This is a genomic window from Bacillus sp. HSf4, from assembly GCF_029537375.1.
Lineage (GTDB): Bacteria > Bacillota > Bacilli > Bacillales > Bacillaceae > Bacillus > Bacillus sonorensis_A.
This window is the reverse complement of record NZ_CP120679.1, coordinates 3,780,718-3,838,388: the sequence shown is the minus strand read 5'-3', so window position 1 is coordinate 3,838,388 and position 57,671 is coordinate 3,780,718. Positions and strand designations below refer to the sequence as shown.

53 protein-coding genes and 1 pseudogene (2 of these 54 only partly in view) are annotated in these 57,671 nt (G+C 43.7%); 43 read left to right on the top strand and 11 right to left on the bottom strand.

The window, feature by feature from the left end:
* The 3 genes from P3X63_RS19890 to tagH all read left to right on the top strand — a co-directional run.
* On the top strand, positions 1 to 1,226 hold the end of the coding sequence (locus P3X63_RS19890) for a glycosyltransferase (RefSeq protein WP_277691742.1). It extends 1,387 nt beyond the left edge of the window; only the last 1,226 of its 2,613 coding nucleotides appear in the window; the start codon falls outside the window, past its left edge; its stop codon occupies positions 1,224 to 1,226.
* Between the two features lie 248 nt (positions 1,227 to 1,474).
* Positions 1,475 to 2,302: a teichoic acids export ABC transporter permease subunit TagG gene (gene tagG, locus P3X63_RS19885; protein WP_059232034.1), complete on the top strand. Its 828-nt coding sequence runs from the start codon at positions 1,475 to 1,477 to the stop codon at positions 2,300 to 2,302.
* Positions 2,303 to 2,321: 19 nt separating this feature from the next.
* On the top strand, positions 2,322 to 3,914 hold the full coding sequence (gene tagH / locus P3X63_RS19880; RefSeq protein WP_277691741.1) for a teichoic acids export ABC transporter ATP-binding subunit TagH: 1,593 nt from the start codon (positions 2,322 to 2,324) through the stop codon (positions 3,912 to 3,914).
* Positions 3,915 to 4,160: 246 nt separating this feature from the next.
* On the opposite strand, the gene P3X63_RS19875 is transcribed toward tagH, so the two are convergent.
* The 3 genes from P3X63_RS19875 to tagD form a co-directional block, all read right to left on the bottom strand.
* Entirely contained in the window at positions 4,161 to 6,266 is a 2,106-nt protein-coding gene (locus P3X63_RS19875) for a CDP-glycerol glycerophosphotransferase family protein (protein WP_277691740.1), read from the bottom strand.
* 76 nt (positions 6,267 to 6,342) lie between these two features.
* A complete protein-coding gene (locus P3X63_RS19870; RefSeq protein ID WP_277691739.1) occupies positions 6,343 to 8,352 on the bottom strand; it encodes an alpha-glucosyltransferase N-terminal domain-containing protein in 2,010 nt (669 codons plus the stop codon).
* Positions 8,353 to 8,497: 145 nt separating this feature from the next.
* Complete coding sequence (gene tagD / locus P3X63_RS19865) at positions 8,498 to 8,887, bottom strand: glycerol-3-phosphate cytidylyltransferase (protein WP_277691738.1); 390 nt, start codon at positions 8,885 to 8,887, stop codon at positions 8,498 to 8,500.
* Positions 8,888 to 9,278: 391 nt separating this feature from the next.
* Between tagD and P3X63_RS19860 the strand changes: the two genes are divergently transcribed.
* From P3X63_RS19860 to P3X63_RS19835, 6 genes are all read left to right on the top strand, one after another.
* Positions 9,279 to 10,058 (top strand): WecB/TagA/CpsF family glycosyltransferase, encoded by a 780-nt coding sequence (locus P3X63_RS19860; protein ID WP_277692950.1) that lies wholly within the window; start codon positions 9,279 to 9,281, stop codon positions 10,056 to 10,058.
* A gap of 20 nt (positions 10,059 to 10,078) precedes the next feature.
* Complete coding sequence (locus tag P3X63_RS19855; protein ID WP_277691737.1) at positions 10,079 to 11,263, top strand: CDP-glycerol glycerophosphotransferase family protein; 1,185 nt, start codon at positions 10,079 to 10,081, stop codon at positions 11,261 to 11,263.
* Between the two features lie 219 nt (positions 11,264 to 11,482).
* Complete coding sequence (locus tag P3X63_RS19850; RefSeq protein WP_277691736.1) at positions 11,483 to 12,196, top strand: IspD/TarI family cytidylyltransferase; 714 nt, start codon at positions 11,483 to 11,485, stop codon at positions 12,194 to 12,196.
* Entirely contained in the window at positions 12,193 to 13,218 is a 1,026-nt protein-coding gene (locus P3X63_RS19845; protein ID WP_277691735.1) for a ribitol-5-phosphate dehydrogenase, read from the top strand. Before P3X63_RS19850 ends, P3X63_RS19845 begins: the two co-directional genes overlap by 4 nt.
* 3 nt (positions 13,219 to 13,221) lie before the next feature.
* On the top strand, positions 13,222 to 14,388 hold the full coding sequence (locus tag P3X63_RS19840; protein ID WP_277691734.1) for a CDP-glycerol glycerophosphotransferase family protein: 1,167 nt from the start codon (positions 13,222 to 13,224) through the stop codon (positions 14,386 to 14,388).
* 20 nt (positions 14,389 to 14,408) lie between these two features.
* The gene (locus tag P3X63_RS19835; protein WP_277691733.1) at positions 14,409 to 16,277 is read left to right on the top strand and encodes a CDP-glycerol glycerophosphotransferase family protein; all 1,869 of its coding nucleotides are present in this window, start codon (positions 14,409 to 14,411) and stop codon (positions 16,275 to 16,277) included.
* Positions 16,278 to 16,400: 123 nt separating this feature from the next.
* On the opposite strand, the gene galU is transcribed toward P3X63_RS19835, so the two are convergent.
* The gene (gene galU, locus P3X63_RS19830) at positions 16,401 to 17,279 is read right to left on the bottom strand and encodes a UTP--glucose-1-phosphate uridylyltransferase GalU (protein WP_059232038.1); all 879 of its coding nucleotides are present in this window, start codon (positions 17,277 to 17,279) and stop codon (positions 16,401 to 16,403) included.
* A 314-nt stretch (positions 17,280 to 17,593) separates the two neighbouring features.
* Between galU and P3X63_RS19825 the strand changes: the two genes are divergently transcribed.
* The 4 genes from P3X63_RS19825 (at position 17,594) to wecB (ending at position 24,428) form a co-directional block, all read left to right on the top strand.
* Complete coding sequence (locus P3X63_RS19825; protein WP_277691732.1) at positions 17,594 to 19,606, top strand: glycosyltransferase; 2,013 nt, start codon at positions 17,594 to 17,596, stop codon at positions 19,604 to 19,606.
* 131 nt (positions 19,607 to 19,737) lie between these two features.
* On the top strand, positions 19,738 to 21,267 hold the full coding sequence (locus P3X63_RS19820; protein ID WP_277691731.1) for a glycosyltransferase: 1,530 nt from the start codon (positions 19,738 to 19,740) through the stop codon (positions 21,265 to 21,267).
* A gap of 84 nt (positions 21,268 to 21,351) precedes the next feature.
* Complete coding sequence (locus P3X63_RS19815; protein WP_277691730.1) at positions 21,352 to 23,262, top strand: glycosyltransferase; 1,911 nt, start codon at positions 21,352 to 21,354, stop codon at positions 23,260 to 23,262.
* 23 nt (positions 23,263 to 23,285) lie between these two features.
* A complete protein-coding gene (gene wecB / locus P3X63_RS19810) occupies positions 23,286 to 24,428 on the top strand; it encodes a non-hydrolyzing UDP-N-acetylglucosamine 2-epimerase (protein WP_277691729.1) in 1,143 nt (380 codons plus the stop codon).
* 38 nt (positions 24,429 to 24,466) lie between these two features.
* Here wecB and tagU read toward each other — a convergent pair whose 3' ends face one another.
* On the bottom strand, positions 24,467 to 25,393 hold the full coding sequence (gene tagU / locus P3X63_RS19805; protein ID WP_277691728.1) for a polyisoprenyl-teichoic acid--peptidoglycan teichoic acid transferase TagU: 927 nt from the start codon (positions 25,391 to 25,393) through the stop codon (positions 24,467 to 24,469).
* Between the two features lie 200 nt (positions 25,394 to 25,593).
* On the opposite strand from tagU, the gene P3X63_RS19800 reads away from it, so the two are divergent.
* The 13 genes from P3X63_RS19800 (at position 25,594) to P3X63_RS19740 (ending at position 41,139) form a co-directional block, all read left to right on the top strand.
* Complete coding sequence (locus P3X63_RS19800) at positions 25,594 to 25,917, top strand: hypothetical protein (RefSeq protein ID WP_277691727.1); 324 nt, start codon at positions 25,594 to 25,596, stop codon at positions 25,915 to 25,917.
* 31 nt (positions 25,918 to 25,948) lie between these two features.
* Positions 25,949 to 28,093 (top strand): SpoIID/LytB domain-containing protein, encoded by a 2,145-nt coding sequence (locus tag P3X63_RS19795; RefSeq protein WP_277691726.1) that lies wholly within the window; start codon positions 25,949 to 25,951, stop codon positions 28,091 to 28,093.
* Between the two features lie 87 nt (positions 28,094 to 28,180).
* Entirely contained in the window at positions 28,181 to 29,668 is a 1,488-nt protein-coding gene (locus P3X63_RS19790; protein ID WP_277691725.1) for an N-acetylmuramoyl-L-alanine amidase, read from the top strand.
* Between the two features lie 92 nt (positions 29,669 to 29,760).
* Positions 29,761 to 30,594 carry a sugar transferase gene (locus P3X63_RS19785; RefSeq protein WP_347176598.1) on the top strand — a complete coding sequence of 278 codons (834 nt, stop codon included), beginning with the start codon at positions 29,761 to 29,763 and terminating at the stop codon, positions 30,592 to 30,594.
* A gap of 23 nt (positions 30,595 to 30,617) precedes the next feature.
* Positions 30,618 to 32,069 (top strand): teichuronic acid biosynthesis protein TuaB, encoded by a 1,452-nt coding sequence (tuaB, locus tag P3X63_RS19780; protein ID WP_026588960.1) that lies wholly within the window; start codon positions 30,618 to 30,620, stop codon positions 32,067 to 32,069.
* A 2-nt stretch (positions 32,070 to 32,071) separates the two neighbouring features.
* Complete coding sequence (tuaC, locus tag P3X63_RS19775) at positions 32,072 to 33,280, top strand: teichuronic acid biosynthesis protein TuaC (protein ID WP_077736153.1); 1,209 nt, start codon at positions 32,072 to 32,074, stop codon at positions 33,278 to 33,280.
* Between the two features lie 145 nt (positions 33,281 to 33,425).
* Positions 33,426 to 34,757 (top strand): UDP-glucose 6-dehydrogenase TuaD, encoded by a 1,332-nt coding sequence (tuaD, locus tag P3X63_RS19770; RefSeq protein WP_142246088.1) that lies wholly within the window; start codon positions 33,426 to 33,428, stop codon positions 34,755 to 34,757.
* Positions 34,758 to 34,775: 18 nt separating this feature from the next.
* Positions 34,776 to 35,705 (top strand): NAD-dependent epimerase/dehydratase family protein, encoded by a 930-nt coding sequence (locus P3X63_RS19765; RefSeq protein ID WP_026588957.1) that lies wholly within the window; start codon positions 34,776 to 34,778, stop codon positions 35,703 to 35,705.
* A gap of 67 nt (positions 35,706 to 35,772) precedes the next feature.
* Positions 35,773 to 37,230, top strand: a complete 1,458-nt coding sequence (tuaE, locus tag P3X63_RS19760; protein ID WP_026588956.1) for a teichuronic acid biosynthesis protein TuaE — start codon at positions 35,773 to 35,775, stop codon at positions 37,228 to 37,230.
* 37 nt (positions 37,231 to 37,267) lie between these two features.
* Positions 37,268 to 37,945, top strand: coding sequence for a teichuronic acid biosynthesis protein TuaF (gene tuaF / locus P3X63_RS19755; protein ID WP_026588955.1), 678 nt, complete (start codon positions 37,268 to 37,270; stop codon positions 37,943 to 37,945).
* 29 nt (positions 37,946 to 37,974) lie between these two features.
* The gene (tuaG, locus tag P3X63_RS19750) at positions 37,975 to 38,733 is read left to right on the top strand and encodes a teichuronic acid biosynthesis protein TuaG (RefSeq protein ID WP_026588954.1); all 759 of its coding nucleotides are present in this window, start codon (positions 37,975 to 37,977) and stop codon (positions 38,731 to 38,733) included.
* Positions 38,734 to 38,761: 28 nt separating this feature from the next.
* The gene (gene tuaH / locus P3X63_RS19745; protein WP_277691724.1) at positions 38,762 to 39,943 is read left to right on the top strand and encodes a teichuronic acid biosynthesis protein TuaH; all 1,182 of its coding nucleotides are present in this window, start codon (positions 38,762 to 38,764) and stop codon (positions 39,941 to 39,943) included.
* 131 nt (positions 39,944 to 40,074) lie between these two features.
* Positions 40,075 to 41,139: a glycosyltransferase family 4 protein gene (locus P3X63_RS19740; RefSeq protein WP_026588952.1), complete on the top strand. Its 1,065-nt coding sequence runs from the start codon at positions 40,075 to 40,077 to the stop codon at positions 41,137 to 41,139.
* A gap of 45 nt (positions 41,140 to 41,184) precedes the next feature.
* On the opposite strand, the gene P3X63_RS19735 is transcribed toward P3X63_RS19740, so the two are convergent.
* The 6 genes and pseudogenes from P3X63_RS19735 to P3X63_RS19710 all read right to left on the bottom strand — a co-directional run bounded on the left by P3X63_RS19735 (position 41,185) and on the right by P3X63_RS19710 (position 44,380).
* On the bottom strand, positions 41,185 to 41,619 hold the full coding sequence (locus P3X63_RS19735; RefSeq protein ID WP_277692949.1) for a Kelch repeat-containing protein: 435 nt from the start codon (positions 41,617 to 41,619) through the stop codon (positions 41,185 to 41,187).
* Positions 41,620 to 41,634: 15 nt separating this feature from the next.
* Positions 41,635 to 41,748: pseudogene (locus tag P3X63_RS19730) on the bottom strand (hypothetical protein); the annotation flags it as partial.
* Positions 41,736 to 42,281, bottom strand: a complete 546-nt coding sequence (locus P3X63_RS19725; RefSeq protein WP_277692948.1) for a Kelch repeat-containing protein — start codon at positions 42,279 to 42,281, stop codon at positions 41,736 to 41,738. The pseudogene P3X63_RS19730 and the gene P3X63_RS19725, both read right to left, overlap by 13 nt.
* On the bottom strand, positions 42,272 to 42,496 hold the full coding sequence (locus P3X63_RS19720) for a hypothetical protein (protein ID WP_277691723.1): 225 nt from the start codon (positions 42,494 to 42,496) through the stop codon (positions 42,272 to 42,274). Before P3X63_RS19720 ends, P3X63_RS19725 begins: the two co-directional genes overlap by 10 nt.
* Positions 42,497 to 42,651: 155 nt before the next feature.
* Entirely contained in the window at positions 42,652 to 43,728 is a 1,077-nt protein-coding gene (locus P3X63_RS19715; RefSeq protein WP_026588950.1) for an LCP family protein, read from the bottom strand.
* A 13-nt stretch (positions 43,729 to 43,741) separates the two neighbouring features.
* The gene (locus tag P3X63_RS19710; protein ID WP_026588949.1) at positions 43,742 to 44,380 is read right to left on the bottom strand and encodes a YigZ family protein; all 639 of its coding nucleotides are present in this window, start codon (positions 44,378 to 44,380) and stop codon (positions 43,742 to 43,744) included.
* A gap of 221 nt (positions 44,381 to 44,601) precedes the next feature.
* Between P3X63_RS19710 and degS the strand changes: the two genes are divergently transcribed.
* From degS to flaG, 17 genes are all read left to right on the top strand, one after another.
* Complete coding sequence (degS, locus tag P3X63_RS19705) at positions 44,602 to 45,759, top strand: two-component sensor histidine kinase DegS (RefSeq protein ID WP_026588948.1); 1,158 nt, start codon at positions 44,602 to 44,604, stop codon at positions 45,757 to 45,759.
* A gap of 81 nt (positions 45,760 to 45,840) precedes the next feature.
* The gene (gene degU / locus P3X63_RS19700; protein ID WP_026588947.1) at positions 45,841 to 46,530 is read left to right on the top strand and encodes a two-component system response regulator DegU; all 690 of its coding nucleotides are present in this window, start codon (positions 45,841 to 45,843) and stop codon (positions 46,528 to 46,530) included.
* Between the two features lie 119 nt (positions 46,531 to 46,649).
* Positions 46,650 to 47,492: a DegV family protein gene (locus P3X63_RS19695; RefSeq protein WP_277691722.1), complete on the top strand. Its 843-nt coding sequence runs from the start codon at positions 46,650 to 46,652 to the stop codon at positions 47,490 to 47,492.
* A gap of 133 nt (positions 47,493 to 47,625) precedes the next feature.
* Positions 47,626 to 49,014: an ATP-dependent helicase ComFA gene (locus P3X63_RS19690; protein ID WP_277692947.1), complete on the top strand. Its 1,389-nt coding sequence runs from the start codon at positions 47,626 to 47,628 to the stop codon at positions 49,012 to 49,014.
* Between the two features lie 56 nt (positions 49,015 to 49,070).
* Positions 49,071 to 49,355 carry a late competence protein ComFB gene (gene comFB / locus P3X63_RS19685; RefSeq protein ID WP_026588943.1) on the top strand — a complete coding sequence of 95 codons (285 nt, stop codon included), beginning with the start codon at positions 49,071 to 49,073 and terminating at the stop codon, positions 49,353 to 49,355.
* Positions 49,312 to 50,046, top strand: a complete 735-nt coding sequence (locus tag P3X63_RS19680; RefSeq protein WP_277691721.1) for a ComFC family protein — start codon at positions 49,312 to 49,314, stop codon at positions 50,044 to 50,046. Before comFB ends, P3X63_RS19680 begins: the two co-directional genes overlap by 44 nt.
* Before the next feature lie 58 nt (positions 50,047 to 50,104).
* Entirely contained in the window at positions 50,105 to 50,524 is a 420-nt protein-coding gene (locus tag P3X63_RS19675) for a TIGR03826 family flagellar region protein (protein WP_277691720.1), read from the top strand.
* Positions 50,525 to 50,604: 80 nt separating this feature from the next.
* Complete coding sequence (gene flgM / locus P3X63_RS19670; RefSeq protein ID WP_026588940.1) at positions 50,605 to 50,871, top strand: flagellar biosynthesis anti-sigma factor FlgM; 267 nt, start codon at positions 50,605 to 50,607, stop codon at positions 50,869 to 50,871.
* A gap of 19 nt (positions 50,872 to 50,890) precedes the next feature.
* The gene (locus tag P3X63_RS19665; RefSeq protein ID WP_026588939.1) at positions 50,891 to 51,370 is read left to right on the top strand and encodes a flagellar protein FlgN; all 480 of its coding nucleotides are present in this window, start codon (positions 50,891 to 50,893) and stop codon (positions 51,368 to 51,370) included.
* A 15-nt stretch (positions 51,371 to 51,385) separates the two neighbouring features.
* Positions 51,386 to 52,909 carry a flagellar hook-associated protein FlgK gene (flgK, locus tag P3X63_RS19660; RefSeq protein WP_026588938.1) on the top strand — a complete coding sequence of 508 codons (1,524 nt, stop codon included), beginning with the start codon at positions 51,386 to 51,388 and terminating at the stop codon, positions 52,907 to 52,909.
* A gap of 10 nt (positions 52,910 to 52,919) precedes the next feature.
* Positions 52,920 to 53,831 carry a flagellar hook-associated protein FlgL gene (gene flgL, locus P3X63_RS19655; RefSeq protein ID WP_026588937.1) on the top strand — a complete coding sequence of 304 codons (912 nt, stop codon included), beginning with the start codon at positions 52,920 to 52,922 and terminating at the stop codon, positions 53,829 to 53,831.
* Between the two features lie 49 nt (positions 53,832 to 53,880).
* Positions 53,881 to 54,447, top strand: a complete 567-nt coding sequence (locus P3X63_RS19650) for a DUF6470 family protein (RefSeq protein WP_277691719.1) — start codon at positions 53,881 to 53,883, stop codon at positions 54,445 to 54,447.
* A gap of 20 nt (positions 54,448 to 54,467) precedes the next feature.
* Positions 54,468 to 54,899: a flagellar assembly protein FliW gene (gene fliW / locus P3X63_RS19645; protein ID WP_277691718.1), complete on the top strand. Its 432-nt coding sequence runs from the start codon at positions 54,468 to 54,470 to the stop codon at positions 54,897 to 54,899.
* Entirely contained in the window at positions 54,893 to 55,117 is a 225-nt protein-coding gene (gene csrA, locus P3X63_RS19640; protein WP_026588934.1) for a carbon storage regulator CsrA, read from the top strand. The genes fliW and csrA overlap by 7 nt, the downstream gene beginning before the upstream one ends.
* A gap of 145 nt (positions 55,118 to 55,262) precedes the next feature.
* The gene (locus tag P3X63_RS19635; RefSeq protein ID WP_077736085.1) at positions 55,263 to 56,432 is read left to right on the top strand and encodes a flagellin N-terminal helical domain-containing protein; all 1,170 of its coding nucleotides are present in this window, start codon (positions 55,263 to 55,265) and stop codon (positions 56,430 to 56,432) included.
* A gap of 187 nt (positions 56,433 to 56,619) precedes the next feature.
* Positions 56,620 to 57,102, top strand: a complete 483-nt coding sequence (locus P3X63_RS19630) for a hypothetical protein (protein WP_026588932.1) — start codon at positions 56,620 to 56,622, stop codon at positions 57,100 to 57,102.
* Between the two features lie 250 nt (positions 57,103 to 57,352).
* Positions 57,353 to 57,671, top strand: partial view of a flagellar protein FlaG gene (gene flaG / locus P3X63_RS19625; protein WP_026588931.1) — the 5' portion only. 20 nt of this gene lie beyond the right edge of the window; 319 of the gene's 339 nt are visible here — the first part of the coding sequence; it begins with the start codon at positions 57,353 to 57,355; the stop codon falls past the right edge of the window.

The following is a 57,671-nucleotide window of genomic DNA, read 5'->3' as shown; positions in this document are numbered from 1 at the left end:
AAATCCCTCAAAAAGCACAGTTCATCTTGAAAAAAATATCCGGTTTGGAAAAAAGAGGATTTTTGAAGAATTATAATAAAGTTGTTTTTAAGAAGGATAAAAAAATCTTTTTGGCTAGACATTTGATCAAAAAAAATAAGACTCCTTTATGGCTTTACAATGACCGGGCCAATATTATTGATAATGGGTATTACCAGTTTAAACATGATTTTGGAAAAGATGATTCTGTCAAAAGATATTATATTTACGATGGAGACGTTCTCAATCTTGACTCATTATTCACTCCGGAAGAAAAAAAGTATGTCGTTAAATTTGGTTCAAGAATGCACAAATACTTATTTTTGAATTCAACTAAAATTTTAACTTCTTTTAGAGCAATTAACGAATATAGTCCCTTTGCTGAAAAACGGTTGGAATACTTTAAAGATTTATTATCTTATGAGTTAGTGTATCTTCAGCACGGCATTCTTCATGCGCATACTCCGTGGATATATTCTAAGGAAAAAAACCGAATAGATAAATTTGTAGTATCAAGCGAGTTTGAACGGAAAAACTTAATCAATAATTACAACTATGAACCGGAGAATATCATAGAAACAGGAATGCCGAGATTTGATACGATAAGCAAAAAAGAGCCTTCAGATAATCGTGTTATCTTTGCTCCTTCATGGCGTATAACTCTTGTCGAAGAAAAGAAAAATAGTTGGGTGATTAATAAAAATTTGTTCATTAAATCAGATTATTATAGAAAGATAAATGAATTATTAACCTCTGAAAAGTTTTTGGATATGCTGGAACAAAAAGATATTATTTTCGAATTAAAAATGCACCCAATATTTAAAGATGTTGTGAACCTTTTTGATGTAAAAAGTGAGCGAATTATTATTAAAGAGGACAATGTTCAACTCGAAGATTATAAATTGTTTATTACTGATTTTTCATCTTATGTATTTGATTTTGTGTACTTAAACCGTCCTGTTGTTTTCTTTGTTCCTGATTATGATGAGTTTCGAAGCGGAAATCATATTTATAACAAATTAGATTTAGACATTGAAGATAGCTTTGGAAGATTGGTTTACGAAATTGATGACTTTATAAGCGAAGTTAAGAGTATAGCTGAAAGAAATTATGAGCCAGCTGATCATTACAAGCTAAAGATGGATGAATTTTTCAGTGGTAAAGGTGAACACCGTGAAAAATTATATAATGCCTTAATGAGCATATAGAACTTTTAAGTCCTTTTTGTAAAAAGTATTTGCTGCTTGCCTACAGAGTTTTTTTGACTCGTTTTCGTAGGCAAGCTTTTTTGGTAGGCTCCTTATGTGGTTCTATTTGAAAAAACCTGATACATGGGGGGTAACCCGGTGTTTCTGCGGATTAGTGAAAAAATATTTAACATCTGTTACAATAAAGAGCGGTGCTTTTAAATTTCAGTTCTTTAAGGCCCAAAACTTTAACCCTAAGGAAGATTAGAATGAATGCATTAGTGAGAATAGTAAAAGAGCAAGTAACATCGTTTCCTTTAATATTACGTTTGGCTGCTTATGAAACGAAGTCTAAATACCAGATGAATTATCTAGGCGTTTTGTGGCAGTTTCTGAATCCGCTCATTCAAATGCTGGCTTACTGGTTTGTGTTTGGGATGGGAATTAGAAAAAGCGGGGACGTTGCCACGGGTGTTGGTGAAGTTCCTTTCATCATCTGGATGCTGGCTGGTTTGATTCCGTGGTTTTTTATCAGTCCGACCATTCTTGACGGTTCGAATAGTGTATTTAAGCGAATCAATATGGTTGCCAAAATGAATTTTCCGATCAGCGCCCTTCCTTCGGTTGCGATTGCGGCCAACATGTTCAGCTATTTTGTCATGATGGCAATCTATGTCCTGGCGTTATTGGCTTTTGGGATTTATCCATCCGTTCATTGGATAGAATATATATACTATTTATTTTGTATGATTGTATTTATGTTTTCGTTTAGCTTGTTTAATTCGACAATCAGCGTTCTGGTCAGAGACTATCAGTTTCTGCTTCAATCTGTGACGAGGTTGCTGTTTTTCCTGCTCCCTATTTTTTGGGATATCAGCCATCAGCTTGGACAGGATCATCCCCGTCTGCTCGCACTCATAAAACTGAACCCGCTTTTTTATATTATCGATGGGTTTAGAAACAGTTTTCTTAGCGGATCCTGGTTTTTCCAAGACATGAAATACACCTTGTATTTCTGGCTGTTCACATTGCTGCTGTTGACGGTAGGCTCGCTGTTGCATATGAAATTTAGAGACAAGTTTGTTGACTTTCTTTAATACGTAAGGAGATTGAACGATGAAACTAAAGGTTTCGTTTCGAAATGTTTCAAAACAGTATCATTTGTATGAAAAGCAATCTGATAAAATTAAAGGATTGTTTTTCCCGAATAAGGATAAAGGTTTTTTTGCTGTGCGGAATGTCTCCTTTGACGTGTATGAAGGAGAGACGATCGGCTTTGTGGGGATCAATGGTTCAGGAAAGTCGACTATGTCAAACTTGCTGGCAAAAATTATTCCGCCGACCGCCGGTGAAATTGAAATGAATGGACAGCCTTCGCTTATTGCGATCGCTGCCGGTTTAAATAATGCGCTCACAGGCAGAGATAATATACGGCTCAAGTGTTTGATGATGGGGCTGACGAATAAAGAAATCGACGAGATGTATGACAGCATCGTTGAATTTGCTGAGATCGGTGATTTTATCAACCAGCCTGTCAAGAACTATTCAAGCGGTATGAAATCGCGGCTCGGCTTTGCGATATCCGTTCATATCGACCCTGATATTTTAATCATTGATGAGGCGTTGTCGGTGGGGGATCAGACCTTCTATCAAAAATGCGTCGACCGGATCACCGAGTTTAAAAAGCAGGGAAAAACGATTTTCTTTGTCAGCCATTCGATCGGCCAGATTGAAAAAATGTGTGACCGTGTTGCATGGATGCATTATGGCGAACTGCGCATGTTTGATGAGACAAAAAAAGTAGTAAAAGAATACAAAGCGTTTATTGATTGGTTTAATAAACTTTCGAAAAAAGAAAAAGAAGAATATAAAAAAGAACAAGTGGCGATAAGAAAGAAATCATTTCCTGAAGATGAGGTGTTTGCCCGTTTCCGGAAAGAGAAAAAAAAGCCGAAATCCCTGGCGAACATTATTCAAATTTCGATTTTATCGGTTCTGCTTGTATTGACGGCTGCGTCGATGTTTGTCAAAACACCGCTTAGAACGCTTGCCTCGTTTGGAGCCATTTCCTCTACTGACACCAAACAGGAGCAGGGAAAGAATAACCACGATGCCAAGGCGCAGTCATTTCAAAGGATTGACAAACCCGGATTTATTACGAAAGACCAAACTGTTTTATACAGTGATCAAAACATGAAAGATAAAAAATCAGCCGCGCTTCCTTTCGGTACAAAGGTTACAGTTGATTCAAAAAGCGATACCGCTGCTAAAATAGAGCTTGATGGACGTTCTTATTTTATCGATCAGCGCTCTGTTTCGACAAAATTGAAAACGAGGGATGTAAAGACCGCTGCGTTCATGCCGTTTGTTTATGAAAAATCGGCTGCTTCGTATGAATATCTTCTCTCATTTCTCGGCGATGATGGCGATCAACTGAAGCTGAAGATGAACGGTGTTCAAAAAGAGACAACGGCAGACGGAAGAGAGAGATTGGATTTAAGCTATGAACACGTCAGCTATGTCATTGAAAACGGCAAAGCATCGCAAATAATCTTTCATGACGTATCTGCCATTACGCCTTCTTCGATTTCTTTAACTAATGAAGAAGTGCAGAGGGATGGCAGCAGCCGTTTTATTGTGCAAACAAATGAAAGAACGTTTGTTGTCGATAATGAAAAGCAGACGCTGAGCATTATGTTGCAGAACTAAAAAATAGTCAGAAGAAAGGCTGCCGGGTAAATCGGCAGCTTTTTTCCTGGGAAGAGGGATCTTGTATACGGGTATTAAGTGAGTGCGATAGTTAAGAAATGATTAAAAAGCTCAGCCGTTGACGGCGCACTTGTCGTCAACGGCTGAGCTTTAATATACTAAAGGATATTACAACTTCTAAGGATGTTCTGAGTAATTCACCAGCCTTTAAATCAATACAGACCGTTCCTTTCCCTGTTTTTCATATCATCTGAAAACAGATTCCACAACTTTTTCAGACGATTTTCCCGTCTCCAGATAGCAGAACTTCTCATAGAAAGGATCGAAAATATCCGGCAGCCTGTAATCCGGCGCTTCTGTTTCCCTGATTTTCTCGATCACTTCATCGGTCGTTTTCACCAAAGGACCGGGCGCTTCCTTTTCAAAATCAAAGTAGAAGCCGCGCAGCTTGTCGCGGTATGTTTCAATATCGGGAACGAAGAAAATCATCGGCCGCTTCAGATTTGCGAAATCAAAGAAAACGGAAGAATAGTCTGTAATGAGTAAATCGGACACCATATAGAGCTCGCGGATGTCTTCATATGACGAAAAATCGTACGCAAACCCTTTGTAAGGCTCAAGGTCAAAGTTTTCCGCCACCAAATAGTGCATTCTTAAGACGATCACATAGTCGTCGCCGATTTCCTCTCTCAGCCTGTCAAGATCCAGGTCAAGGTCAAACTTGTATTTCCCTTTTTTATAAAACTGATCATCCCGCCATGTCGGTGCATAAATGATCACCTTTTTATCGGACGGCAGCTGCATTTTCTCTTTTAATGCCCTGACCGTTTCCGGATTGTTGTCCGTATGGAGAAAGTCGTTTCTCGGATATCCGGATTCGATCATCGTTTTGTTAAATTGGAATGCACGGGCAAAGATCTCGGTTGAATATGCGTTCGGCGAAATCAGGTAATCCCATTTTGATGCTTCCGCCGTAAAATTCTTTTTGTATTTTTCCGTGTTTGTGCCCGGCATATGCACCTCTTCCATGTCGACGGCAAGCCGCTTCAAAGGCGTACCGTGCCATGTTTGAAGATATGTCGTGTGCCCGGGCTTTGGAATCCATAAAGGCAGGCGGCTGTTGACGACCCAGTACTCGGCTCTGGCCATGGCAAAGAGCCATTTGAAAGTAAACCTTTTAATATAAGGGATGCCTTTTTCTTCAAAGATATCCGTATAATCCGGGTTTACGCTCCAATACAATTTATATTCTGGATTGTTTTTCTTCATATATTCATATATTGCCCGCGGATTACAGCTGTACTGCTTTCCGGCGAAGCTTTCAAAGATGACGGTCTTCTTTTTGACAGGCAGTTTTCCCGCCAATCCAAAAGCGAGATAATAGAGTCTTTTCAATTGGCCTGAGACCTTTTTCTTCACTTTATTTTTTCCCTTGCGAAGGGACGAAGACAATCGTTTTCTTTTGCCCGCAATAAAATAAACGACCCTTGTTTTTAATGTGTAATCATTCATGCGCAGGCGCATGTTTCTCTTTTTCTTTTGCGGGTAAATATGAAAACGGGCCGGTCCTTTTGCTGTGTTTAGAATGGAGAACTGGTTTGTTTTCTTTTTCAGCTTGATCGGTTTGCTTCGCGTGATTACATTCTCGCCTGTTTCGGAATCTTCACCGGTAAATTCGATATAAAACTGGAATAATGCAGGCATGGCGTTTTCTTCATAAAATTTCTTAAGGTCGATTTTGGCCAAAAAGCCGACATTTTCATCATCTGTTCCTTCACATTGAATATTTTGCAAAGGATATTTGAAGATTCTTTCCTCAGCTTCTTTTCCTTCTTTCAAGACAAGCTGTCTATCATGAACAGAAGTGGCTTCTTCCCAGTTAAGTAAAAACGCGTATCCTTTCAGGAGCAATTCTCCATCTCCATTTAGTTGGATATCATTCACTTCAGCTACAGCTTTTTGGTGCAGAACTTTTAAAGAGAAGTTCCCTTTTTTTGTTGTATAGGGCAGGAAGAATACACGTTTTTGATCATCCCTTTTCCAAGAAAGCTCAATCGGCTGATGTTCAGTCTTTATTCGTTTCTTGAAAAGATCGCCTTCTGGATTTTGGCATGCCGCATAGAAATCAACAGATCCTTCATCCCATACATGTTTTGAGAGGTCATCCAAATGGATTGCAGCTTGATATAGTGATTGATCAGTTCTTTCGCATGGTACAGACAGCTCTTTTTTTGTTTTACGGTTAACTGCAAAAAGATTGATCTCCTGCTCCGGAAAATGTTCAAAGCGGAAACCGAGGCGAAGCTGCCAATCCTCAATTTTCAAATTCATTAAAAGACATGTTGGAACCATAAGTCTACTCCTCTTATTTATCTTCTAATTATGATGACAAGTTCAAGATCACTTTACAATGAAAAAGAAATGTCGATCATGTATTTAACGTCCATGAATAGTTCCCTTTTACAGTTGTGTAAGGAACAATGTCATACTCTTCTGCTGAAAAAGGAGATGCCATTTCAGCCTGATCAACGGCGAGCCGTTTTCGTATTTTAATCCGGTCTGCGCTGGAGATTTCCAAATAAAAATCCAGCGTTTTCGTTTGATTTGCTCTTATTTTTTCTAGGTTGATGCTTTTATAATCAATGACAAACCGTTTTATATTTGGCGCTGATGCTGTTTTTTCCGGCGTTTCACAAATGATTTGCGCTTTATATTTTCTGTCCAGCCCTACTAGGTTCAATTTCAAATGTTCCTCGAACGGCATTGGCGCGTGGATTTCCAACACCAGCTCTTCGCAGTCTTTTTGAAGTTCTCTTAACGTAAATGGGAGCTTGCTGTTGAATACCTTCGACAGCTTCTGTCTTTCATCTCTGATGTGAAGCATTTGTTGAAGGGCGAGAGACCAGTTCATAATGTAATTTTGTACTGAGTACTTCTCTGCGGTGTCAAATGCCCGTATGGCGAATTGTTCGCGGAGTTTATCATTTTTCATCAGTAAAACTATTTTTTCGGCAAGTTTTTTGATATCGTTCCGCTCGACTACAAAGCCATTTTCATGATCTTTGACAAGGCTTTCAACGCCGTAGTCATAGTCATAGGTCACAACGGGACAGCCGTTGCTGAGAGCCTCCAAGTTTGAAAGACCGAAACCTTCAAAAGAAGAAGTTGAGATCGTCAGCCATGCTTTTTGAAATTCATCAGACGGATTGTGAGTATAGCCTTTCAGGGCCACATGATTTTGCAAATTACACTTTTCGATTTCAGCTTTGATGTTCTTTTCATCTTTGCCTGATCCGTAAATCTCCAATTTCGCTTCAGGAATTTGCTCGACAACCAGTTGAAAGGTTCTGACTGCATCCTTCAAATTTTTCATCGCTGACAGCCTAGAAATAATCACCGCTTTATATTTCTGACTCGGTATGTTTAAAACATCCCGATTAAGCGGTTTGTCCAAAGTATGCGGAGTATAAAAGAAAGTTTCTTGCTCTCCGGCTATCAGGCTGACATCCTCCATCTGTTTTTCTGTGATAAAAAAAAGCGCATCTACATTGGGCAATTCACTGAACAATTCCTTGTAACGAGCCTTGATTTGATATTTATTGTCTCCGTAATGTTTGCTATGAATGATTGCCGCGTAGTAAGAAGTTGGCGCTTTTTTCACTTTGAAAACATGTTTGTCCTGTGGTCGGCTGTCAACAAGGAACAGTTTCGGCTGATCTGATCCAAATTGAAGAACTTCAATCCAATGGCGCCTTAAATCGGATTCATTGGAAAATTGCAATGTTTTTTCTTCTGAATACCAGTTGATTTGAGCAAGCTCAACAGTATCATTTTCTGAATTCATTTTATAGTGTTTCTCAAGGTAAACCCTATTTTCCTCATTAATAAATTCTTCACGGTCCTTTTGATTTGTCTGCACATCAAAATAGGTAACAAGCATTAATGTTCCGCATGTCGTATATTCTTCTCTTTTATAGCGTTTTCTTTCATGGTTGAAGTAATCTGCGAAACGGATCGAATACCCGTCATCATAGAAGGTGATATCAAGGTCGATTTTGGGGCCGAAGAATTCACCGAATTTCTTAACTAATTGGCTTCTGCCGGCTTTCTTCTTCATTTTGGCTAAGCTCATGCGTTCAGCATATAAACGTCCTGATGTTTTCTTACCCAGAAAATCCTCATACATGTTCAAAATGCGCGTGAGTGCTGGATCAACCTTCTGTTGATCGTAAAGCTTTTTCTTTTTGACTCTAAACGCTATGTCGAAGCGAAATGTCAAAAAAGCCGTAGGGATACCACATTCTCCAAATAGCTTAGAACGCAGCAATAATGACTTGGTCAGCCCTCCGTAGTCATCCGGAATGCTACCTGAAATAAAATAATATGTTAAATCGGGAAAATCTAACTCTTCATTTTGATTAGCTGGATAATCGGACAATTTATTTCTCCCTTTCGCGGTCAGGGCGGGTTCGCCCCTGATATCACAAACTTTAACAAAAATTGAAATTATGCATCAAAAAATACTTCTTATCAGATGTAAGAAGCATTTTTGAAAATGAGTATAGCCTGTAGAATATCAGCAATCACAGTCCGGCTATTTCCTCTTTGATCTTCGTTGTTGAAATGCCTTCAGTTCTCGGAAGGTAAACAACCTCGCAATGTTCTTTCAAGAAGTCGAATTTCCCTTCCCAATCGTCTCCCATGACAAATACATCAATATCATGGTCGATCACATCTTGTACTTTTTGATCCCAGCTTTTTTCCGGAATGACTTCATCCACATATCGGATCGTTTCAAGAATGAGCTTGCGGTGTTCATAACTATGGTAAGCTTTTTTTTGTTTTTGCAGGTTGAATTCGTCCGTAGAAATCGCCACTACAAGATAATTGCCCAGCTGCTTTGCGCGTTCGAGCAATTTGATATGTCCCCAATGCAATAAATCAAACGTTCCATATGTGATGACCTTTTTCATTGTGGATATAACTCCTTTCTAACCGAGCTGTTAGTCTCTATCATAACGAACAAAAATCGCACCTAGTTTACAAAAATTCAACATTGTCTTTACATTTCACTACTGATCATAGATTATAACACATTCCCCTTCCATACGTTAAGTTATATAACAGTAAAGTCTTTTCCAAATTTTATATGATGATAGAGATATTTGTGTTTTTTATAATGAAGAGCTGGGACTAAAGTAAATTTCCTTAATCCGTTGTAAAGATATTGTTAAGCTTTTATGAATAATCTATGCTAAAATATACGTTAGACCTCCCGATTTTTTGGGTTGGGCTCTTAAATTTGAACATTAAAACATTCGCATATACTTAAACTTTTTTAATCGGAAGGAGGAACATGCGATGCTGCAAACAGAAAGAGTTCACAATCTTGCTTATGTCAACGGCGATTTGTCCGGTTTTCTGAACCACCTTGAAGAATCCTTTGTCAACCGCAATGAGGGGGCGTTTATCGCAACGGTAAATCCTGAGATCGGCTATGCGGCTGCCAAGGATGAAGAGTATTTTAAAACCGTTTCTTCAGCAGACTTTATTCTTCCGGACGGCATCGGCATCGTCCTGACATCCAAGCTGATCAACAGCCGATTAAAATCGCGGATCGCTGGGTACGATGTATTTGTAAATCTTCTTGGCATGGCTGATCGCAAAAAGAAAAGGATCTTTTTATATGGCGCTAAGCCTGAAGTGATCGAAGCGGTCGTTGAGCGTATTTCAAATGAATACCCCGGGATTGAGCTTGCCGGATATTCAGACGGCTACGTGAAAGACAGGAAGGCGGTTGCCAAGCAGATCGCTGACGCTCAGCCTGATATGGTGTTTGTCGCGTTAGGATACCCGCATCAGGAGAATTTTATTTTTGAGCATAAACATCTATTTCCGCAGGCCATTGCGATCGGAATCGGCGGGAGCTTTGACGTATTCAGCGGAAATGTGAAAAGAGCTCCGGAAATGTTTATCAAGCTGAATCTTGAGTGGATGTACCGTCTGCTGACAAACCCGTCCAGATGGCGACGGATGCTGAACATTCCAAAGTATGTGTTTTCTGTCTTAAAAGAGGAGAAACTTCAAAAACAGCAGCACTACTATCCGGAGCAGATGAAAGAACAGTCAAAAATTGATGTGTAGAAAAGAGATTGAATAACGGTATGAATATACGTTCGTTACTGATCATGTTTTATTCGGCCTGGCTTTTTATAATCGGCTTTATTTTCAGTCGGGTCAAACCGCAAAACAGAGCCGTTCTTCTCGTTTCCTTTCCAGACAATGCGAGAGCGATTCTGAATGAATACAAAAGCGGACGCCATCCGTATGAAATGGAAGTGCTTTTTACGCGGCATACGGTGCCCCTTGCGGCAGAGTTTTCATCGATCCAGTCAACAGTGGTTGATGAAAAGAACCCATTTCATTTGATAAAGGCTGTTTACAGCATGTTCAGAAGCAAAGTTGTCATTACTGACAATTATTTTTTACTGACGAGCGTGCTGAACAGGCGGCCGCAGACGAAGTGCATCCAGATTTGGCATGCGAACGGCGCTCTGAAAAAATTCGGGCTTGAGGACATCGGAAACCAACACAGAACCGTCCGCGATATCAAACGGTTTAAACAAGTTTACGCTTCATTTGATTATATTGCTGTCGGCTCAGAGAAGATGGCTGATATTTTCAAACGGTCATTCGGGGCAAAAGACGATCAGTTTTTGCGGACAGGCGTTCCATTGACTGATCAGTATTTTGAAACCGTCGGTAACCATGCGCGTTCTTCAAGCCAAAAGGTTATTCTTTATGTCCCCACTTACAGAGACTATGACATGGCCAATATCCGTCTCCCTTTTTCAAAAGAACAGCTTTCCGAAGACTTAAAGGGAGAATATTTGCTGTTGGTCAAATTGCATCCTGCAGTGCGTGGCAATATCAGGCTTGACGATCATGAAGGCCTGATAAAAGACGTTTCAGAGCTTCCCTTAAAAGACCTGTTATATGAAAGCGACATATTGATTTCAGATTATTCCTCGGTTCCTTTCGAATACGCCCTGCTTCATAAACCGATGCTGTTTTATACGTATGACATGGCGGAATATGATCAAAAGCGGGGGCTGATCGATGACTTTGAGGCCACCATTCCAGGGAAGGTCTGTGTTAACCGGGACATGCTGCTGGAAGAGCTGAAAAACATTCATCAAAACGGCGAAAAGATTGAACGTTTTTCACAGGAATGGAATCGATATTCACAAGGAGATGCGAGCCGGAGGCTGCTGGAATTTGTCGGTTCTCGAATGAATACTGATAGCCCGAATGACTTCAAAAAATATATTAATGCTGATACAGTGTAACACCCGCCTTCAGTGGACAAATATCGCAATGATCCGAACACTGATCTGACAGGTTCGGATCATTGACGTGTTCTGGCCTTTAGCTATATACGGATTTTGTCCGAAACCAAATAAAAAAGACGGCGTCTTATATATTGTAGGTAATTTAGTCGATTTTTATATATAATAATGGTTGGATTTTACCGAAATGAGAACATGGAAACCAGGAAGGAGTTCATTATGATCTATGCAGAAATTTTAGCGGGCGGCAAAGGCTCCCGCATGGGAAATGTGAACATGCCGAAACAGTTCCTTTCCTTAAACAAAAGACCGATTATCATCCATACTGTTGAAAAATTTCTATTAAACGACCGTTTTGATAAAATATTGATTGTGTCACCGAAAGAATGGATTAACCATACAAAAGATATTTTGAAGAAATTTATCGGTAAAGACAGTCGCCTGGTTGTTGTCGAAGGTGGAAGCGACCGCAACGAATCCATCATGAACGGAATTCGTTACATTGAGAAAGAATTCGGTATTCAGGATGACGATATTATCGTCACCCATGATTCAGTGCGGCCTTTTTTAACCCACCGGATTATCGAAGAAAACATTGATGCAGCTCTTAAGTATGATGCGGTTGACACAGTCATTTCGGCAATCGACACGATCATTGCTTCCGAGGATAAAGAATTCATCTCCGACATCCCTGTCAGGAATACGATGTATCAAGGTCAGACTCCTCAAAGTTTCCGCATCAAAAAGCTGGTGGATCTGTATGAACAGCTGTCAGATGAACAAAAAGCAGTCTTGACAGACGCCTGCAAAATTTGTTCACTCGCTGGAGAAAAAGTAAAGCTGGTGCGCGGGGAAGTTTTTAATATTAAAGTCACAACACCTTATGATTTAAAAGTTGCGAATGCTATCTTACAGGAGAGAATTTCCCAATGATTAACCAAACATATCGGCTAGTTTCACCCCGTCAGTTTGAAGTTACCTATAAAGATAAAGTCATCAATTCTGATAAAGTTGTCATCCGCCCGACACATTTGTCGATCTGTGCAGCTGACCAGCGCTATTATACGGGTTCCCGAGGAAAAGAAGTCATGGACAAAAAGCTGCCCATGGCATTGATTCATGAAGGTATCGGAAAGGTTATGCATGACCCGACCGGTACATTCAAAGTCGGCACCCGTGTCGTCATGGTTCCGAATGCTCCAACTGAACAGCATGAAATCATTGCTGAAAATTACTTGCGTACAAGCCGTTTTCGTTCAAGCGGCTATGACGGTTTCATGCAGGATTATATGTTTATGGATCCGGATCGGCTTGTAGAGCTGCCTGATAATTTAAATCCACGGGTAGCGGCTTTTACTGAACTTATTACAATCACGATGCATGCGCTCAGTCGTTTTGAACGAATCGCTCATCATAAACGTGATATTTTTGGCGTTTGGGGAGACGGTAATTTAGGATTTATCACATCGCTCATCCTGAAAAAGCGTTATCCAAACAGCAAAGTTTATATTTTTGGAAAGACGCCATATAAGCTTGACCACTTTTCTTTTGTCGATGCGGTATATCAAATTAACGACATACCGGATGATGTCAAATTGGACCACGCGTTTGAATGTGTCGGGGGCCGCGGCAGCGAAAGTGCGATTCAGCAAATGATCGACCATGTGGAGCCTGAAGCATCCCTTGCTCTTCTCGGTGTATCCGAATATCCGGTAGAGATTGAAACAAGAATGGTTCTGGAAAAAGGCATTACATTGATCGGAAGCAGCCGGAGCGGACGGGAAGATTTCGTCCGGACGGTTGACTTTTTAGCAGAATACCCTGAAGTCGCAGAATATTTGGAGACGCTTATCGGAGGATGCCACCCTGTTCGCAGCATCGAAGATATCACCAATGTGTTTGAAGCGGATTTAACATCCTCTTGGGGTAAAACTGTGATTGAATGGGAAATTTAAAAAGTGAAAAGAAGTTTAACATACGCAGTAAAAACTTTGTTTCAGTGGACCTACAGCATTTTGGTCGTGCTTTTTCCAGTAAATAAGCAAAAGATTGTGATTGCTTCCTACCGGGAAGATAAAATGAGCGATAATTTTAAGTGGGTCTATGACCAGCTAAGACAAGATCCTTCTTTGCAGTTTAAGCTGCTGTTCAAAAAGATGGATAACGGTTTGCCGGGCAAATTAAAGTACTTTTGTCATTTGTTAAAAGCACTATACCATATCGCAACCTGCCGCGTGTTGCTGCTTGACGACTATTACTTTCCGTTATACGTCATTAAAAAAAGAAAAGAAACGGTCGCCATTCAGCTTTGGCATGCCTGCGGGGCGTTTAAAAAATTCGGGTACAGTCTGAAGGATAAGCCTTCAGGACCTTCTTCCGAATACTTAAAAATCGTTCCGGTTCATTCCAACTATGATTATGCGATTGTCAGTTCGCCGGCTGCCGTTTCTCATTTTGCTGAGGCTTTTCAAATGTCTGAGGACAAGGTCTTGGCGCTGGGAGTCCCAAGGACCGACTACTTTTACAACAATGCCCGCCTTCATCAGCTGAAAGCGGAATTTGAAAAAGCCTATCCTTCTCTTAAAGGGAAGAAAAAGCTGTTGTATGCGCCGACATTTCGCGGAAGCGGCCATCACCAGGAAAACAAATCGCTTACTTTAGATTTGTCCGCGTTTAAACATGCTTTAAACGAAAAAGATTTTGTGGTGATGGTTCATCTTCATCCATATATGCGCCAACATGTGCAAATTGAAAATGACGATTTCGTCATCGATTTTGAGGATCAATACTCGCTTTACGATCTTATGGCTCTATCTGACGCATTAATTACGGATTATTCATCGGTTATTTTTGAATATAGTATTCTCCAGCGGCCGATTTATTTTTATTGTCCTGATTTAGAGGAATATTTAAAGGAGCGGGACTTTTATTATCCTTTTGAATCATTCGTTCCAGGGCCTATTTCAAAGAATGTGACATCGTTGGCTGAAGATATCATCCGCTTTGAACATCCTGACACAACAGAAATTAAAGATTTTTCAAAGACATTCATCGTTCACCAGGATGGCCAATCTTCAAGACGTGTGGCTGAATTTGTTCGAACCTTTATAGCCAAGGCCGAATGAGGAGAAAGAGAGGAACAAACGTGAAAAAGTTAGCAAGGAAAATAAAAAACAGAGTTTTTCGAAAGAGGCAACAACGACAACATGATGATTACGATTATGATCCTAAAGATTACAAGGTCTATTCCTTGTTTGATCGAACAAAAGTTGTTAAAGAAAACGAACAAGTGCCGGTTCGGAAAATTTCTAATTTTTCCTGGAATGGATCAATATTAAACCTTTCCGGATATATGTATATAAAGGGACTTTCTTTATTAAAGGAGGATCAGGTTCGCAAAAGACTTCTGTTGGTCAATAACGGTTACCTCTTTAAAGCGGTGTCGTTGCGAGACTGTCCCGTTAACAAAACAGCAGCCGCTGGTGATTTAAACAGTACCGCGCTGAATCAGTACAAGTGGGCCGGTTTTGAACAACAGATCAATTTTTCAAAGCTGGTCAAGGATAAGCCTTTGCCGGCAGGTGAATATAAGCTGTTTTTGGAAATCGAAGTTGTCGATGATCAAAACGTCAAGCATCAGGAAGTGCATACGGTCGGAAACGTCAGCAATTTTTTGAAAAATGATGTGTACTCTGCCAAAATGGAGTTTCATTCAGCGAAAAAACAAATGAAATTTAATTTGATTGTCACCTATGATGAGACTGAGAAGACGATCAACTTGTCGAGCAATAAACTTCAAGAAATTGATCCTGCCCTGCTCGAAATGGACACCGGCAAAGAGGCGAGCCGTCTAAAACGTAAGCTCAACACCAGCTTGTTTAAAGCTGCTTATGTATTTTGTAATATTTTTCCGATTAAATCTAATAAAATTGTTTTTGCCTCAGACAGCCGCGTCGACATGTCTGGAAACTTTGAATTTGTTTATGAAGAGCTGTTAAAACGGGAAGATGACTTTGATTTTAAATTTTTCTTAAAGGGCAGTATCCGTGATCGCAAGACCTTATCGGAACTGCTGTCGATGGCTTATCACTTTGCGACAAGCAAAATCATTTTTATTGATGATTTTTATCCTTTGATTTATCCGCTGAAAATCCGCAAAAATGCAGAGCTTGTTCAGCTTTGGCATGCTGTGGGAGCGTTTAAAACATTCGGATACAGCCGGATCGGCCTCCCTGGCGGACCGTCTCCGCATTCCAAGAACCATAAAAACTATACGAAAGTCATCGTAAGCTCTGAAAGCATCCGGAAGCATTACGCAGAAGGCTTCGGCGTCAGCATTGACAATGTCATCGCGACCGGGATACCAAGGACAGATTTCTTTTTTGACGAAACAAAAAAAGCGCTCGTTAAAGAGCGGCTCTACACGGAATTTCCTTTTTTGAAGGACAAAAAGGTGATCTTGTTTGCCCCTACTTTCCGCGGAAATGGCCAGCAATCTGCCCATTATCCGTTTGAAGTACTGAATTTTGAGCGTTTGTACCATGAATTAAAAGATGAATATATCTTTTTATTTAAGATTCATCCGTTTGTCAAAAATGATATCAACATTCCTTACCAGTATAGCGACTTTTTCTACGATTTCTCCTCATTTAGGGAGATCAATGAATTGCTTTTGGTGACGGATATACTTGTAACCGATTATTCATCCGTCTGCTTTGAATATGCTCTTTTGAATAAACCGATGATTTTCTTCAGCTATGATGTTGATGATTATATTCGCAAACGCGACTTTTACTATGACTATTTTTCATTTATTCCAGGGCCGCTCGCGAAAACGTCTGAGCAAATGATTTCAATCATTAAAAATGAGGACTACAACTTTGAAAAGATCGATTCTTTTGTCCGCTATTTCTTTGATGACTTGGACGGAAAAGCGAGCGAACGTGTTGTGGATCAAATCGTTTATTTGCCGGAAGAAGATCAGGAGGACAATTCCTCTATGATGAAGAGTTGAAAACTTAGGATTGACTCTCAGTAGTTATAATTAACAATAAAAGCCAGTGGGGTTTCTCTGAACCACTGGCTTTATTGATGTGCTATATATTAAAAGTCTGCATTGAACCTTAAAGTTTTTTTGTTAAACTTCCTCTTTCGCCAAAAGGTCTTGCATAAATGGAATAAGGGAATCTTTTAATTCACTGTCCTGCATGGCGAATTCGAGCGTCGTTTGAATAAATCCAAGTTTTTCACCGACATCATAGCGTTTGCCTTCAAAATCATAGGCGAAGACGCGCTGAATTTCGTTTAACTGCTGAATCGCGTCTGTCAGCTGAATTTCGCCGCCGGCTCCGACTTGTTGTTTATCAAGATACAAAAAGATTTCAGGAGTGAAGACATAGCGTCCTAAAATCGCAAGGTTTGAAGGTGCTGTGCCCGGTTTTGGCTTCTCAACAAAGTTTTTCACTTGATAAAGACGGCCTTCACTTGTCAGCGGATCGATGATTCCGTACCGATGTGTTTCGTCTTCAGGCACATGCTGAACGCCAATCACAGAAGAACGTGTTTTTTCATATTCATCCATCAGCTGGCGAAGACCTGGCTTTTCCGCCTGAACAATATCGTCTCCCAGCAGTACGGCGAACGGCTCGTCTCCGATGAAGTTGCGCGCACACCAGACGGCATGTCCGAGCCCTTTTGGCTCTTTCTGGCGAATATAATGGATGTCGGCAAGGTTGGATGCTTTTTTAACTTTTTCAAGCAGCTCTGTTTTTCCTTTTTCTTCAAGGTTTCGTTCGAGCTCCGGCGAGAAGTCGAAGTGGTCTTCGATCGCTCTTTTGCTTTTTCCTGTTACGATGATAATGTCTTCAATGCCTGCATCGACGGCTTCTTCAATAATATACTGAATCGTCGGCTTATCGACGATCGGCAGCATTTCTTTTGGCATTGCTTTTGTCGCAGGCAAGAAGCGCGTCCCAAGGCCTGCTGCAGGGATGATAGCTTTGCGTACTTTTTTCATGTTCAGTGCACCTTCCTTACTCATTTCTAGGATCAGATACGAGTTCTTTAATCTGAATTACAGGTATTGAAAGTCTCTATTGATATACCCATTTCTCATATTAATAACACTTTTTATCATATAAGAAAAACCAGTTTTAAACAAGTAATATAGGGAAGTGCTAAACCTTGAAATCCACAGGGAAGATTGTTAAGGTGATGGGTGGACGGATGATAAACTGCACAACATGTTTTAAACGTTAAAAGGGATAGTATAAATAAAGATATTCGATATAATAGATAGATGTTATGTAATTCATTCATTGGAGGAAAAAAATGAGCTCGAAAATAAAGGTTAAGCTCCCTAAGGCGCAATATATTTTTGCTACTTCTTCGGTCAGAGAAACGTTTGGTGGATTAACTGAAGCTATGCTGCAGCGCGGTCGGCTTTTTTCAGAATACGCCGGACAGCCAACAAAGATCGTCACATTTAATTATGATCCGACGTATCGAAGGATCATTCACAGCTTGTTGGACAGGCAAAAGATCAATGAAGATATCAAGATCATCAATATTTACGAGTATTTTAAAGGAGAGGAACAAAGCCTTCCTCCTGTGGAACACGCAATTAAGGAACCAGGGCTGAAATATCACAAAGATCCTGTGAAAAATGCATACCGATATTATGATAATGGATTGTATGTACATTATAAACGTTTTACGGATGACGGCAAATTGGTTGTCGCCGATTATTTTAACGAAAACCGCAAGAGAGTGAAGCGTGAGGAATACACTGAGGACGGCCATATCCACCGCGTTACATATATGGATTTGGACTACAACAAGCCGAGGCAGGAGCTGTTTTTGAGAAATGACGGTTCTTGTTATATGAGCAAATGGCTGACGATGACAAACGATAAGAAGTCTGTGAAGGTAGAACGTGTTCATTTGTTTGACAGAAACGGCGATTTGCTGGCGGTGTTTAACTCCAACATGGAGCTGCAGCATTATTTTCTTGATTGTGTGATCGGGAATGAGACAACCTTTCTGATCGGTGAAGAAAGGGGGACGGACCCGATGACAATGGCTTATCAAAATGAGCATATATACAAAGTGTATCTCACTCATAATATCCATGTCAGAAAGCCTTATCATTATCATTCAGTACTCAGGCTGGGAAACCGGCCGGTGATGGAAAATATGAGCCATCCAGACGCGGTTGTTTTTCTGACGGAAAAGCAAAAAGAAGACATTGTCAAAAGATTTGGCAACCGAACGAATTATTTTGTCATCCCGCATGCGCATAAAAAACCTGGATCGCTTTCCGATTTTTCTGACCGGGACTTGAAGCGTGTGATTATGCTTGCCAGATATCATCCGCAAAAAAATTTGAGCCACGCCATTAAGGCGTTTGCCCATACGGCCAAACAAGTTCCTGACGCAAGGCTTGAGATTTTCGGTTTCGGAGAACAGGAGACAGAGCTGCAAAACTTGATTCACGAGCTGAATCTGCAAGACCATGTGTTTTTAAAGGGCTTTACGAAGGACCCAAAGGCGGAATTCAAAACAGCGGCTTTTTCAGCTTTATCAAGCGATTATGAAGGCTTTGGACTCGTCGTGCTCGAAAGCCTTGCAAACGGCTGTCCTGTCGTTTCTTACGATTTAAAATACGGCCCGAGCGATATGATCAATGATGGTGAAAACGGATTTTTAGTAGATGATAAAAACATTAAGCAGCTCGGGGAAAAAATGGCAGAATTGCTAAAAAACCCGGAATTGATCAGAAAGATGAGTGAAAATGCTTACCAAAGTGTCGATAAATTCAGTGAGACTGCATTTATGGAGCGGTGGAGCAGCATGTTTTTCAAGATCATCGAAAATAGACCGCTGCGTAATACACTCTCAGATATGGAGCTTCATCTGTCCGAATACGATTGGAGCAGCAAAACAGAATTTACAATTGCAGGTTCGGCGTCATTTACCGGGGAGGTTCCCGAAGCTGCTTTGGACCATTACCACGCCTACTGGAAAATCTACAACCGCGATACGAAATCGTTGACTGTCATTGAGGCTGACCAAAAGAGAGAAGGAAAAAAACGCTTAGTATTCAAGGGTGTTTTTCAACTGGATTTATTGGCAGTCGAAACGGCGACATTGGATGTGTCATTTGCTGTAGAATGGGACAACAGTTATTTTGAAAAGCGGATCGGACATTCAAAAGACGAACTAAAGAAAATACCTGCACGAAAAATCCAAGGCTTTCAGGTAAAGCCTTATTTCACGGAAAACTACGGCAATTTAAGCTTCCGTATTAAACCATCTGAAGGTTTCAAGCTATTTAAAAAATAGATGCTTCCCGCTTCCGGCAGGATGTCTTTCAATCAAAAGCTCCAATCGAAAAACATCCTCTCTGTTTTGCCGGAGCTTTTGACATGTCCTTTGATCGTGCTTTTAGTGAAAAAAGAAAGAGAGGCATGAACATGAGGCGGATATTCTCATTGCTTTATGAAATCGATGTGGATAAGGGCGGGATTACGAGTTCCATGTTATCCCGTTCTTATGCTTTAACCGAAAGAGGCCACCATGTTGATTTAGTGACATTAGATAAAAAGAAGAACTACAAGGAAATCGAAACGAAGCTCAAAAAACAGGGAAGAATGCATCCGAATGTCCGTATTCTCAATATCTACCAGTCATATCGGGATCAGCATGACGGATACTCGCCTGATGAGCGGCAGATGTCGCACTTTCAAACGTCTTCCCTCTTGAATGAACCGGGATTTGCGGTGGATACAGCAAGGCTGGAAAACAATAGAGAAGCCGATTATTTTGTCAATGGTCTGTATGTCAAGCGCAAAAAATGGAGCAGGGCAAATCTGCTTTTATATACAGACTACTACAACGAAAACAGATACAGGGTGAAACGAGAAGAATTTTCTCAGGACGGATATATAGAAAGAGAAATCTTTTATGATTTGAAAACAAACAAGCCGAATCAGGTCAAATATTTAGCTCCGGATGGATTTTGCTACTTGACCGAATGGTTTAACAAAGAAACAGGAAAGCTTGAAGGCGTCTCATTGTTTGACCGCACCCGTTCCGATGTGAAAAAGTTTAAAGATAACCAGGCTTTTCATGCGTATTGGCTCGAAACGCTGTGCGAGGAGGAAGAAGATCCGATTTTGATATGCGACGGCGTGGGAAGTGCATCTAAAGTAAACTCGATGAAAGCAGGTTTGGCGAAAAGGCTGTACTGTGTTCATTCCAATCATTTGGATTACCCGCATACATTGGGGAGTCCTGTTCGCAAAAACCATCAATATGTCATGGAACACATCAAAGACTATGACGGTCTGGTTGTGTTAACGCATGAACAGAAAGAAGACATACTAAAAGACTTTGAAGCGGATGATAATATTTATGTCATTCCTCATGCACCAAGGAAGCTGAACATCCCTGAGAACGCGGAAAAGAAATTGAACGAATTTGTCATGATTGCGAGATATCACGAGGAAAAAGGTATTGACAAAGCGATTCAGGCGATGGAAATCGTCGGGAAAACGCATCCCGGTATCGTGTTGAAAATTTACGGAAGCGGTCCGCATCAGCCGCAGTATGAAGAGCTTATTCAAAAACTGGGGCTCGACAACGTTGTTCTACAAGGCTATACACCGGATCCTGCCAAGCATTATCGACAGGCGCTCGCAACATTGTTGACTTCCAAGTTTGAAGGCTTCAGTCTGGCGATTTGCGAGTCTTTTTCCTGCGGTACGCCGGTCATCAGTTTTGACGTGAAATACAGTCCGAGAGAGCTGATTGAAAAAGACAAGACGGGTATTCTCGTTGAATATGGCGATATTGAGGAGCTGGCGAAAAGCATCATCTATTTATATGAACATCCGGAAAAAGCGATAGAATATGGAGAAAATGCAAAGGCTAAAATCGAAACCCATTACAATGAAGAACGTCTGATTGAAAGATGGGAGCAGGTTTTCGATCTCATTGGATGATCGGAAGTCTTGTTCTTTATACGAGTTTTTGTGACTCATACGAAAAGACAAAAAAGCGATTGACCCAAGGGGTTGATAGGATCTATGTTTAAAATCACGGTAGCTGTACCATGTTATAATTCCGAACGATTCATTTCACGATGCATAGACAGTCTGGTTAACCAGTCCATGCCGGCGGATGAGTATGAAATCATATGTGTTGATGATCAATCTACTGACAGAACGGTTGACATTCTTCACGAATACGAAAGCCGATACACCCAAATGAAAGTTATTGAACGGAAAACGAATTCTGGAGGACCCGGAAAGCCGCGGAATCAGGCCATTGAAGCCGCAAAGGGAAAATATATCTTTTTTGTTGACTCTGATGACTTTCTGGGACCGGAAGCCTTGGAAAGAATATATCGTTTTGCTGAGGAACACGATTCAGATGTTGTCCTTGGCAAAATGAAAGGTGTGAACGGACGGGCCGTCCCGCAGGCCATTTTTAAACAGACGAATCCAGATGTGGATTTGATCGATTCAGCACTTATTTATGCGCTCGGTCCTACCAAAATGTTTCGCGTATCAATGCTCAGGGAAAACGATATTGATTTTCCGTCTAACATTCAGGCAACCGAAGATCAAGTGTTTGTGATGAGCGCTTATCTTCATGCCGATAAAATTTCCGTATTGGCTGATTACGATTGCTATTACGCCGTTTTACGAGAAGGCGAACATATGACGTTTGCCTATGTATCGCCTGAAGATTATTACGGAGCGATGAAGGTCATCATTGATATGATCAAATCCAGCACGCTTCCTGATAGCCAAAAAGAGAAACTGACAGCGAAATTTTTAAACAGGCATTTTGAGTTCTCAAGAACGACCGATTTTACCGAGGTGCTTGAAACTGAAGCTGAGCAGATCGAATGGATGAACGAGTTGCATTTATTCGTTGAAAAGAATATATCTCCCTCGGTAGACCTGCTTGTAAAAAACCATTTCAGGCTTAAACTGTATTTCATTCGAAACAATGACCTTAGCGGTTTTAAACAGTTTGAACGCGAAGAAGCAGATATTCACGATTTTACATCTGTCGATCAGGGGAATATCTATGGAGACTTCCCGAGCTTATCCGGGTATGATGTGCCGAGGGAAGCCCTTAAAATGAACCATAAAAATAAGCTGATTCATTTTATCGATATGATTGAGTTTAAAGACCGCCGTCTCATGGTGAAAGGTTCGGTTCATCACTCTGCGCTTCAGCACCAATCGGATCGGCAAAAGGTGACCGGGGTGTGGGTCAACCGGCAGAACAAAGCAGAAAAGACATTTATACCCGATGTGAGCGAGGGCGGCCGTTTTGAGTTTTCCTTCTATTTCGATGATATTGCGGAAACGGAATTTGATTTCGGCGTGTGGGATTTCTTTATCGATTCTGAAATTGACGGCTATACAAAGCGGGGCCGCATCGGGAGAAACAGAGAGCCGTACCCTTATACAAGTTATGCGAGGTATATAGGCAACAACGGCTTCTGTGCCTATTATGCGCGTCCTTATTTTACAAAGGACTATGACAATCTCTCATTGGACATCCAAAAGCAGACATCCTTGAAAATTGAATTTCCCAAAGAAGATGCAAACGGTTTGCTTTCCATCACTGTTCCTGGTCAGCAGTTGTTTTTTCCGGAACAATCCATTTTGCTGTTGAGAGTGAATGAACGTGAAATGTTCATTCCCATAAAGCGAGTGATTGCCAAATCGGATAATACAGAAATCAAAATAGCCCGGCATTTGATTGGAAATAAGTTCGGCCCCGTTGGAGTCGTGCAAGGGCAAGTTGAGATGTTCATCAACTCGTATCATACGCTGCTGGAACCAAAAAAGGACGATCTTTCCACTTTTCTTTGCAGCGCTCGGATCGAAAAGAAACGACTGTTCTTTCATATGAAGAAAAAAGTTGATTACCGTATCAAAGCCAATCATTCAACATTCTATTTAACAAGCCGGTAATACAGAAAACAGGTGACGATAATATGAAAAAATTAAAAGTCATGACCGTCTTCGGCACGCGTCCTGAAGCGATTAAAATGGCCCCGCTTGTGCTAGAATTGAAAAAGTATCCAGAAATCGAGTCATATGTAACCGTAACAGCGCAGCACAGGCAAATGCTTGATCAAGTGTTAGATGCTTTTTACATTACACCCGATTTTGATTTGAATATCATGAAAGACAGGCAAACACTGGCCGAGATTACGTCAAATGCGCTTGTGAAGCTTGACCAGCTGTTTCAGACGAACAAGCCGGATATTGTGCTTGTCCATGGCGATACGACAACGACCTTTGCCGGCAGCCTTGCCGCCTATTATCACCATATTACAGTCGGGCATGTCGAGGCCGGACTGCGGACGGGAAACAAATACTCTCCGTTTCCGGAAGAGTTGAACCGCCAGCTGACGGGGGCGATCGCCGACCTCCATTTTGCGCCCACAGAGCAGGCTAAGCAAAATCTGCTTCGTGAAAACAAAGATCAAAAAACGATTTTCATCACCGGGAATACAGCGATTGATGCCCTAAATACAACGGTCAGGGACGCGTATACACACCCGGTTCTTGAAAAGCTTGGCAAGGACAGAATGATCTTGCTTACCGCACATCGAAGGGAAAACCTCGGGCAGCCGATGGAAAACATGTTCAAAGCCATCCGCCGCATTGTCGAGGAATTTGACGATGTACAAGTTGTTTACCCTGTTCATCTTAATCCTGCGGTCAGGGATACGGCTTTAACACAGCTTGGCGATTTGGAGAAAGTCCATTTAATTGAGCCGCTGGAGGTCATTGATTTTCACAATTTTGCGGCGCAGTCCCATTTCATTCTCACTGATTCGGGAGGCGTGCAGGAAGAAGCGCCGTCCCTTGGCAAGCCTGTCCTTGTGCTCAGGGATACGACTGAGCGCCCCGAAGGGGTTAAAGCAGGAACGCTGAAGCTGGCCGGGACGGATGAAGAAAACATTTATCAGCTGACAAAAAAACTGTTGATTGATGAAGCCGAATATGCCAAAATGTCCCGGGCTTCAAACCCATACGGCGATGGCCAGGCTTCCCGGCGGATCGCGGAAACCCTGCTTTACCATTATGGATATAGGAGCCAGCAGCCGGATGTATTTTCAGATATATAAAAAGAAGCCTCCTTTAGGAAGCTTCTTTTTTCTTGTGTCTAGCTTTTTAAATCAAGGCTTTGTTTCAGTTCGGCTGTGATGTCTGACAGTGAGCTTTCGTCGGTCTTGTAATAATAGATCCCGTTCATTTTTGTTCCGCTGCCTTTAAGTTCATGCTGAACGACATTTGTCCGGGCGTCTTTATAGCCTGATTGGATATCCCACATATCATCAAAAGTGAGATTGGTTTTCACATTTTTTTCAACTACGTTGAACATGTCGCTAAATTTTGTAATGGAAGAAATATTGGCGCCTTTGTTGATGATTCCTTCAATCACTTGCCGCTGTCTGTTCTGACGGCCAAAATCGCCCTTCGGATCCTGTTTTCTCATTCGTGTATAGGCAAGAGCCTCGTTCCCGTTCAAGGAGATTTTGCCTTTGCTGAATGAATATCCGTCATAGCTGAACGCGAATGTACTGTTAACCGTAATTCCGCCAAGCGTATCGACGACGTCTCTAAAGCTTTCCATATTGACTTTGATGAAGTAATCGACGGGAACATCGAGGAAGTTCTCGACCGTGTCGACCGTCATCTGTACGCCGCCGAATGCGTATGAATGGTTGATTTTATCGTGTGTTCCTTTGCCGACAATCTCCGTATACGTATCGCGCGGGATGCTGACCATCTCCGTTGTTTTTGTTTTCGCATTGACGGTCATATAGATGAGGGAATCAGCCCGGCCTTTATCATTTTTGCGTTCATCGACGCCCATGATTAAAACCGAAAACGGGTCGTTGTTGTCGATACTCACATTCTGCTCCCGCTTTTTCGATTTATCGATACTTTCATGAATACTTGCAACAGTAGATGCCGCTTTGTTCCATAAATAATAGGCATAACCTCCTGTAGAAAGAACAAAAACAGCAATCAAAGCAATGATTGTATATAAAATCTTTCTCTTTTTCTTCCTTTTTTCAGCTCTCATATAGTCCTCACCTTTTTTATAGTCTACTTTGATTATAAGTTTCTTAAAATTTGAAAACAACAAAAAAATTTATACGTAACCCTTTGAATAGACGTAAGTCTTTTAAAAAAGTTGCAAAAAAACCGATGAATCTATGAAATTTTTCGTTATAATTAAAGAATCTGTTGGAATTTGTCGATAGAAAAGGAGAGGTGAAGAAGATGAAAAAACTCATAGTTCTAACACTTACAATGCTGCTTTTATTGGCAGCTTGCGGTACCGCTGAACAATCAACAGAGGACAAGTCAAACTCGACCAATAAGAATGCGGCATCTGAAGAAACCATTACAAAAGAAGGTTCATTTGCGGGGCTCGCTGACAGCCATACGATTGCAGTGACCATTGATGGAAAAGAGACATCGTTTCAGGTAGGAGAAGATCTCCAGGAGAAAGTCAACTCCATTGGAGAAGGCAAATCAGTCGAAGTTCAGTATACAAAAGATGAAAATGGCGTTTTGGAGCTGAAAAGCATCGAAACCAAATAAGCAATAATGCATCAGGGGGGTTCTTAACGTTTTGAAAAAAATGAAGCTTTTGCTTCTGTCGTCAGTCGCAGCCTCGGCTTTGCTGTTTACTCAAACCGCTCAGGCTGCCGACAAAAAGATTTCGGTGAAACTAAGCAATTATTTAGGCAACAAATCAAGCATTGACGTCGATATTTCCGGTGCATACGAGATACCGGGCTCAAGACTTTCCGCCACGGAGCGGTATGGAGGAACGACCCGGTTTGATGTCGCAAATAACGTGGCATCAGCGGGGTGGACGAATCCGAGCACGGTCGTCATCGTCAATCGGGACGCATTTGCCGATGCTCTCTCTGCAACACCGCTTGCAAAAAAATACGATGCACCGATTTTGCTGACGGACGCAGATTCATTGACACCCAAGACAGAAAGCGAGATTGCTAAACTCAAACCCGACAATATTTTAATTATCGGGGGAACGATCAGCGTATCTAAAAATGTCGAAAACACGCTGAAAAAATATGGATCGATCAACCGCATCGGCGGAGCGACCCGCTATGAGGTATCAAGAAACATAGCGAACCGGATGGGCAATTACAGCCAGGCGGTCGTCGCAACGGGAATGGTTTTCACAGATGCTTTATCCATTGCGCCATATGCGGCAATGAACGGATATCCGATATTGCTTGCCGGGGATGATAACATCCGCAGCGATTATAAGATCCCGAGCAAAGTAACGATTGTCGGCGGTCCGTTGAGTGTCAGTACGGGCGTCGAAAACACGCTGAAGAAACAAGCGTCTGTCACACGGATCGGCGGAGTTTCCAGATACCAGGTATCCGCCAATATCGTGAAACAGCTGAATATGAAAGCTTCAAAAGTATTTATTTCAAACGGATCGACGTTCGCAGATGCCTTGGCGGGATCGGTTCTGGCAGCCAAGCAGGGAAGTCCGCTGCTACTTGTCGAATCGAACAGCCTGCCATCGCCGGTTAGTGATGTGCTGGCTGAAAAAGGCACCAATTCTTTTGCGCTGCTGGGCGGGACGATCTCTATTACGGATACGTTGAAAAATAAATTGGCGGATACGTTTGCCGGGGCCGGTTATTCGGTCAATGTATCAAGCGGAAAGCTTGTGCTTTACCAAAACAATAAAGCTGTAAAAACACTGGGGACATCTTTTACGGCGGAACCGAAGAAATATTCGACCTCAAATTCCATCAGCATCAACGGAAGGCCTTACCTGGGCAATATGAAGTTCACCATTGAATCAAGCAAATACGTTCGCCCGGTCAATGTTGATATTCCGTTTGAAGATTATTTAAAAGGTGTTGTCCCTCATGAAATGCCGGCCAGCTGGAATACGGAAGCGCTCAAAGCTCAGGCGGTAGCAGCAAGAACCTACTCAGTCAGATCAACTGGCACAACAGTGGCCGATACACAGGCTTTTCAGGTATACGGAGGATATGACTGGAATTCAAAGACATCCAGCATTGTCAATGCGACAAAAGGCCAAGTTCTAAAATACAACGGCAGCTTAATTTCAGCCGTTTATTCATCGAGCAACGGGGGATATACAGAAGCGAGCGGTGAAGTATGGAGCAGTCAAGTTCCTTATTTACCTGCGAAAAAGGATACATATGATCCCCAGAACAGCTGGTCGATGTCACTGAATAAGACGCAGCTTAACAAGAGCAGCTTAAATTTGAAAAGTCCGGACACATGGTGGAACAGCACAAATGAAACAAACTCCGCCTATTTATCCGGTTTGAAAAGCTGGTTTATTAAAAATAAATACACCAGCGCTGAATCGATAAAAGTCACGAAAATTTCAAGCGTGACGCTAAGCAGTGAAAAAACTGCCGGCCAAAGACCGAAGACAGCAACGGTGAAGTTTTCTTACTTTGTTAAAGAAAAATCAAACGGCTATGTTCTTTCCAGCGGAAGTCTGGCGGAAAAATCGGCGACGATTACCGTGACAACGACACAGTTGAGATCGATGCTTGGAGGAAGCAATATGAAGAGTACATATGCTTCTGTGTCGAGCAATTCAAGCGCATTTATTCTCAGCGGAAAAGGGTATGGGCACGGTATCGGCATGAGCCAGTACGGAGCTAACGCCAGAGCTGCCGCCGGACAAAGCTACAAAACGATTTTGAATTTTTATTACCCGGGAACAACTCTATCTTCTTATTAATAGAATGGTAGGGAGAAGGAGGCCGCCGTGCCTCCTCTGTTCGTTTTTGGGGAGATGACAATAATTGTTAACTTGGAGGAGATATCTTTGCGGGTTTTACTAAGAAGCTTGCCAATCATTGTGTTGGGGCTTATCATGTTTGTACCAAATGCGTTCGCGGCCAATTCAGTCACAAGATTGGACGGCGCGAGCCGCTATGAAGTAGCTGTCAATGTCTCAAAGCAAGGATGGAGCAGCGCGAGTACAGTGGTTGTGGCAAATGGAAAAGCTTATGCAGACGTTCTCTCGGCCACTCCTTTAGCTTACAAAAATAATGCTCCTATTCTATTAACGGAATCGTCCAATTTGACAACTCCCACAAAAAATAGAATCAGCCAGCTGAAGCCGAGCAAGGTGATTGTCATCGGAGGAACGATCAGCGTCAGCAATACCGTTGTCAATCAAATCAAGAGTCTCGGTGTGTCAACTGTAGAACGGATCGGCGGTGCAAGTCGTTATGAAGTAGCGGAAAATATCGCTAAAAAGCTGTCGGGCACTTCTAAAGCGGTCATCGCAAACGGAAAAGCTTATGCTGACAGTATGGCGATCGGCGCCTATGCGGCGAGAAATGGAATTCCGATCCTTTTAACGACATCAAGCTCTATTCCGACACCGACAAAGGATGCGATGAAAAGCAAAGGAACAACATCCACGATTGTCGTCGGAGGAGAAATCAGCGTCTCAAAATCGGTTTACAGTCAGCTTCCTTCTCCTACGAGAATAGGAGGAAGCAGCCGTTTTGAAGTCGCGCAAAATATTGCAAAGAAATACTATTCCTCTGCTAAAGCTGCGGTTATCAGCAACGGTTACACTTATGCCGACGCGTTGGCAGGCTCAGTTCTGGCCGCAAAGCAAAACCGTCCAATGCTGTTCACTGATGCCGGATCTTTGCCGACACCAACAAGAAAAGCGATCGGCAATAGCGATATGACGACATTTACCGTGCTTGGCGGAACGATTTCCGTTAAATCAAATGTCGTCTCACAGCTGAAAAATCCGATTGTCGGCAAAAAAATCTTTATCGATGCAGGGCATGGAGGATATGACAGCGGTGCTGTCGCAAACGGTTTATATGAGAAAAACGTGAATCTTGACGTGGCAAAACTGGTCAATACGAAACTGTCAAATGGCGGGGCACTGCCGATCATGTCCAGAACGACCGACGTGTATCTGACCCTTTCAGATCGGGTATCAAAGGCGCAGTCAAACAACGCCGATCTGTTTGTCAGCATCCATGCTAACTCGGCCACACCTTCAGCAACAGGAACCGAAACCTATTACTATACAACGTATGAATCGGCAAACAGCAAAAGGCTGGCGACCGAAATTCAAAACCGCCTTTATGTCGCGCTCAATACGAAAAACCGCGGAGTAAAAATCGGTAATTTCCACGTCATTAGGGAATCAAAGATGCCGAGCAGTCTTGTTGAGCTTGCATTTCTTACGAATATAAGTGATGCAACCAAGCTAAAAAGCTCCACTTATAAGGAAAAGGGCGCAAAAGCGATTTATGACGGAATTGTTGCCTACTATTAATCCAGATGATCCAGGATAAGCCGATGTTGGCTTATCCTTTTTTGTGTCTTCTTTCATTTTCGTTCTTCCTGAAAATATAGTATGATTATTCCATTAATTCAACAAAAAGGAGCGGAGGCGGTCGATGGTTAAAGAAAATTAAACAAATTTATCAAAAAATCACACAATTAATATTCTTTAACAAGCCCTTTACAATGGGTTTACGTTCATATGCTACACTGACGCAGAGATCACAAAGAACCAAACCAATCGTGAGGTGTATGTCAGTGAGTATGGACAAAAGCTTAAGAATGTATAATGAATACTCAAGCCAGCAGATCTATTCTTGTGCTCTATCTGAAAAAGCAGTACGGTATTTGAATATAAAACGGGCAATGGATATCGTCCTATCACTCATCGGTCTCGCCATTACACTGCCGGTGATCCTGCTATTCTGTATTTTGATTTCTATAGAAACTCCCGGCTCGCCTTTTTACCGCCAGGAACGCGTCGGAAAAGACGGCAAGCATTTTAAGCTGATCAAATTGCGCTCGATGAGAATCGATGCCGAAAAATCCGGGGCCAAATGGGCCCAGAAGGATGATCCGCGGGTCACAGCGGTCGGGGCGTTTATCAGAAGAACAAGGATTGACGAACTGCCGCAGCTGATCAATGTGCTGGCCGGAGACATGAGCCTTGTCGGACCAAGGCCGGAACGGCCGATGTTTACCGCTCAGTTCCACCATGAGATTCCGGGATTTAAAAACCGCTTAATTGTAAAGCCTGGGTTAACGGGGCTGGCACAAGTCAATGGCGGATATGACATCAGTCCGAGGGAAAAGCTTGTGCATGATCTGTATTATATTCGAAATTTGACATTTCTTCTCGATTTGAAGGTCATGGTCAAAACGATTAAAGTAGTATTGACTGGTGAGGGAGCCAGATAATACAAGGAAGTTAGGAATATGCTATGTCAACCATTACAAAACAAATCTTAAGCGGTGCAAAATGGACAAGCCTGTCCACTTTGATTGTCACGGCTGTCCAGATTGTACAGTTTGCACTGCTTGGCAATATAATGACGATCACCGAATTCGGGCTCGTCGGGATGCTGACAACGGTCACGGTTTTTACGCAAATTGTGCTTGATATGGGATTCGGGGCCGCTTTAATTCAAAAGGAAGACATCAGTGAACGCCAATTGTCGACTTTGTATTGGCTCAATATCATAACGGGCTTCCTTTTGTTTATCGGCCTTTTTTTCTTAAGTCCGGTGATTGCTGATTTTTATCAGCGGGACGAACTTGTGCTGCTCATCCGGATTTTGGCGGTGATGTTCTTAATCGCGCCGGTCGGACAACAGCATCAATATTTGCTGCAGAAGGATTTGAAATTCAATGTGCTGAGCAAAATTGAAGCCGGTGCCGCGATAGCGTCGTTTGTGCTCCTGCTCGTCCTTATGGTTCTGACGGACCCGATTATCGCCTATGCTTTGTCACAAGTTTTTCTCAATTCCTTTAAAGGGATCCTATTTTTTGCTGTATATTTAAAAAAATGGCGTCCTTCATTTGTTTTTGCGGTACGGGAAGTCAGCGGTTTTTTCTCGTTTGGCGCTTTCCAGCTTGCTTCACGCCTTGTCAACAGGCTCGGCGCCAACATTGATATGATTTTGATCGGCCGTTTTCTCGGCGCTGAAGCTTTGGGAATCTATAACCTGGCCTACCAGATTATCACGATTCCCGTGTTGAAAATCAATCCGATTATTACAAAGGTTGCATTTCCTGTCTTCTCAAAAAATCAGCGGGACAACGGAACTCTGCGCGAAGGCTTTTTAAATATGACAAAGCTTCTCGCACTTGTTTCCTTCCCGCTGCTGATCGGGCTGACCACCGTTTCCGATCTGTTTATCGAGGTCGTCTTCGGAGAAAAATGGCTGCAGGCCGTCCCTGTGCTTAACATTCTGGCGATTGTCGGCTTGCTCAGGGTGCTGATGAATCCGAACGGATCGGTTTTATTGGCGAAGGGGAGAGCGGATCTTGCCTTTTATTGGGACAGCGGGATTATGCTCCTTTACGGACTGTCTCTATATGCTGCGGTGCTGACGAATGACTTGGTGCTGACCGCCTGGACGTATGCTGCGATTAGTCTGATCAATTTCTTGATCGGCAGATGGCTGCTCAAATATGTGATCCAGCTTAAGTTTGGCGAATACTTTAAGACGATTGGCAAACCGTTGGCGCTGACGGCCTTAATGGCAGCCCTGGCTCTGGGCTTGAGCGCGGGAACAAGACACCTTTTGCCCGGAGCCATGCTTCAGCTGTCGGTTTCCGTCGTCATCAGCGGAATTGTATACAGCCTGCTGGTCGGCAAGTTTTATCAAGGGGCGGTAAGAGCCCAGTTTCAAAGCAGAAAGGGCGTTTAATGTTGAAGGTACTTTGGATTACCAGTGTTTATCCCAGCGGTCAAAAACCGGGGGAAGGCGTTTTTCATGAGACACAGGTACAGGCGCTGCGGATGCTCGGAATCGATGTCACCGTCATTTGTCCTTTGCCTGTGAATCCCGGGCCTCTCAGGCTTCTGAAAAAAAAATACCGGCGCATCCGTTCATCTCCGGAATATGAAGAAAGAAAGGGAATTCCGGTCTACAGGCCGCCATACACTGCGCTGCCCGGCCAGCTGAAATGGGCCCAGCCGCACCGCCGGATAGCCGAAGCCGTTTTGCGGACAATCGGCAAGCACCGGCTGGCCCCCGACATGATCCATGCCCATTTCGCGATGCCGTCGGGAGGCGCCGCCGCCGTCGTCTCAGAAAGGCTCAACATCCCTTATGCGCTGACACTGCACGGGAGCGACGTCAATGTTTACCCGCATTACAGCAAAGGGGCCTTCAAAGCATTTGAAAGAGCCGTTCGCTCGGCTTCCGATGTATTGGCGGTCAGCGATATGCTGAAAGACAAAACAAAAGAGATGACAGGTGTCGAAAGCGCTGTGCTTCCGATCGGGGTCAGTCTTGACCGGTTTCAAAAGCCCTCCGCTTCAAAAGCCGAACTGAGGGAGAAATACGGCTTGCCGAAAGATAAAAAGCTGCTGACCTTCGTCGGCCGTTTGGTCAAGGGAAAGGGAGTGGCTGAGCTGGCAGAGGCCGTCCGGCAGCTTGATGACAGCTATGCGGCGGTGTTTGTCGGCGACGGGCCGGAAAAAGAGCGGATCCGGCAAAAAGCCGGCGGCCAGGCGATATTGACGGGGCAGGTGGCCAATCAGCAAATATCCGAATACCTTGCCGCATCAGACCTGTTTGTCCTTCCTTCCTATTCGGAAGGGATGCCGACCGTTGTCATTGAAGCGCTGGCTCTGAAAGTGCCGGTTGTCTGCACAGCGGTCGGCGGTGTCCCGGCTTTGTTCGGAAAGCATCGCCATCTCCTTGTGAAGCCGGGTTCCGTCTCCGAATTGAAAGCCGCGGTCACCGATTATGTCGAAGGCGGCAAATGGCGGGCGGATATCGCTGACGAGCTCTATCAGAAGGTGTATGAACATTATGATGCAAACCAAAACGCAAAAGCGCTGAAAGAGAGATATGAAAGGATCGTGCGCGATCTAAAAAAAGGCGCGGAAGTACCCGGCGGACCGGGGTGAAATGTCAAAAGGACCTGTTTAAAGCCGCAGGTTTAGGTCCAAGATGAAATCTAGAGAGACTTGATTTTTATAAACAGAGATAAAAATCATCGCCTAAAAAAAGCTATTGGATTGAAGGGTTAGCTTAAAGAAGGGAATGATGATATTGAAAAGGATCGCTGTCATTGGAACAGGATATGTTGGGCTGGTATCTGGAACTTGTTTTGCCGAGGTGGGAAATTCGGTTGTCTGCTGTGATATAGATGCTGAAAAAATCAGAGGGCTATCAGCCGGTATCATGCCAATCTACGAAAACGGACTGCAAGAACTAGTTGAGCAAAACGTAAATGAAAACCGTTTGTTCTTTTCAACGGACATTCCCAAGGCGATAAAACAATCAGACATTATCTATATAGCTGTCGGGACGCCGATGTCAGAAAGCGGAGAAGCTGACCTGACGTATGTAAAATCCGTCGCCGAAACGATCGGAAGCCATTTGAACGGCTATAAAATCATTGTGAACAAGAGCACTGTTCCGGTTGGAACAGGAAAGCTCGTTCAATCGATTATCGAGAAGGCCTCAGGAGGCAAATACCCGTTTGATGTCGTCTCGAATCCCGAGTTTCTTCGCGAAGGAACGGCCATTTTTGACACGATGAATATGGAAAGAGCGGTGATCGGCGCCACGAGCGAAAAAGCTGCGGCGATCATTGAAGAGCTTCATGAACCGTTTCAAACGACGGTTGTGAAAACAAACCTTGAAAGTGCAGAAATGATTAAATACGCGGCCAACGCGTTTTTAGCCACGAAGATTTCGTTCATTAATGATATTGCGAACATTTGCGAAAGAGTCGGCGCCGATGTCGCAAAGGTTTCCGAAGGTGTCGGACTCGACAGCAGAATCGGCGGGAAATTTTTAAAAGCCGGGATCGGCTTTGGGGGCTCTTGCTTTCCGAAGGATACGATGGCGCTTTTGCATATCGCCAAGTCTGTCGGCTACCCGTTTAAAATGATCGAAGCCGTGATTGAGACGAATCAAAAACAGCGGGCCCACATTGTCGGAAAGCTGCTTGACGTGTTTGGCGATCTGAACGGCATGACAGTTTCGGTTCTCGGATTGGCGTTCAAACCGAATACAAATGATATGCGGTCAGCGCCTGCACTGGATGTCATTCCGATGCTGCGAAGTCTCGGCGCTGAGGTCAAAGCATACGACCCGATCGCGGTTCCGGAAGCGGAGCGCCTGCTCGGCGATCAAGCCGTTTACAGCAATGATTTGTTCGAGACGGTAAAAGATACGGATGCGTGCCTAATTTTAACAGATTGGCCGCAGGTGAAGCATATGGATATAAAGAAGCTAAAATCATATTTAAACCGGCCGGTCCTGATTGACGGACGCAATTTGTTCCAGCTCGAGGATATGAAAAGGGAAGGCTTTATCTATCATTCAATCGGCCGCCCTCATGTACAGGGAGAGAAGATTTTAACAAAAGTATAAACGCGGGGTGTTATCAACATGGAAAAAGTACTAGTGACAGGCGGATGCGGATTTATCGGCTCGCATATAGCGGAACAGCTTCTGAAAGAAAACTATCAAGTATCGATTCTCGATAATTTATCAACGGGTCACCGCTCGAATATCGAAGGACTTCCGATCGACTTTCACCACGAGGATATTACAAACCCGGAAGTCATAGAAGTGATCAAAAGCATTAATCCTGATTATATTATTCATTTAGCGGCACAGGTGAGCGTGGGGGAGTCTGTCAAAGATTTTTTGAACGATGAAAATATCAATATTAGAGGCTCGCTCCACGTCATCAAGGCAGCGAGCGAATGCGGTGCAAGAAAAATCATCTTCGCGTCTTCCGCCGCCGTTTACGGAAATCCGGATTATTTGCCTGTCGACACCCGTCACAACACAAACCCGGGATCGCCTTACGGTTTGACAAAGCTTACGGTAGAAAACTATTTGAAGCTGGCCTATGACCTTTACGGAATCGAGTTCTGTGTGCTGCGGTACAGCAACGTGTACGGACCGCGCCAAGATGCGAAAGGAGAGGGCGGAGTCGTCTCGATTTTCTCCGACCTGTTAACAAGCGGAACAGCTCCGGTGATCTTTGGAGATGGTGAACAGTCCCGCGACTTCATCTATGTCGGCGATGTGGCCAGCGCCAATGTCAAAGCGCTCAAAGCTCAATCAAACGTTTGTTTAAATGTGTCAAACGGCTTTTCCATTACGGTCAATGAGCTGTTTGCCGAGATGAAAAAGGCGACGAAATCAACGCTTTCTCCGATCTATCAGGATGAAAGACCTGGAGATATCCGCCACAGCACACTGAGCAATGAAGAAACAAAACAAATCTTGAACTGGGAACCGAAAATGCCGCTCAGTGAAGGACTGGAAAAGACCATTTCCTTTTATAAAAAAGAGATGAATACTTAAAAACAACTGGCTGCTGGCTCATGCCGGCAGCCCTTTTCCAGAAAACACGCGGAAGGAGGGGGAATTGATGAGTCTGAAACGTTCCGCGGCCAATGTTCTGGTTTGGCTCGCCGCTTTGGCCGCAGGCTTAGCATTAACGAATTTATTGGCTCAAACAAGCACAAAGAAAATATTGTTTGTCTTTCTGTTTTTGATCGCGCTGGCTGTATTTGCAGTGCTCAGACCATATTTGTCAACCGAACAGATCATGATGCCCATCTTGTATCTATTGATCTCGGCAACGTTTGCCAACAATGCGTTTTTTACGATCAAGCTCGGATTTTTCAGTCTGTTCCCATACCGGATTCTCTTGATCCTGGCAGGCTTCTGGTTTGTCATGGACATCTTGAAAGGCAGGGGCCATCTGGAAAAATGGAAACAGGTTCATGTGAAAGGGATTCTCTCGTTTTTTGCTTTTTGGTTCTGCTATGGAATGATTTCGCTGCTTTGGGTCAAGTCTGTTACAGATGGCGTGAAATATTTATCACTGCTGGCGATGGGGATGTTTTTTGTCTTTTTGATCGTCCTGTACTTTCAAAAACTGGACCGGCTGCTCGCTTTTTATTACATATGGATGACGCTGACGATTTTCTTGATGGTCATCGGATTCTACAACCATTTTACATTGCACCATCTGCCGAGCTCTACGCTGTTCAACGGACCGCATTATAAGCAGCACTACCCGACATCGGTTTTTTTCAATCAGAATGACTTTGCGACGTTCCTGTCGATCAGCTTTTTCTTTTATCTGGCTTTTTTTAAAAACATCAAAAACAGCTACTTGAAGACGGCGGGACTGATCCTCGCGTTTTGTTCGGTGTATTTGATTTTCCTGACCGGTTCAAGAGCCAGTATTTTAGGCGTCATCGCCGGTCTTGCGCTGTACGTGTTTATTTTGCTGCCCCGGATCTTAAAAAAGTGGGCGCTTATCATCGCTGCCGCAGGATTCATCGCTTTTGCCGCGCTCTTTGCCGGCAAAATTACGGATAAGTTCTATGAATATTTCTTGGCCCCGCAGGCCTCGCACGATTTCAGCGAGCCGCTGCCGTCCAATGTCGCCAGGGCGAACCTTTTGAAAAACGCCGGACATTATGTGCTTGATACATACGGATTTGGCGTGGGCGCGGGCAATGTGCCGTATTATTTAGAGCATCACGCCCTCTTTGATACCGACCAGGTTGTGGAAGTGCATAACTGGCTCGTTGAGATTATGGCTAATTTCGGGGTGCTGATGATGCTCGGCTATTTCACGATGTATCTGTATGTCATGTTGGTGCTTTACCGTTTTTATAAAAAAGGACTTTCAAGCCGCTATAAGCTTCTGATAGAAGGGCTGCTCGCCGCTCTTGTCAGCTTTCTTGTCTCAAGCATCAGCCCGAGCTCCGTCTCGAATCTGTATTTCCACTGGGTGTTTCTCGCGTTGGTTCTCGCGGCGGTCAATACCTTTAGAATACATGGAACGAGTGAAACCGAACGTTTTAGATGATGTCCGAAATAGAATTTAAAAGCAGGGAGAAATTGATGTGAATGATTTAATCAAACGTATTGCAGGCAGAATCAAAAAGTTTTTTGTGCTGATCATCGCGCTTCCTCTAGTTCTTGGGCTGTTCGGCTATTTCATGCCGAAAGGAGAGGCGGCTCCGTCCGATTACACGGCCACTGTAACGATCTCGACAGGGAACTACGGAGAAGCGAAGTACAACAATGCAAAAGATGTTCCGCTCCTTTTGAAAAACGAACCGTTTTTAAAAGAGATTTTCCCCGAGATGGAAGAGGAAGATCTGGCGGAGCTGAAAGATGAACTGGCGATTGAAATCAGAACGGATTCGCTTTTCAACTTAAGCTATACAGGGCCTGATAAAGAAGAAACATTAAGCATATTGGAAAAGATCAAAAATGCTTATATGGAAGCCGACAAAGCCCTCTTTTCAAAAAGAGAGGAAGTCATCGAAAAGAACATCAAAGCGCTTGAAGGTGAAACGGTCAGCGCTGACTCCAAGGTCGATAAGCAACGATTTTTGTATGAGCTGGAAACGAGCAAGCTTGATTTGAAGCATGCCGAGGAAATCGAGCCTTTAACCGTTTTGGACAACGAGTCCGCCGGCTTGTCGCCGAAAAAAAGAGCGGTGCTCGGCGTGTTGATCGGTTTGGCGCTGTCGTTTTTGATTATTGTTGTGCCGGAAGTGTTTAGAGAACGCTAAAATTTTGATTGGGGATGTGGATCAGGATCATGTCGAGTCAAAAACCTTTAATCTCTGTGATTACGCCTTCCTATAATGCGGAGGCATTTATCGAGAAGACCATTCAGTCAGTCCTCCATCAGAGCTTTTCCGATTGGGAAATGATCATCGCCGATGATTGCTCAACAGACGGAACGAGGGATATTTTAAAGCGTTATGAAGAAAAAGACGGGCGGATCCACGCCATTTATTTAGAGGAAAACAAGGGAGCGGCGGCGGCGCGGAACGCCGCCCTCAACAAAGCGGAAGGGCGCTATGTCGCTTTTTTGGACAGCGATGATGTTTGGAAAAAAGAGAAGCTGGAAAAACAGTTTGCTTTTATGCAGAAGCATCAACACGCCTTTACATTTACGGCGTACGAGCTGATCAGCCAAAACGGCGAGCCGCTTCATAAAACGATCGCCGCGCCCGGAAGTCTCGCCTATGACGACGTTTTAAAAAATACGATTATCGGCTGCCTGACGGTCATGCTTGACAGGGAGCAGACGGGCGACATTCAGATGCCGAACATTCGCACACGGCAAGATTTAGCGACTTGGCTGTCTATTTTAAAACGGGGATTTAAAGCGTACGGATTAAACGAGCCATTGGCTGAATACCGGATTGTCGACACGTCGATTTCCAGAAACAAGTGGAAGGCGGCGCAAAAAACGTGGTATGTGTACAGGGAAATTGAGCGCCTCCATTTGATGAAGGCGACATGGTGCTTTGTCCACTATGCGAAAAATGCGGTCATGAAAAGATTATAACGGCATCGCCGGAAAAAGGTGATAGAAAGTGAAAACAGATCAAGTCAGACATGTTGTAGTGGCGACCGGCCAGTGGGGGCAGGATCAGCTGAGATACCGAAGGCACCGCCTTGCGGAATTTTTGGCTGAACAAAAGGAGACAAAGGAAGTCATCTGGGTATGTCCCGCAGAAGAAGTTTCTTCAGAGACATTTACAGAGCTTAACAACGGCATCAAGCAATTTGCGGTCAAGGATTTTTTAAAGAAAAAAGTGTTCAGATTTGCGCGCTATAAAGATGTTTTCTATCAAAAAAAGCTCGCACCTCTTTTACAGTATTTGACGACAGAAGGCCGCGGAGAAAAAGTGTATTTATGGTACACATTCCCCGGCTTTCCGCTGCTCGCGTCGTTATATCAGTGGGATCAGGTCATTTATGATTGCAGCGACCATTGGGCGGCGCCGATCAGCGGAAAACAAAACATTGCCGCTGCGTTCAGGCGAAAGGTGATTGTTGAAGCTGAAAGCAGAATTCTCAATGCCGCTGACACGATTTTTTGTACGTCCGAATATTTGCGCCAAAATGTCCAGAACCGGCTGAAGGGAGAGAAAAAGCCGGTTTTTAAGATCGAAAACGGCGTCGAATACGATCTGTTTGCGCGAAATGAGCAAAAGGCGGATGTATTGAACGGCAGAGAAGGCACCGTGCTCGGTTTTATCGGCGGAATTAAGCCGAAGCTCGACTTCAGGCTCGTCAAAGAAACCGCCAGAGCGAAACGGGAATGGACGTTTTTATTTGTCGGTCCTGACGGAACAAACGGCGACCCGGAGTTTCAAGAGCTCCTGCAGGAGGAGAATGTCATCTGGACGGGGCCGGCGGCGCCCGCGGAAGTCCCTGCTTATATGAATGTGATTGATATCGGGATCATGCCTTACAAGCCGTCTCCCTATAATAATGCGGTGTTTCCTTTAAAACTGTTTGAATTTTTGGCGGCCGGGAAGCCTGTCGTCGGCTTAAACCTGCCTTCAACAGAAAAGGTGCAGAAAGAACACATTTACCGTCATATCGCAGGGAGCGATATGCGTGCGTTTACGAAAGCCTGTGAAGAACTGGAGATGTCGCACGATGACCCTTCCCTGACCGAGCTTCGCAAAAAGACGGCCAAGGAGAAAGATTGGCATCAGTTATTTTTCGAAATGACCGGAAAACTAAACCTGAACCAGCATGCATAGGCCGCGGCAGAATTTAATTTATCATGTTTCTTTTAGATTGAGCTTGTTATAATAAATAATGAAATTGTATAATGAAAAGGTATGACCTATTCTTAACTCGAACCAGACTTCATTAAAAAGGAGACTTCTTTATGTCTTATGAACGCACAATACTTGCGTTTTTTGTCTCTCTGATAACCGTTTTAATCATCACTCCGCTAGTGAAACGAATAGCACTCAAATCCGGTGTCATCGATCAGCCGGATCATCGAAAAATACATGATAAAATTATGCCGCGTATGGGCGGTTTAGCCATTTTTATAGGAGTATTGACCGGATCGATGGCCGGCGGTGTTTATGAAAACAGAATAACGGCGATCACGCTCGGCGCTTTTATGATCGTCACGTTAGGGATTATAGATGACAAATACAATTTAAACGCGAAAGTCAAATTCACCGTCCAACTACTGGTGGCTTGCCTGATCGTCAGCACCGGTTTGAAAATGGAGTTTTTGTCGATCCCGTTTTGGGATATCCGCTTTGATCTAGGGTGGCTCGCCTATCCTTTAACGATTTTATGGATCGTAGGCATTACAAACGCCATCAATCTCATCGACGGATTGGACGGACTCGCAGCCGGCATATCGGTGATCGGCCTTTCGACAATTGCCATCATGGCTTTTTCCGCCGACAAAATCTTAATTTTCTCTTTATCATTGGTTGTCATCGGCAGCACGCTCGGCTTTCTCTTCTATAATTTCCACCCCGCGAAAATATTTATGGGAGACACGGGCTCGCTGTTTCTCGGCTATGTGATCTCCGTCTTGTCGCTTTTGGGTCTGTACAAAAGCGTGACGCTTTTCAGCGTCGTCATCCCGATCATCATCCTCGGGGTGCCGATCTTTGACACGACCTTTGCGATTATTCGGCGCATTTTAAACAAGCAGCCGATTTCCGCACCTGACAAATCACATATCCATCACAGGCTGATGGCCTTCGGACTGTCACACAGAAAAGCGGTGATCGTCATCTACTTAATCGGCATCGTCTTCAGCCTCAGCGCTATTCTCTTAAAGACAGCGACGCTCTGGATGTCGATCTTCATCATCTTCGGCCTGATCCTTTTCATGCAGATCATCGCCGAAGTGACCGGACTCGTCAATGAGCAGTACAAGCCGTTCACGAAGTTTTACAGGCGCATGGTGAAAAGGAATTGACAAAAAACCTTGATTTCAAAAGAAGAAATCAAGGTTTTTTAATGGTTATTTAGACGAATATTCGTTTACTTCAAAGGTCAAGATATTGTTGAAAATCACATAATCCTTCCGGCTGGAAAACGGCCCTTTGTTATTGTCATGCTTATCAATCGCATATTTCGACGACCCGCTCCCGGCGTCTTTTTGATCATACCAGCTGATAAAGTCATTTACCTCATCCATCGACAGGTCAAATTCCTTCTCAAGACCATTCGTCATGGTGATGACGAGCAACGCGCGGTCACCTGATGACTGATCCGGAGTTGGTTCCGGGGTGGTGGGGGTTTCCGGTGTTGATTCATCTAGGGTGTACATTTCAACGGATTTTAACGGACTTGCTCTGTTCCTATCTTTCGCTCCGCCGATAACATATAGGTTATTACCAATAGTTACGGTACTAGCATTAGTTCTAGCATTTTTTAATGGTTTAAAGTCTTTGATTGAATTATCAGATGGATTATAAACTTGTGTACTTGTTGTTCCTTGCCCATCCGGGACATTTCCGCCTATAATATAGATTTTTCCATTTAGGACTGTCGCTGATGTTCCCTCAAGTTTTAAATTTTGCATGTCTTTTTTAAGGTCCATGTATCAGTTCTAGGATCATACATATAAATTGTCCCGTTAATTAAATGTGATCGAGTAGGAGGACTACCAGCATCGTTTCTCCCACCAATTGCGTAAATCTTTCCATCTACAACAGCTGTCGCAAATTTCAAGGAAGAAACAGGGATATTTTGTTTCTTTGTCCATGTCTCTGTTTCGGTGTCATAACAGTAATTATTTTTCGCATTTATATATATATCACCTGTATAATCTAGACCACCTATGACGTATATTTTTTTTCCGATAACTGCTGCAGAAGTCCCGCTTCCAATCGGCTTTGGCATAGATGGCGCAGTTTTCCATGTATCAGTTTTGGGATCATATACATATGTAGGGAAAGAAGTTCTGGTTCGAGCATCAAAACCTCCAAATATATAAATTTTTCCATCAACAACTGCTGTAGATGAACTTGATCTTATATTAGGCATATCCGCCTTTTTAGTCCATGTATCACTTTTTGGATCATAAACATAAGTTTGCTTGTCTGCTAATAAAATACCGTTTGCATCTTTTTTTCAGAAAATCCCCCAAAAACATAAATTTTCCCATTAACAACAGCAGTAGCTGCAGCGAAGCGAGCTTCAGGCAAATCCGCCTTCGCCACCCAACCATTCGTCTCCTCACCAGCATCCTCCGCCGATGCGGGAATATACCCCGTCACATAGCTGAGCAGCACAATGACGCATACTAAAAAAAGTTTCTTTTCAAACATATCTCTCCTTATCCATAATTTCAGCATTCTTTTATATCGGCTGACCGGCGCTTTTTTTAAGAATCGGATTGTGATGAGCGGTATAGCAGCGCACATAAAAAAACACCTCTTGATAAATCTCTCATCAAGAGGTGTGTCTTTTATCAGTTTGAATATTAATACGACACAGACGCATCTGCAGAACTATCCGTCCCGTCGGGAGTTGTGTCTGAGCTGTCAGTCGATGATTCGCTTGCATCAGCGGTTGCATTCGGATAGAGGTGTTGGGTCAGTTCACTTTGAACGTTCGCCAGGTTTTGGTCATCCGGTTCAAAATAGTACACGCCGGCAAGCGTCAGGTCTTGTCCGGTAATGCTTAACGTTTCAATATCATTGCCTTCAAATCCGCTGTAGATTTGCTGGAGGGCGAGCGCTTGCGTGATTCTGAAGTTTGTTTGAATATTTTTGCTTGCTTTTTGGGCGATCGTATCGATTTTCGCCAGGTTTTGCGGCTTGGAAATCTGATCGAGCGCCGCTTTGAGGATTTGCTTCTGCCTGTCGTTTCTGCCGAAGTCTCCCCGTTTATCCTGCTTTCTCATCCTGGCGTAGGCCAGCGCTTCTTCACCGTTTAAATGCATGTTGCCTTTTTTGAAGTAGATTCTTTTCGATTTGGACACATCGCTTTTTTCGTCAAAGTCAAACGGCACGTCAACATCGATGCCGCCGATTTCGTCGATGACCTCTTTGAAGCCGTCAAAATCGACCGTCGCATAATAGTCGATCGGAATGCCGAGAAAATCCTCGACCGTCTCGATCGTTTCTTCTTTGCCGCCTTTCGCATAGGCCGCGTTAATTTTCGTTTTTGTACCGGAAGTGTCACTGGCCAGCTGGACTCTCGTATCCCTAGGAATACTGAGCATTTTCATCGTTTTTTGCTTAGGATCAAGCGTGACGACAATCAGGGAGTCCGACCGTCCGTGGTCTCCGTCTGTCGCATAGTCTTCAATCCCCATGAAAAGAATGGAAAAAGGCTTTTTCTTAATATCGACGACTTCATCGCGAAGCTTTGACTTTTCTCCCCGTTCCAGTTGTTCGTAAGTGTCGTCTGCGGCAGAGATCGTGTTGAAAATCTTGTAAATGCCCACTCCGCCGATTACAAGAAGTGCGAGCAGAATCAGGACCATCATCCGTTTAAACAGCTTTCTTTTTTTACTCTTTTTTTTCCGCACTCTCACTTTTATACGCTCAGCCATATATTAATCTCCTTTAATTATTAAAAGCTTCTTCCAGATAGACCTGAATGCCTTCTCTATTCTCACTCTTGCCATTTGTTAATTCCGTTATCCATTCAGTAAAGGCCTGTTTTTCGTTTTCCTTTACATATGTTTCAAACTCAACGTCATCGGCATAGTGAACGTCTTTTATTTTATACGGCGACTCGCGAAGCTCGTTTTCCAGCTTCCCGATCCACGTGTAGCCGACAGTGGTGTGCATCACCCGCATCAATGTGCGTTCGACAACCCCGACATGGTTCAGCCCTTCTGATACGGATTTTCCGTAAGCCCGTATCAAACCCCCGGCGCCCAGTTTAATGCCGCCGAAATAGCGCGTAACGACCGCGCATGTATCTTTTAAATTGCGTTTTTTTAATACTTCAAGCATCGGAACTCCTGCTGTTCCGCTCGGTTCCCCATCATCGTTTGCTTTTTGAATCTGATCGTTTTCACCGATGACATATGCGGAACAATTATGAGTCGCATTCCAATGCTGTTTTTTTATATCATGAATAAAATTTTGCGCTTCTTCCTCAGTACTGACACGGGTTAGATGACAAATGAACCGGGATTTTTCGATCACGATTTCATGCGTCCCTTCTCCGGAAACAGTAAGATAGCTTTGCAGCATCCCCGTTTACCTCCTGACAATCCGTGCTGATGTTCTTAAATAACGAACAGACTTAGAATTTTGACGCGTATTTTGTTATGATTAAATAGATATGGATGAGAGACCATAAATAAACCAAAAAAAACAGAATACGCATTCTTTCATTATAATTCGACACGAATTTCAGTTCAATGAAAATTATGATAAAACTACATGACAATGCTGTTACGGAGGGAAAATGGGTGAGTGTTTCCAAAATGGACTCCAAAGTCTTAGATTCAATCATTATGAAGATGTTAAAAACGGTTGACGGGAGCAAGGACGAAGTCTTTCAAATCGGCGAGCAGTCCCGTCAGCAATACGAAGGCTTAGTGGAAGAGCTGAAGCAGATTAAACAGCAAGTCAACGAAGTCATCGATCTCGGAGACAGGCTTGAGGTGCATGCGCGCCATGCCCGAAACCGCTTGTCAGAGGTCAGCCGCAACTTTCATAAATTCAGCGAAGAAGAAATTCGCGAGGCTTATGAAAAAGCGCACAAGCTGCAAGTCGAGCTGACAATGATCCAGCAACGGGAAAAGCAGCTGAGAGAAAAGCGCGATGATTTGGAACGGAGGCTGTTGGGCCTTCAGGAAATCATCGAGCGCTCTGAAGGGCTTGTCAGCCAAATTACTGTCGTCTTGAACTATTTAAATCAAGATCTGCGCCAGGTGGGCGTCCTTCTGGAGGATGCGCAGGCCAAACAGGATTTCGGACTGCGGATCATTGAAGCGCAGGAGGAAGAAAGAAAAAGAGTCTCCCGGGAAATACACGACGGACCGGCGCAAATGCTCGCCAACGTCTTAATGAGATCGGAATTGATCGAGCGCATTTTCAGGGATAAAGGAACGGATGAAGGCTTCCAGGAAATCAAAAACCTCCGTCAAAACGTCCGCAATGCCCTTTATGAAGTGAGACGGATTATTTATGATTTAAGGCCGATGGCTTTAGATGATTTAGGATTGATTCCGACGCTCAGAAAATACTTGAATACAATCGAAGATTATCATGGAAAAGCGAAAATTCATTTCCAATGCATCGGAGAATCTGAAGACAGGCGAATTGCGCCGCGATTTGAGGTGGCACTGTTCCGCCTTGCCCAGGAAGCGGTCACAAATGCCTTAAAACACTCCGAATCAACAGAGATCCATGTTAAAGTAGAAATAACAAAAGATTTTGTGACACTGATCATTAAAGACAATGGAACAGGCTTTGATATAAAAGAAGTGAAAGGCAACAAAAACAAATCTTTTGGTCTTCTTGGCATGAAAGAGAGAGTCGATTTGCTCGAAGGTTCGATGACAATAGATTCGAAAATAGGTCTCGGGACATTTATTTTGATCAAAGTTCCGCTTTCTTTGTAAAGGTAACTGTAAAATAGAGACAAAAGACATATTGACCATAAAAGCGGTGTATAGAACAATGAGAATGGGGAGGCGTAGCTTGTGACTAAAGTAAATATTGTAATTATTGACGATCATCAGTTATTCCGTGAAGGTGTAAAACGGATTTTGGACTTCGAACCTACCTTTGAGGTAGTAGCCGAAGGAGACGACGGTGATGAAGCAGCTCGCATTGTCGAGCACTATCATCCTGATGTTGTGATCATGGATATCAACATGCCGAATGTAAACGGAGTGGAAGCGACAAAACAGCTGGTCGATCTTTACCCGGAATCAAAGGTTATTATTTTATCCATTCACGACGATGAAAACTATGTAACACACGCATTAAAAACAGGAGCACGCGGCTATCTTCTGAAAGAAATGGATGCCGACACACTGATTGAAGCCGTAAAAGTAGTGGCTGAAGGCGGATCTTACCTTCACCCTAAGGTTACGCACAATCTTGTCAACGAATTCCGGCGTTTGGCAACAAGCGGGGTATCAGCGCATGCCCAGCATGAAGTGTATCCGGAAATTCGCAGACCGCTTCACATTTTGACGAGAAGGGAATGCGAGGTTTTACAGATGCTCGCAGACGGAAAAAGCAACCGCGGCATCGGTGAATCATTATTTATCAGCGAAAAGACGGTTAAAAACCATGTCAGCAACATCCTGCAGAAAATGAATGTAAACGACAGAACTCAAGCTGTCGTCGTGGCCATTAAAAACGGCTGGGTAGAAATGAGATAATAGTGGACTTGCCATCAGGCAGGTCTTTTCTTTTTCTTGAAAATCAAATTTTATAATGAAAAACGACTGCTTTTCTTTTAAAATAGATAAGAGTATCTTTCATAAGGAAGGTTTATTTCATGAAAACAGCAGTAGTAACAGACAGTACAGCTTATATCCCCAAAGAACTGCGGGATCGCTATGATATTCATATGATACCGCTCAATGTTATTTTTGGCGAGGCTTCATACAGGGAAGAGATTGATATGAGCTGGAAGGATTATTATAAAGAAGTAAAAGCCCATCAAAATCTCCCGACGACTTCACAGCCGGCATACGGAGAAATGATCTCTCTCTATGAGAAGCTTGCTGCGTCGTATGATGCGGTCATCAGCATCCATCTCTCCAGCGGAATCAGCGGAACGTTTAACAGCGCTGTATCCGCGGGCGGAATGCTTGATGATATTAAAGTGTATCCGTTCGATTCGGAAATCAGCTGCATGGCGCAGGGCTTTTATGCGATCGAAGCGGCTGAGATGGCGGAAAAAGGGGCGGCTCCCGAAGACATCCTCAGCCATTTGGAGCGCATGAAAATCTCGATGAGGGCTTATTTCATGGTCGACGATCTTTCCCATCTGCAAAGGGGAGGGCGGCTCAGCGGCGCTCAGGCGTTTGTCGGAAGCCTTTTAAAAGTAAAGCCGATTCTCCATTTTGAAAATAAGTTGATCGTGCCTTTTGAAAAGATCCGGACGAGAAAAAAAGCGTTAAACCGTTTGTATGAGCTTTTCGGCGAGGATGCCGGAAAAGGCAAACCGCTCAGAGCGGTCGTGATTCACGCCAACCGCGAAGAGGAAGCCGATCAGATCATTGCAAAGCTGTCACAGCAATATCCTCATGTCGAATTTTATAAAAGCTACTTCGGCCCTGTAATCGGCACACACCTTGGTGAAGGGGCAATGGGCATTGCCTGGTATATAGTATAATGCTAATCTCCGTTTTAGAAAAACGGGGATTTTTGCATTTTGAGCCGTTTTCAGACCGCTGTTTTTCGATTTTCCCGATTTTACAAGAAAACGGGAATGATAGATACTGAATGCGTGATTGGAGGTGGTCTGAATCGAACATGAGGCATCCGCATATACCGGCAACCTGCAGGCTCTTCTGGAGGCGCGCCAGCTTCTGAAAAGCGAGCTTCCCTTTCCGGACAGCGCCGTAGAATGGCATATACAAAACGGACTCATCAAGGCTGAAACACCGATTCAAAAAACGGCAAAGGGCTTGATCTGCATGAGGTGCGGCCAGCGCGATCCGTCACGTTTTGCGCAATATCCTTGTTTAATATGCCAAAAAGACTGTGTATACTGCCGTTCCTGCGTAATGATGGGAAGGGTGAGCGAATGCACGCCGCTTTTGACATGGACAGGCGGCGGTTCTTCGGCATGGCCGCCGGTCAGCATGACCTGGAAAGGTGTTCTTTCGGCCGGACAGGAAAAAGCGGCGCGAATGATTGTCGATGCCATCCGCCAAAAAGAGCAGCTTTTAGTCTGGGCGGTTTGCGGTTCAGGCAAAACAGAAATACTTTTTCAAGGAATTGAGTTTGCGCTAAACAAAGGTTTAAGGGTATGCATCGCCACGCCGAGAACGGATGTAGTGCTGGAGCTCGCCCCGCGGCTGCAGACCGCATTTAAAGGATTGGACATCGCCGTATTATATGGCGGAAGTCCGGACAGAGGGAAGCTTGCACCGCTTGTCATCTCAACAACCCATCAGCTTCTCCGCTATAAAAAAGCATTTGATGTGATCATCATCGATGAAGTCGACGCTTTTCCATTTTCTCTTGACCAAAAACTGCAATATGCTGTTCAAAAAGCGCGAAAACCGCAAAGCGCCCGCATCTATTTAACCGCCACCCCATCGGAAGAAATGAAACGAAGCGCTGAAAATGGCAAGCTCCGCACTGTGCAGATACTCTCCAGATATCACCGCAAGCCATTGTCTGAGCCTGTTATGAGGTGGTGCGGGAACTGGAAGAGAGGACTCGACAAGGGAAAACTGCCGCCCGTAATAATGCAATGGCTTTTCAAGCATAAAGAGCTGCAGCAGCCGGTTTTTTTATTTGTTCCCTCGATTCCAATTCTCAAATCAGTGTCATTCCTATTAAAAAAAGCGCAATTCCAAGCCGAGAGCGTTTATGCAGACGACCCCGGCAGAAATGAGAAAGTCGGGCTGTTCAGAGAAGAAAAGCTTGATGTACTGGTGACGACAACCATTTTGGAAAGGGGAGTGACGGTCAGAAAAGTCCAGGTCGGGGTGCTCGGTGCGGAGTCGGCCGTCTTTAGCGAAAGCGCGCTTGTCCAAATCGCCGGCAGAGCCGGCAGACACCCGCAGTTTCCTTGGGGAGACGTCTGTTTTTTTCACTTTGGCAAAACAAAGAGCTTGAATGCGGCCTGCCGCCATATTCGCGATATGAATAAATTGGCTAAAAAGGAAATATTGGTTGACTAGTCCGATATTCATGGTACAGTATACTCATGATATGAAAATTGAGGAGCGGTGCCGGAATGTTAGTCAATGCAAAAGAAGCTGTTTTGGAAGAATTGTTTGATCAGTATATCGACCAGCTGCATATGGATTGCATGTGCGAAAGGTGCAAAGAAGATGTTCTCGCCCTTGCTTTAAACGCGGTCAAGCCAAAATATGTCACAGATGCGTCAAAGCTAACTTACATCAAAGCAGAGCTAGTTGATAAACAAAAAAATACGTCCATGCTTGTCACCTTGGCTGAAGCCGCAAGAAAGGTGAATGAAAATCCGTATTGCGAAAATCAACAGAAAGGAAGAGGATGAGCTGAATTGTTTAATCTGTGAAGCGCCTCTTTCACATTCTCTTTCATGGCGTGTCTTGTTCTTTTTGCGAACGGAAGAAAAGATATGTCGGGAATGTAAAGAGAGCTTTAACAAGATCGAAGGAACCGTATGCCGCAAATGCGGCAGGCCGCAGGACAGTGAAAGGCTCTGCCGGGATTGTTTAAAATGGGAAGCCGATCCGAAAACACGCTCACTTCTCAAGCAAAACCGCTCCGTTTATCTGTACAACTCTTTTATGAAAGACGCGCTCGCCCGCTTTAAGTTCAGAGGCGATGCCGAACTTGTCTACGCTTTTGCCCCATCATTTATCCGCGCCTTTCAAACATACTGCCGCCATTCTCATCCCATACTCGTGCCGATTCCTTTAAGCGAGGAACGCAAAATCGAGAGAGGCTTTAATCAGGCGGAGCTGCTTGCTTCCTTATTAAAAAGACCCGTCATCCATCCATTGATCAGAACGGAAAATGAAAAACAATCCAAGAAAAGCAGAGCGGAGCGCCTTAAAGAAAAAAACGTCTTTCAAACGGACAAAGGATCTGTAAAGGGTCTCCATGTCATGCTGATTGACGATTTGTATACGACCGGCGCAACTCTCCACCATGCAGCCCGGTGCCTGAAGGTTGACGGCGGAGCCGATTTGGTATCATCTTACACATTAATTCGAAGCTAAATCATTTCTTTTCCCTGCCGATATATAAATTAGAATTTAAGGATAGGGGTCAAAGTTTATGAATCAATTGGCGAATTGTCCAAGATGTAATGCATTGTTTATGAAAAGCAGCTTTCAAACCGTTTGCCATTCATGTCTCAAAGAAGAAGAACGTTCATTTGAAAAGGTATATAAATTTCTGAAGAAGCAGGAAAACCGCCAGTCTACGATGATTCAAATCGTGGAAAAAACCGGGGTTGAGGAAGAGCTGATTCTGAAATTTATCAGGCAGAAACGCATCCATATTTCCAATTTCCCGAACCTTGGCTATCCATGTGAAAGATGCGGCACCTTGATTCGTGAAGGCCGTTATTGCAAGCCTTGTGATGAAGACCTGGCTTCGCAAATAAGTCAATTGGATCAGCTGGAACAGCTTGAAAAACAGAAATCGAATAGTTCTAAAGGCACATACTATACCATTCAGCCCAAAAATGATTGATTCCCTAAACTACCTTGCAGCTCAGACGATAAAATGAGTATGATCATAGACAAACTATGACGGAAAGTGAGAGGAATCCCATGAAAATCAATCAATACGGAACACAATCTGTTCATTCTTATCATAAATCTTTTGAAAAACAAACGCCATCTGCACAGGCGGCAGCCAAGCAGGAAGATAAAGTCGAAATTTCTGCAAAAGCAAAGGAGCTCCAGCAAGGTCCTGCTTTAATGAAGGAACGGCAGGAGAAAATTGCCCAGCTGAAGGCAGCCGTGGAAAATGGGACATACAAGGTAGACGGGAAAGGCATCGCTGAAAAAATGGTTCATTTTTATAAGGAAAAATAAGAAGGGAGGAAGACGTTTAGTGAAACGGGTGATTGAAGAGCTGGAGCGCTTGTGCGTTTTGCATGAGCATCTTTTGACGCTGTCCGAACAAAAAACGGAGGCGCTGAAGACAAATGAGATTAAAGAGCTTTCAGAAATCGTGACGAAACAACAAAAGTATGTGCAGGCAATTGAACAAACGGAGCAATCCCGCATTGAAGCGACGAAAGGCTGCCTCGGAAGCACGGATGCCACCATCAGCGCATGTATCAGCGCAGCTGAAGGAGATGAAAAAAGGACGCTTGAACAGTTATTCGCCAAGCTCTCCAAGCTTCTCATCCGTTTAAAGGATGTGAACGACTTGAATAAGCAGCTGACGTTTCAGTCGCTTCAATTCATCTCGCTCACCTTTGACTTGCTTATGCCGAAAGAAGGCGGTTCGAACTATGGAAAAGATCAGCAGCCAAATCAATTAGGCAGCGGGACAAAACGGCTTTCTTTATTCGATTCAAAAGCGTAAAACGGAGGGGAAAAGATGACAAATCCAACTTTTTTAGGGCTGGAAATCGCCAAAAGAGGGTTGTCTGCACAGCAGTCCGCTTTAAGCGTCACATCAAACAACATCTCAAACGCCAATACCGAGGGCTATACAAGACAGCGCGCCACATTTAAATCGACAACACCTTACCCGACGGTATCAATGAATTCCATCGGTCTTGCCGGACAGATGGGGACAGGCGTCGAGGTCGGCACGGTAGAACGGGTCAGAGACAGCTTTCTCGACTATCAATACCGGACGCAGAACACGAATGTCGGATACTACAATGCGAAGGCCGATGCCTATGAACAAATGGAAGGCATTATGAATGAGATGAATGGGACAGGCTTGAACAGTGTTCTTAATTCCTTTTGGAATTCGATTCAGGAATTGACGAACAATGCACACGAACCAAGCGCACGCTCGGTTGTCGCCCAAAAAGGAAAGGCGGTAGCCGAGACGTTTAACCATTTGTATGAATCGTTGACAACCGTTCAAACCAATTTGGGGGATCAGATTGAACAAGATGTTTTGTCAATTAATTCCGTCCTTTCACAGCTGAACAGTGTGAACGACCAAATTGCACAGGTCGAGCCGAACGGCTATTTGCCGAATGATTTGTACGATAAGCGGGATATGCTGCTTGATCAGCTGTCTTCAATGGTCAATATCAAAGTCAGCTACAGTAAATCGGGAGGCAATCCACAAGCTGGGGCCCAAGGAATTGCTTCCGTTGAAATTCTTGACAGCAATGGTCAGTCTCTCGGGAAAATTCTTGACGGGCCAAATTTCACAACTGCGAATGTGAAAGTCAACTATGACAATGACACGAACCTTGTGACAAGCGTTTCAATCGGCGGCACGGACATCGGCATCGATTCATTTACCAGCAAAGGTTCGCTTCTGGGCTTAATCGAATCTTACGGCTACATGTCCAGTGGCGAAGAGAAGGGTGTATATCCTGAAATGCTTGCCGACCTTGATGAGATGGCCCTCGCATTCGCAAAGGAATTCAATACAGTCCATCAAAACGGATATACTTATTCCGGTGATCCTGGCGGCGCGTTCTTTGAATTCACCGGCGGAGAGGCCGAACCTGCCAAAGGAGCCGCTGCTAAAATCAAAGTGGCCGATGATATCATGGATTCCAAGGGAGAAAATATCGCCGCATCTCTGAACGGTGAGACGAGCGATAACTCAAATGCGACAAATCTGGCGGAGGTCTTTACGAAAAAGTTTCAGATCGGTGAGAAAACAACGACGGTTTTAGACTATTACGCCGGTATGATCGGAGAAATGGGTGTGCAAGGACAAGAAGTCAACAGGCTTCTTGCGAATTCGGAGACGCAGCTCAATTCAGCCGAATTAAACCGGCAGTCGGTGAGTGCTGTTTCACTCGACGAAGAAATGACGAACATGGTCCAATTTCAGCATGCTTATAATGCAGCGGCGCGAATGATCACGCTGCAGGATGAAATCCTCGATAAGATTATTAACGGCATGGGTGTCGTAGGAAGGTAGGTAAAGAGCGATGCGGGTAACCCAAGGCATGATCGCAAAAAATTCTTTGCGCTACATCAGCTCCAGCTACGGAAAGCTGGATAAGCTGCAAACACAGATTTCAACAGGGAAAAAAATCACGAAGGCGTCGGACGATCCGATCGTCGCGATGAAAAGCCTGAAATACAATACACAGCTGTCTCAGGTTGAGCAATACAAAAGCAATGTTTCCCAAGCATTCACATGGCTTGAAAACACGGAAACGAACATAACTGAAGGTATTGACATCATGGGGCAAATCAGGGACAAGATTGTCAATGCGAAAAATGATACAAATGGTGACACAGAGTTAAAGGCCATCGGAGTCGAAATCGGCCAATTAAAGGAACAGCTGATTCAAGTCGCCAATACACAGGTCAATGGCCGCTACCTATTCAATGGAACGAACTCGGATGTCGCTCCAATCGTAAAAAATGCGGACGGCACTTATACGTATAATTTTGAAAGCTATACAAGTTCTTCAGATGTGAACATTAATGTCTCTCCAAATGCAACATTAAATGTGAACTCAAACCCGAACTCGGCTTTCGGCGGAAAATCAGACAGCGGGCAAAATGTCTTTGAAATGCTGTCGTCTCTTGAAGATGCGTTGAATTCGAATTCCTTGGATGATATGGACGCTGTCATAGCAGATATTGACAAATTTACCGGTCAAATGAGCGCGGAACGGTCTGATGTAGGAGCGCGCTATAATCGGCTTGAATTGATCGAAACAAGGCTGGGCGTACAAGAAGAGACTTCAACAAAAGTGTTGTCAGACAATGAAGATGTTGAACTTGAAGAAGTCATCACAGACTTTATTACACAGCAAAGCGTGCACAGAGCGGCGCTGTCCGTAAACGCGAAAATTGTTCAGCCGACATTAGTTGACTTCTTAAAATAAAAGCGACTCTTTTGGAGTTGCTTTTTTTCGGCAAAAGGAGGTAGCTAGCATGCAAATACAAAGGTTGATCATGCAAAATACACCGGGACGAATCGGGTTGACGACGACACCGCCGGACATAAAAATCGAACAGCCGCAAGCCGATGTGAAAATCGAGCAGCCGCCGGCGGAATTAAAGATATCAACCACGCCTTCAAAGCTTACGATTGACCAGACGAAAGCCTGGGAAGACTTAGACAGGAAGCATATTTTCAAAAGAATTGAAGAGGCCGCCCAGCAAGGCCATCAAGATTGGCTTGACGGACTCGCGAGAACCGCTGAAGAAGGGGACGAACTGATGAGGATCGAAAATGAAGGCGATCCGATCGCCGATCAGGCGAGAAGAAACACCGAGCCTGAACCGATTCAGATCGGTGTCCATTTCACACCGGAGTTCTCAAGAGTGAAAATCGATTATACACCATCAAAAGTTGATATTCATGCGGTGCCGCACAAACCGGTCATTGAAGCGAAGCCTAATCAACCGGTGATTGAATATACACCCGGCAATGTAAAGGTTGACATGCTTCAATATCCGGAGTTAAAAATAGATGTGGAGTATCCGCAGCAAAAGTAATCAGCAAAGGATCGTGAACGATGATCATTAAAACGAAATACCACGGTGAAATGCCTATTAATGAAGAGCAAATTTTGGTGATGGAAAACGGGATTCCCGGCTTTGTCGATGAGAAAACATTTGTCATCCTGCCGCTTTCCGAAGATTCCCCGTTTCTTGTCCTCCAATCGACGGCAACTGAAGAACTCGCGTTTATCGTCGCCAGCCCGTTCATCTTTTTTAAAGAATACGGGTTTGACATTGACGATGCCACGGCTGAGCTTCTTGAAATTGAGAAGGTCGATGATGTCGAAGTGATGATCATTTTGACGATTGAAGATCCATTTGAAAAAACGACAGCCAATCTGCGTGCGCCGATTATTGTCAATCGCACCAATAAGCGCGCGAAGCAAGTCATTTTGCACGACACCTCTTATACGACAAAGCACTTGATAGGAGGATCCCCATGTTAGTCTTAACGCGCAAACTGAATGAAGCGATCCAGATCGGCGCCGATATTGAAGTGAAGATCGTTGCCGTTGAGGGAGACCAGGTCAAAATCGGCATCAGCGCTCCCAAGCATATCGATATTCACCGCAAGGAAGTCTATTTGTCGATTCAGGAAGAAAACAGCCGGGCCGCTTCCATCTCCAACGACTTTCTCGCTCTCTTGTCCTCACAAAAAAAGTGAGGATTTTTTTCATTTTTAAGCTAAACAAACTATCCTCCACTCCGATATAAAGGATGTAGCAGGACAAGGGTGAACGCGATACCCGGAAACTGCCGCAACGATGCACATGGACGTGCTCGACACCCATTTCAAGGAGGAAAACAAAATGAGAATCAACCACAACATCGCGGCGCTGAACACGCACCGCCAACTGACTGCTGGTTCAAACGCTGCCAGCAAAAACATGGAGAAACTATCTTCTGGTCTTCGCATCAACCGCGCTGGTGACGACGCTGCCGGACTTGCGATTTCCGAAAAAATGCGCGCGCAAATCCGCGGCTTGGACATGGCTTCAAGAAACGCCCAAGACGGCATTTCTCTTATCCAAACAGCTGAAGGTGCATTGAACGAAACACACAGCATCCTTCAACGCATGAACGAGCTTGCAACACAAGCGGTCAACGACACAAACACGGACACTGACCGTGCCGAGCTGCAAAAGGAAATGGATCAGCTTGCATCTGAAGTCAAAAGAATTTCAACTGACACCGAGTTCAACACGAAAAACCTGATTGACGGATCAGCAAAAGACCTGACATTCCAAATCGGTGCCAACCAAGGACAAACAATCAGCCTGTCTATCAACAAAATGGATGCTGAAACTTTGAAAGTTGGAACGGATTTCAAAGTTTCACAAACAACGAATCCAGGAGATACTATTACAAGCACTGATGGCACTGTCACTGGAACTTGGAGTAACACTGTAGTTGGTACTGTCACAACTGCTGCTGATGGAACAAGCTCAATGGCTTATACTGATGTAGATGGTACTACTGCGGTTACTGCTACATTTGATGCGAACGGAGCAGATGGTGCGGGTTACTATGACGGTACTAATCTTGTATATGCAGCAGATAAAGCACTTTCTAATAACGCCAAAGTAGATGTTAAAAAATCAGGCTACTATGATGCTTCTGGGGAATTAGTTTACCAGGCAGATAAAGCATTTAAGAATGGAGAGGTAGTAACAAAAGGTATCGACATCTCTTCTAAAGATGCTGCATCAACAGCTTTAACTACAATTAAAACTGCAGTTGACACTGTATCTGCTGAGCGTGCGAAACTTGGTGCGGTGCAAAACCGTCTTGAGCACACAATCAACAACCTTGATACATCTTCTGAAAACTTGACAGCTGCTGAGTCTCGTATCCGTGACGTAGACATGGCGAAAGAAATGATGTCTTACACGAAAAACAACATCCTGACTCAAGCTTCTCAAGCAATGCTTGCGCAAGCGAACCAACAGCCTCAAGGCGTACTTCAATTATTACGTTAATCGGACTAAAAAAGACTCTGGCGACAGCCGGGGTCTTTTGCTTGTCAGCCCTGGTTTTTCGATAAAACCTTGGCTGACAAGCTTTTTTTGTATGAATGTATTTTCGTAAATTATCCATATTTATTGGAAGGTAAATGGAAGAAACGTGTTTAATTGATATATTGAAGACATAAAAAGGGGGAGTTAAATGATGAATGTTAAAAAAGCTTGTGTTTCCATGCTTTCGGTTTCCGCGCTCGCTTTATCAATGAGCGGACCCGCTTTTGCCGCTGAGCAGCCGCAGCCTCAAGCAGCGGCCGTAAAATCAGCCGTTTTGAAACCGGCAAGCATTGAAACCGTCGGGGCATGGAACAAGTCCATTTCAACGACAGGCGGAGAAGTGACGTTGGACACGGTGTACTGCAAATACGATACGATCCTGACGATCAGCGGCTTTCAGGAAGCGCAAGGCACTTCCGCCAGAGTCAGATACCAGCTCAGGGAGAAAATCAGCAGCTATGAAGTCGGCCCCGTCATCAGCTATGTCGATGTCACAAATGTGAACGGCTATTATTCAAGAGCATTCGCCACGAGCGTTTTATCGACTGATAAGACATACGTGATTCAAGCTGTCAACAATACATCTGCTCCAGTTACATTGAGAGGAAACGCTATCCTCTACTATGAATAAGAGACATCCGGACAGATCTTGTTTCTGTCCGGATTTTTCATGATAAGCCTCGAAAACAGAACCTCCGCAAAACGGCGGCCTCCAAAATCCGCAGCCATTCCTTTAGCAAATCCATGATACAATGAAAAATCAGCTTCATTTTAAAATCGATTTTTCAAGTGAAACCAAACAAGTTTTTTTCCAATAAATATTGAACTTGACTAAACCTAACCGATATAAACGATAGATCAAAGCATGGGGGATGAAATAGATGTCAATTGAGAGCGTCCATTCGATTTCCGACCGGATTATGAATGCTTATCAGTTAAAGGCGGCGAATCCTGTTGAGGAACAGGAGCGAGGGAATTCAGCTGAGTACGAAGTTTCTTTTCCGGAACTGCAGAAGACGGTTGAGGGAGCAAATCGCCTGCTGGAACCAACACAAATTCACCTTCAGTTTGAACTTCATGAAAAATTAAATGAATATTTTGTTAAAGTAGTAGATAATAAAACGAACGAAGTCATCCGGGAAATTCCGCCTAAAAAATGGCTCGATTTCTACGCGGCGATGGCTGAGTTTATGGGCTTGA

Excerpts from the sequence above, each read along its gene's own strand:
- csrA (WP_026588934.1), top strand. The coding sequence starts at position 54,893 with ATGTTAGTCTTAACGCGCAAACTGAATGAAGCGATCCAGATCGGCGCC.
- P3X63_RS19650 (WP_277691719.1), top strand. The coding sequence starts at position 53,881 with ATGCAAATACAAAGGTTGATCATGCAAAATACACCGGGACGAATCGGG.
- flgM (WP_026588940.1), top strand. The coding sequence starts at position 50,605 with ATGAAAATCAATCAATACGGAACACAATCTGTTCATTCTTATCATAAA.
- P3X63_RS19695 (WP_277691722.1), top strand. The coding sequence starts at position 46,650 with ATGAAAACAGCAGTAGTAACAGACAGTACAGCTTATATCCCCAAAGAA.
- P3X63_RS19630 (WP_026588932.1), top strand. The coding sequence starts at position 56,620 with ATGATGAATGTTAAAAAAGCTTGTGTTTCCATGCTTTCGGTTTCCGCG.
- P3X63_RS19845 (WP_277691735.1), top strand. The coding sequence starts at position 12,193 with ATGATTAACCAAACATATCGGCTAGTTTCACCCCGTCAGTTTGAAGTT.
- galU (WP_059232038.1), bottom strand. The coding sequence starts at position 17,279 with ATGAAAAAAGTACGCAAAGCTATCATCCCTGCAGCAGGCCTTGGGACG.
- P3X63_RS19720 (WP_277691723.1), bottom strand. The coding sequence starts at position 42,496 with ATGTTTGAAAAGAAACTTTTTTTAGTATGCGTCATTGTGCTGCTCAGC.
- P3X63_RS19740 (WP_026588952.1), top strand. The coding sequence starts at position 40,075 with ATGTCTTATGAACGCACAATACTTGCGTTTTTTGTCTCTCTGATAACC.
- tagD (WP_277691738.1), bottom strand. The coding sequence starts at position 8,887 with ATGAAAAAGGTCATCACATATGGAACGTTTGATTTATTGCATTGGGGA.
- P3X63_RS19815 (WP_277691730.1), top strand. The coding sequence starts at position 21,352 with ATGTTTAAAATCACGGTAGCTGTACCATGTTATAATTCCGAACGATTC.
- P3X63_RS19675 (WP_277691720.1), top strand. The coding sequence starts at position 50,105 with ATGAATCAATTGGCGAATTGTCCAAGATGTAATGCATTGTTTATGAAA.
- P3X63_RS19765 (WP_026588957.1), top strand. The coding sequence starts at position 34,776 with ATGGAAAAAGTACTAGTGACAGGCGGATGCGGATTTATCGGCTCGCAT.
- fliW (WP_277691718.1), top strand. The coding sequence starts at position 54,468 with ATGATCATTAAAACGAAATACCACGGTGAAATGCCTATTAATGAAGAG.
- tuaE (WP_026588956.1), top strand. The coding sequence starts at position 35,773 with ATGAGTCTGAAACGTTCCGCGGCCAATGTTCTGGTTTGGCTCGCCGCT.
- P3X63_RS19875 (WP_277691740.1), bottom strand. The coding sequence starts at position 6,266 with ATGGTTCCAACATGTCTTTTAATGAATTTGAAAATTGAGGATTGGCAG.
- wecB (WP_277691729.1), top strand. The coding sequence starts at position 23,286 with ATGAAAAAATTAAAAGTCATGACCGTCTTCGGCACGCGTCCTGAAGCG.
- P3X63_RS19855 (WP_277691737.1), top strand. The coding sequence starts at position 10,079 with ATGAATATACGTTCGTTACTGATCATGTTTTATTCGGCCTGGCTTTTT.
- tuaG (WP_026588954.1), top strand. The coding sequence starts at position 37,975 with ATGTCGAGTCAAAAACCTTTAATCTCTGTGATTACGCCTTCCTATAAT.
- P3X63_RS19820 (WP_277691731.1), top strand. The coding sequence starts at position 19,738 with ATGAGGCGGATATTCTCATTGCTTTATGAAATCGATGTGGATAAGGGC.
- P3X63_RS19850 (WP_277691736.1), top strand. The coding sequence starts at position 11,483 with ATGATCTATGCAGAAATTTTAGCGGGCGGCAAAGGCTCCCGCATGGGA.
- P3X63_RS19715 (WP_026588950.1), bottom strand. The coding sequence starts at position 43,728 with ATGGCTGAGCGTATAAAAGTGAGAGTGCGGAAAAAAAAGAGTAAAAAA.
- tagU (WP_277691728.1), bottom strand. The coding sequence starts at position 25,393 with ATGAGAGCTGAAAAAAGGAAGAAAAAGAGAAAGATTTTATATACAATC.
- tuaB (WP_026588960.1), top strand. The coding sequence starts at position 30,618 with ATGTCAACCATTACAAAACAAATCTTAAGCGGTGCAAAATGGACAAGC.
- P3X63_RS19680 (WP_277691721.1), top strand. The coding sequence starts at position 49,312 with ATGAAAATCCGTATTGCGAAAATCAACAGAAAGGAAGAGGATGAGCTG.
- P3X63_RS19825 (WP_277691732.1), top strand. The coding sequence starts at position 17,594 with ATGAGCTCGAAAATAAAGGTTAAGCTCCCTAAGGCGCAATATATTTTT.
- flgL (WP_026588937.1), top strand. The coding sequence starts at position 52,920 with ATGCGGGTAACCCAAGGCATGATCGCAAAAAATTCTTTGCGCTACATC.
- P3X63_RS19635 (WP_077736085.1), top strand. The coding sequence starts at position 55,263 with ATGAGAATCAACCACAACATCGCGGCGCTGAACACGCACCGCCAACTG.
- tagH (WP_277691741.1), top strand. The coding sequence starts at position 2,322 with ATGAAACTAAAGGTTTCGTTTCGAAATGTTTCAAAACAGTATCATTTG.
- P3X63_RS19710 (WP_026588949.1), bottom strand. The coding sequence starts at position 44,380 with ATGCTGCAAAGCTATCTTACTGTTTCCGGAGAAGGGACGCATGAAATC.
- tagG (WP_059232034.1), top strand. The coding sequence starts at position 1,475 with ATGAATGCATTAGTGAGAATAGTAAAAGAGCAAGTAACATCGTTTCCT.
- flgK (WP_026588938.1), top strand. The coding sequence starts at position 51,386 with ATGACAAATCCAACTTTTTTAGGGCTGGAAATCGCCAAAAGAGGGTTG.
- comFB (WP_026588943.1), top strand. The coding sequence starts at position 49,071 with ATGTTAGTCAATGCAAAAGAAGCTGTTTTGGAAGAATTGTTTGATCAG.
- P3X63_RS19800 (WP_277691727.1), top strand. The coding sequence starts at position 25,594 with ATGAAAAAACTCATAGTTCTAACACTTACAATGCTGCTTTTATTGGCA.